Source organism: Vibrio atypicus, assembly GCF_009811315.1.
Taxonomy (GTDB): Bacteria; Pseudomonadota; Gammaproteobacteria; order Enterobacterales; family Vibrionaceae; genus Vibrio; species Vibrio atypicus.
The window spans coordinates 980,415-1,031,703 of record NZ_BLID01000001.1 but is presented as its reverse complement, the minus strand read 5'-3'; the positions used below and the strand labels follow the sequence as shown (position 1 = coordinate 1,031,703).

General features: G+C 44.3%; 47 protein-coding genes (1 of these 47 running past the window's edge). 20 read left to right on the top strand and 27 right to left on the bottom strand.

The window, feature by feature from the left end; all coding sequences use genetic code 11:
- Positions 1 to 771: 771 nt before the first annotated feature.
- From GVO60_RS22630 to GVO60_RS04535, 3 genes are all read right to left on the bottom strand, one after another.
- Positions 772 to 903: a hypothetical protein gene (locus GVO60_RS22630; RefSeq protein WP_263971943.1), complete on the bottom strand. Its 132-nt coding sequence runs from the start codon at positions 901 to 903 to the stop codon at positions 772 to 774.
- Between the two features lie 382 nt (positions 904 to 1,285).
- Positions 1,286 to 2,251 carry a PIN domain-containing protein gene (locus tag GVO60_RS04545; RefSeq protein WP_159651390.1) on the bottom strand — a complete coding sequence of 322 codons (966 nt, stop codon included), beginning with the start codon at positions 2,249 to 2,251 and terminating at the stop codon, positions 1,286 to 1,288.
- Between the two features lie 147 nt (positions 2,252 to 2,398).
- Positions 2,399 to 2,899 (bottom strand): hypothetical protein, encoded by a 501-nt coding sequence (locus GVO60_RS04535; protein WP_025523672.1) that lies wholly within the window; start codon positions 2,897 to 2,899, stop codon positions 2,399 to 2,401.
- A gap of 256 nt (positions 2,900 to 3,155) precedes the next feature.
- On the opposite strand from GVO60_RS04535, the gene GVO60_RS04530 reads away from it, so the two are divergent.
- Positions 3,156 to 4,118 carry an integron integrase gene (locus GVO60_RS04530; RefSeq protein ID WP_159651389.1) on the top strand — a complete coding sequence of 321 codons (963 nt, stop codon included), beginning with the start codon at positions 3,156 to 3,158 and terminating at the stop codon, positions 4,116 to 4,118.
- A gap of 58 nt (positions 4,119 to 4,176) precedes the next feature.
- On the opposite strand, the gene rplT is transcribed toward GVO60_RS04530, so the two are convergent.
- From rplT to GVO60_RS04465, 13 genes are all read right to left on the bottom strand, one after another.
- Positions 4,177 to 4,530 (bottom strand): 50S ribosomal protein L20, encoded by a 354-nt coding sequence (gene rplT / locus GVO60_RS04525; RefSeq protein ID WP_004401084.1) that lies wholly within the window; start codon positions 4,528 to 4,530, stop codon positions 4,177 to 4,179.
- A gap of 41 nt (positions 4,531 to 4,571) precedes the next feature.
- Positions 4,572 to 4,766 (bottom strand): 50S ribosomal protein L35, encoded by a 195-nt coding sequence (gene rpmI / locus GVO60_RS04520; RefSeq protein WP_004411425.1) that lies wholly within the window; start codon positions 4,764 to 4,766, stop codon positions 4,572 to 4,574.
- Between the two features lie 106 nt (positions 4,767 to 4,872).
- On the bottom strand, positions 4,873 to 5,424 hold the full coding sequence (infC, locus tag GVO60_RS04515; protein WP_174244304.1) for a translation initiation factor IF-3: 552 nt from the start codon (positions 5,422 to 5,424) through the stop codon (positions 4,873 to 4,875).
- Positions 5,425 to 5,427: 3 nt separating this feature from the next.
- A complete protein-coding gene (gene thrS, locus GVO60_RS04510) occupies positions 5,428 to 7,356 on the bottom strand; it encodes a threonine--tRNA ligase (RefSeq protein WP_159651387.1) in 1,929 nt (642 codons plus the stop codon).
- A 224-nt stretch (positions 7,357 to 7,580) separates the two neighbouring features.
- Positions 7,581 to 9,077 carry an NAD(P)H-hydrate dehydratase gene (locus GVO60_RS04505; protein ID WP_159651386.1) on the bottom strand — a complete coding sequence of 499 codons (1,497 nt, stop codon included), beginning with the start codon at positions 9,075 to 9,077 and terminating at the stop codon, positions 7,581 to 7,583.
- 79 nt (positions 9,078 to 9,156) lie between these two features.
- Positions 9,157 to 9,594, bottom strand: a complete 438-nt coding sequence (locus GVO60_RS04500) for a PAS domain-containing protein (RefSeq protein WP_159651385.1) — start codon at positions 9,592 to 9,594, stop codon at positions 9,157 to 9,159.
- Positions 9,594 to 10,598: a response regulator gene (locus tag GVO60_RS04495; RefSeq protein ID WP_159651384.1), complete on the bottom strand. Its 1,005-nt coding sequence runs from the start codon at positions 10,596 to 10,598 to the stop codon at positions 9,594 to 9,596. The genes GVO60_RS04500 and GVO60_RS04495 overlap by 1 nt, the downstream gene beginning before the upstream one ends.
- A gap of 138 nt (positions 10,599 to 10,736) precedes the next feature.
- Positions 10,737 to 11,855 carry a response regulator gene (locus GVO60_RS04490; protein WP_159651383.1) on the bottom strand — a complete coding sequence of 373 codons (1,119 nt, stop codon included), beginning with the start codon at positions 11,853 to 11,855 and terminating at the stop codon, positions 10,737 to 10,739.
- Entirely contained in the window at positions 11,848 to 15,006 is a 3,159-nt protein-coding gene (locus GVO60_RS04485) for a hybrid sensor histidine kinase/response regulator (protein WP_159651382.1), read from the bottom strand. Before GVO60_RS04485 ends, GVO60_RS04490 begins: the two co-directional genes overlap by 8 nt.
- Positions 14,999 to 15,583: a SpoIIE family protein phosphatase gene (locus tag GVO60_RS04480; protein WP_159651381.1), complete on the bottom strand. Its 585-nt coding sequence runs from the start codon at positions 15,581 to 15,583 to the stop codon at positions 14,999 to 15,001. Before GVO60_RS04480 ends, GVO60_RS04485 begins: the two co-directional genes overlap by 8 nt.
- Position 15,584: 1 nt before the next feature.
- The gene (locus tag GVO60_RS04475; protein WP_159651446.1) at positions 15,585 to 15,998 is read right to left on the bottom strand and encodes an anti-sigma regulatory factor; all 414 of its coding nucleotides are present in this window, start codon (positions 15,996 to 15,998) and stop codon (positions 15,585 to 15,587) included.
- Positions 15,999 to 16,009: 11 nt separating this feature from the next.
- Positions 16,010 to 16,360 (bottom strand): STAS domain-containing protein, encoded by a 351-nt coding sequence (locus GVO60_RS04470; RefSeq protein WP_159651380.1) that lies wholly within the window; start codon positions 16,358 to 16,360, stop codon positions 16,010 to 16,012.
- A 12-nt stretch (positions 16,361 to 16,372) separates the two neighbouring features.
- Positions 16,373 to 17,290: a protoglobin domain-containing protein gene (locus GVO60_RS04465; RefSeq protein ID WP_159651379.1), complete on the bottom strand. Its 918-nt coding sequence runs from the start codon at positions 17,288 to 17,290 to the stop codon at positions 16,373 to 16,375.
- A gap of 214 nt (positions 17,291 to 17,504) precedes the next feature.
- Here GVO60_RS04465 and GVO60_RS04460 point away from each other — a divergent pair, with 214 nt between their 5' ends.
- Entirely contained in the window at positions 17,505 to 19,061 is a 1,557-nt protein-coding gene (locus tag GVO60_RS04460; RefSeq protein WP_159651378.1) for a methyl-accepting chemotaxis protein, read from the top strand.
- 78 nt (positions 19,062 to 19,139) lie between these two features.
- Here GVO60_RS04460 and GVO60_RS04455 read toward each other — a convergent pair whose 3' ends face one another.
- On the bottom strand, positions 19,140 to 19,598 hold the full coding sequence (locus tag GVO60_RS04455) for a TetR/AcrR family transcriptional regulator (protein WP_159651377.1): 459 nt from the start codon (positions 19,596 to 19,598) through the stop codon (positions 19,140 to 19,142).
- Positions 19,599 to 20,103: 505 nt separating this feature from the next.
- Between GVO60_RS04455 and GVO60_RS04450 the strand changes: the two genes are divergently transcribed.
- Together GVO60_RS04450 and GVO60_RS04445 are read left to right on the top strand one after the other, a co-directional pair.
- Positions 20,104 to 20,397, top strand: a complete 294-nt coding sequence (locus tag GVO60_RS04450) for a YfcZ/YiiS family protein (RefSeq protein WP_159651376.1) — start codon at positions 20,104 to 20,106, stop codon at positions 20,395 to 20,397.
- 124 nt (positions 20,398 to 20,521) lie between these two features.
- Positions 20,522 to 21,133: a hypothetical protein gene (locus GVO60_RS04445; protein WP_159651375.1), complete on the top strand. Its 612-nt coding sequence runs from the start codon at positions 20,522 to 20,524 to the stop codon at positions 21,131 to 21,133.
- Positions 21,134 to 21,219: 86 nt separating this feature from the next.
- Here GVO60_RS04445 and GVO60_RS04440 read toward each other — a convergent pair whose 3' ends face one another.
- Positions 21,220 to 22,320: a 1-acyl-sn-glycerol-3-phosphate acyltransferase gene (locus GVO60_RS04440; RefSeq protein WP_159651374.1), complete on the bottom strand. Its 1,101-nt coding sequence runs from the start codon at positions 22,318 to 22,320 to the stop codon at positions 21,220 to 21,222.
- Positions 22,321 to 22,496: 176 nt separating this feature from the next.
- Here GVO60_RS04440 and GVO60_RS04435 point away from each other — a divergent pair, with 176 nt between their 5' ends.
- Positions 22,497 to 23,105 (top strand): AraC family transcriptional regulator, encoded by a 609-nt coding sequence (locus GVO60_RS04435; protein WP_159651373.1) that lies wholly within the window; start codon positions 22,497 to 22,499, stop codon positions 23,103 to 23,105.
- 87 nt (positions 23,106 to 23,192) lie between these two features.
- Positions 23,193 to 25,061, top strand: coding sequence for a methyl-accepting chemotaxis protein (locus tag GVO60_RS04430; RefSeq protein ID WP_159651372.1), 1,869 nt, complete (start codon positions 23,193 to 23,195; stop codon positions 25,059 to 25,061).
- Positions 25,062 to 25,115: 54 nt separating this feature from the next.
- Here the strand turns inward: GVO60_RS04430 and GVO60_RS04425 are convergent, their stop codons facing one another.
- Entirely contained in the window at positions 25,116 to 26,471 is a 1,356-nt protein-coding gene (locus tag GVO60_RS04425) for an alpha-amylase family glycosyl hydrolase (protein WP_159651371.1), read from the bottom strand.
- A gap of 209 nt (positions 26,472 to 26,680) precedes the next feature.
- On the opposite strand from GVO60_RS04425, the gene GVO60_RS04420 reads away from it, so the two are divergent.
- Positions 26,681 to 27,325: a DsbA family oxidoreductase gene (locus GVO60_RS04420; RefSeq protein ID WP_159651370.1), complete on the top strand. Its 645-nt coding sequence runs from the start codon at positions 26,681 to 26,683 to the stop codon at positions 27,323 to 27,325.
- Here GVO60_RS04420 and GVO60_RS04415 read toward each other — a convergent pair.
- Complete coding sequence (locus GVO60_RS04415) at positions 27,322 to 28,230, bottom strand: DUF808 domain-containing protein (RefSeq protein ID WP_159651369.1); 909 nt, start codon at positions 28,228 to 28,230, stop codon at positions 27,322 to 27,324. The genes GVO60_RS04420 and GVO60_RS04415 overlap by 4 nt on opposite strands.
- 183 nt (positions 28,231 to 28,413) lie before the next feature.
- On the opposite strand from GVO60_RS04415, the gene GVO60_RS04410 reads away from it, so the two are divergent.
- A complete protein-coding gene (locus GVO60_RS04410; RefSeq protein ID WP_159651368.1) occupies positions 28,414 to 29,334 on the top strand; it encodes a M14 family metallopeptidase in 921 nt (306 codons plus the stop codon).
- On the opposite strand, the gene GVO60_RS04405 is transcribed toward GVO60_RS04410, so the two are convergent.
- Positions 29,329 to 30,117 (bottom strand): AraC family transcriptional regulator, encoded by a 789-nt coding sequence (locus GVO60_RS04405; RefSeq protein WP_159651367.1) that lies wholly within the window; start codon positions 30,115 to 30,117, stop codon positions 29,329 to 29,331. The genes GVO60_RS04410 and GVO60_RS04405 overlap by 6 nt on opposite strands.
- A gap of 98 nt (positions 30,118 to 30,215) precedes the next feature.
- Here GVO60_RS04405 and GVO60_RS04400 point away from each other — a divergent pair, with 98 nt between their 5' ends.
- Together GVO60_RS04400 and GVO60_RS04395 are read left to right on the top strand one after the other, a co-directional pair.
- Positions 30,216 to 31,115 carry a DMT family transporter gene (locus GVO60_RS04400; protein WP_159651366.1) on the top strand — a complete coding sequence of 300 codons (900 nt, stop codon included), beginning with the start codon at positions 30,216 to 30,218 and terminating at the stop codon, positions 31,113 to 31,115.
- A 124-nt stretch (positions 31,116 to 31,239) separates the two neighbouring features.
- Positions 31,240 to 32,151 carry a sensor domain-containing diguanylate cyclase gene (locus tag GVO60_RS04395; protein ID WP_159651365.1) on the top strand — a complete coding sequence of 304 codons (912 nt, stop codon included), beginning with the start codon at positions 31,240 to 31,242 and terminating at the stop codon, positions 32,149 to 32,151.
- Between the two features lie 58 nt (positions 32,152 to 32,209).
- Here the strand turns inward: GVO60_RS04395 and GVO60_RS04390 are convergent, their stop codons facing one another.
- A complete protein-coding gene (locus GVO60_RS04390) occupies positions 32,210 to 34,027 on the bottom strand; it encodes a hybrid-cluster NAD(P)-dependent oxidoreductase (protein WP_159651364.1) in 1,818 nt (605 codons plus the stop codon).
- A gap of 249 nt (positions 34,028 to 34,276) precedes the next feature.
- On the opposite strand from GVO60_RS04390, the gene GVO60_RS04385 reads away from it, so the two are divergent.
- Both GVO60_RS04385 and pyrC read left to right on the top strand, forming a co-directional pair.
- Complete coding sequence (locus GVO60_RS04385; protein ID WP_159651363.1) at positions 34,277 to 34,435, top strand: YqaE/Pmp3 family membrane protein; 159 nt, start codon at positions 34,277 to 34,279, stop codon at positions 34,433 to 34,435.
- A 178-nt stretch (positions 34,436 to 34,613) separates the two neighbouring features.
- Positions 34,614 to 35,642, top strand: coding sequence for a dihydroorotase (pyrC, locus tag GVO60_RS04380; protein ID WP_159651362.1), 1,029 nt, complete (start codon positions 34,614 to 34,616; stop codon positions 35,640 to 35,642).
- A 72-nt stretch (positions 35,643 to 35,714) separates the two neighbouring features.
- Here pyrC and GVO60_RS04375 read toward each other — a convergent pair whose 3' ends face one another.
- The 3 genes from GVO60_RS04375 to GVO60_RS04365 all read right to left on the bottom strand — a co-directional run bounded on the left by GVO60_RS04375 (position 35,715) and on the right by GVO60_RS04365 (position 39,434).
- Positions 35,715 to 36,929, bottom strand: coding sequence for an iron-containing alcohol dehydrogenase (locus GVO60_RS04375; protein ID WP_159651445.1), 1,215 nt, complete (start codon positions 36,927 to 36,929; stop codon positions 35,715 to 35,717).
- Positions 36,930 to 37,228: 299 nt separating this feature from the next.
- On the bottom strand, positions 37,229 to 37,429 hold the full coding sequence (locus GVO60_RS04370; RefSeq protein WP_159651361.1) for a restriction endonuclease subunit S: 201 nt from the start codon (positions 37,427 to 37,429) through the stop codon (positions 37,229 to 37,231).
- A gap of 91 nt (positions 37,430 to 37,520) precedes the next feature.
- Complete coding sequence (locus GVO60_RS04365; protein ID WP_159651360.1) at positions 37,521 to 39,434, bottom strand: methyl-accepting chemotaxis protein; 1,914 nt, start codon at positions 39,432 to 39,434, stop codon at positions 37,521 to 37,523.
- Between the two features lie 379 nt (positions 39,435 to 39,813).
- Here GVO60_RS04365 and GVO60_RS04360 point away from each other — a divergent pair, with 379 nt between their 5' ends.
- The 7 genes from GVO60_RS04360 (at position 39,814) to GVO60_RS04330 (ending at position 47,573) form a co-directional block, all read left to right on the top strand.
- Positions 39,814 to 40,770, top strand: a complete 957-nt coding sequence (locus tag GVO60_RS04360; protein WP_159651359.1) for an AAA family ATPase — start codon at positions 39,814 to 39,816, stop codon at positions 40,768 to 40,770.
- An 8-nt stretch (positions 40,771 to 40,778) separates the two neighbouring features.
- Positions 40,779 to 41,699 (top strand): DUF58 domain-containing protein, encoded by a 921-nt coding sequence (locus tag GVO60_RS04355; RefSeq protein WP_159651358.1) that lies wholly within the window; start codon positions 40,779 to 40,781, stop codon positions 41,697 to 41,699.
- Positions 41,699 to 42,163, top strand: coding sequence for a DUF4381 domain-containing protein (locus GVO60_RS04350; protein ID WP_159651357.1), 465 nt, complete (start codon positions 41,699 to 41,701; stop codon positions 42,161 to 42,163). Before GVO60_RS04355 ends, GVO60_RS04350 begins: the two co-directional genes overlap by 1 nt.
- Positions 42,164 to 43,132 carry a vWA domain-containing protein gene (locus tag GVO60_RS04345; RefSeq protein WP_159651356.1) on the top strand — a complete coding sequence of 323 codons (969 nt, stop codon included), beginning with the start codon at positions 42,164 to 42,166 and terminating at the stop codon, positions 43,130 to 43,132.
- Positions 43,125 to 44,993 (top strand): vWA domain-containing protein, encoded by a 1,869-nt coding sequence (locus GVO60_RS04340; RefSeq protein WP_159651355.1) that lies wholly within the window; start codon positions 43,125 to 43,127, stop codon positions 44,991 to 44,993. Before GVO60_RS04345 ends, GVO60_RS04340 begins: the two co-directional genes overlap by 8 nt.
- Entirely contained in the window at positions 44,993 to 46,627 is a 1,635-nt protein-coding gene (locus GVO60_RS04335) for a BatD family protein (RefSeq protein WP_159651354.1), read from the top strand. Before GVO60_RS04340 ends, GVO60_RS04335 begins: the two co-directional genes overlap by 1 nt.
- A 166-nt stretch (positions 46,628 to 46,793) precedes the next feature.
- The gene (locus GVO60_RS04330) at positions 46,794 to 47,573 is read left to right on the top strand and encodes a substrate-binding periplasmic protein (RefSeq protein WP_159651353.1); all 780 of its coding nucleotides are present in this window, start codon (positions 46,794 to 46,796) and stop codon (positions 47,571 to 47,573) included.
- Positions 47,574 to 47,590: 17 nt separating this feature from the next.
- Here GVO60_RS04330 and GVO60_RS04325 read toward each other — a convergent pair whose 3' ends face one another.
- Complete coding sequence (locus tag GVO60_RS04325) at positions 47,591 to 49,711, bottom strand: sensor domain-containing diguanylate cyclase (protein ID WP_159651352.1); 2,121 nt, start codon at positions 49,709 to 49,711, stop codon at positions 47,591 to 47,593.
- A gap of 301 nt (positions 49,712 to 50,012) precedes the next feature.
- On the opposite strand from GVO60_RS04325, the gene GVO60_RS04320 reads away from it, so the two are divergent.
- Positions 50,013 to 50,498, top strand: a complete 486-nt coding sequence (locus GVO60_RS04320) for a L,D-transpeptidase family protein (protein WP_159651351.1) — start codon at positions 50,013 to 50,015, stop codon at positions 50,496 to 50,498.
- A gap of 1 nt (position 50,499) precedes the next feature.
- On the opposite strand, the gene yddG is transcribed toward GVO60_RS04320, so the two are convergent.
- Positions 50,500 to 51,289: the 3' portion of an aromatic amino acid DMT transporter YddG gene (gene yddG / locus GVO60_RS04315; protein ID WP_159651350.1), read on the bottom strand. It continues 95 nt past the right edge of the window; 790 of the gene's 885 nt are visible here — the last part of the coding sequence; its start codon lies beyond the right edge, outside the window; its stop codon occupies positions 50,500 to 50,502.

Here is a 51,289-nt window from a genome sequence, read left to right as displayed (position 1 = left end):
GCTCTGTAACCAAATAGCTGGAAAGCTAAACTCGCGCCCAAGGAAAAGACTTGGGTTCTTTACACCTCAGGAGTATATTCATGCGCATCTGTAAAAAGTGTCGCACTTCAAACTTGATACTAAGCGAAGTTTCCCCTCAGCGTTTAAGTTGCTTTGAAAGCAGATTACCCGAAACAAATTAAGCAACCAAACACCCACTGACTTTTTGTGATTCAAGAACCACAAATGTCACTATATTTCAGCCAAAGCTTCAACAACCACGAAATGCAGACCTTCAACAGCAAAGTAGGTTTTGAACCCGAAAAGCCCAAAGGCGCAAACTCACAGCAAATTCGAAAGCCTCAATTGACTTGCCCTTGCCACACTTTGAGTCAGTGAAATTCACAATCAACCGACTGTTAAAACCAATGAGGCAACCCGCGAACCTTGGCATGTTTTACGGCCAGAGAGATTCAAGAAATTGAGCCGACAATGTTAAATTGCCGACTTACAAAAACGAATGCTCAAAGAGAACTAAGAAGACAAGAACAAAGAACTTCCCTGCCCGTCGCCTAACGCCCTGCTAAGGGGTGAGCAACGCAATACCGATGTTGTTGCAAACCACCTTAATCACCAAAATCAACGCATAGTAAAAATGCCACGCGTTGTGAATCCCTCTTGAGCAGTTTGTTAGTTTGCAGACCCAAAAGGTTGATTTTACGTTATTTTAAACTTTGCGAACAAAACTTTATGTGCTTTGACGCACTTAAGTCAGGCGTAGTCTCAAAGCGGCTAGTCAATGAAACCACGTGGAACAAACAACGCCGCAGAAAACGAACTCACAACACCAAAAAGAGCTTTTGGAAAACCAATCTCACAGTGCGAACTTTCAACAAAGCCACTGAAACCACGTGAACTTGCCACACCAGAGAAAGCATCCTTTCAGCAAGTAAATCGGCTTTTGCACCAACAAACTCACAGAGCAGAGTTTCAGCCAAAAAGTTCGACTCAGTGAACCCAAAAGTCGCCGCACCAAAGAACAAATCAACCGTTGAAACGATGCCAATTTTGGATTTTTACCACGCTAATTAACACTGAAATTGAACGCCGATACGACAATTTCAACTTTGAGCTTTTACCACTAGATCTTGCGATATAGCTGCGTTTTTCCTCTTGCAAACTAACGCCGCGTTAAGTGGTGAACAACGCAGACCGCCTAACCTAAACTATTGTGGCGTAAACACTAAATTCAAAACAAACCGAAAATGCCAAGCGTTGTGAATCCGTCTTAAACGCTTTGTTAGGATTAATCTGCGCATTGAGCTACAAGCTCCTGTATTTTTTCGAAAATGTCATCGTCAATAGCATCAGCATGTCGATCAAGTAACGCAGTATAGAATTCGTAAACATCTTCGTCACCAAAGATCCATGTGACTTGATCGTTTGATAATGCTATTTCAACTAACTGATTTACCTGAGTTTGAGAGAACCCATCAAACTTACTTAACTTATTGATTACAGTGTGAGTTCGAGCAAAGTTACCACTTTGAGCCAAGTTTTTAATCTCAATTTCTTTTTCTAACTCACTAGCTAATTTTATTTCAGGATAGTGCTCCTTAAAAAACTGAGACAAGCGACGATAGAAGAAAAGATCAGATTTATTAAACTCCTTCCAATCAGCTAGTAGGAAATCTTTAGGACGATTCTCGTCCAGTACTGAATAGTAATCCTTGTCGTCTGCAACGAAGTACAGATCTTCGTCTATTGGGATTTCTGAGAGAATGGCCTCCCAATTTATAGCATCCCCCAATGAACCATTTTTGCCTGGAGGGTTTCCCACCGCGAGCCTAAACTTTGCTTCGGATAATATTTCATCGGTTGTTTCGACATACTCAGCCAGTTTAAATAGTTCCTTTATTCTGTCATCGGCATTGAATTTATGTTCTATAGCATCCTCTGTAATAGACTTAAGCAATTTAGAATGCAACGTTCCATAGGTTTTCTGCAGCTCTTTGAGCTCTGCGTATTCATCGTAGTCTTTGCAAAATTGTGGGAAAACCCCTTTGATTTTATGATCGCTAAGTTTCTTTATTGCGTCTTGAATCTTTATTTCTCTATTACGATAGAACTCGTCTTTTACCTGCTGTGTTACCCATAACTTTATCTCCTTACTTTTGATTAGAACAGCGAGCTTATGAATCTCTTCAAGATCATCATTGCTAAGGTGATAGAAAGATAAATACACATTTGTATCAATGAATAAATTTTTCAACGAAATACTCCCTGATGAATCCTAACGCCCTGTTAAGGTGTGAGCAACGCAATACCGAAGCTACCGCATACCACCTTAAACACTAAACGCAACGCATAGCAAAAATGCCACGCGTTGCGAATCACTCTTAAACAGTTTGTTATGTGATTAATTTTTACCCAGAACTTTGTATCCCCAGCGCTTATTTAATAAGTCACTGACAATGTAAACATTAAAAGGAGGTTGAACTTCTGGTAGCACAACTAACATAGAGTTTTTCCATACTGTAATTCCATTCGTTGTCTCGTATGACGCTACGCTCGCACTACCTTGCTTCTTCGCCAACACATTTCCAGCTTCGTCAACAACTACAGTTTTCCACCACTTCGTATCTGCCGATTCAATTGTTGGTGTTTTAACATGTGCCAGCAAATATCCATTTACCGGAATCTTCGAATAATCAGGCTCTTCAAACGCTAGTTCCGCTTTCTTTTTCTCGATTGCTCTTAGCGTATCAACATCGTAGTAATCAACATACGCAATTGAACCAAAGTCGTTAGGATCTTCGATGTTTTGGACTATATTTCCATTAACGGCACGAGTCGTGCCCAGATTTGAACAACCAACTAAGACAAAGCTCAAAATCAAGCCTACTACTATCTTATTCATTTTTTCCTCGATTGATGATTAATCACATAACGTTCTCTAACAAACACAAGACAGCTTTAATCGTCCACGCTACCGCCGCCTTTGTGAGCAAAGCGCACAAAATACTATCACACAAACATATGAAAGCATTAGCTTAATTAGATTAAAGAATGATGGCTGGATCTCAATTAGACTGCAGAGTGTCAACTAATTCTTGAAACCTGGCCAAATTAAATTAACTGTATATAAGTACAGTTAATTTAACAAAAATAACACCATGAAAAGCCAGTTCCTACTCAGTGTAAAAGAGCACATGCATACGCGCCATTATGCCAATAAAACGATTGAAGCTTATCTGTTATGGATAACTAAATTTATAACGTTCAACGATATGAAGCACCCTTCTAAACTCAGCGAAAAGCATGTCGAAGCTTACTTAACTCACCTAGCAGTTCAGGAGAAAGTCGCCGCAAAGACTCAATCTCTGGCTCTCAACGCTATTAGTTTTCTTTATCGTGAATATTTTAGAACACCACTATCGGTGGAAATGAAGTTTCAAAAATCCTTACTTGATAAAAAACTGCCTGTAGTACTCACCAAGGATGAAACAAGGCGTTTTATTGCTCACATCGATCCTCGTTACAAACTGCACATTATGTTGCTTTATGGTTCAGGATTAAGGGTTATGGAGTGCGTCAGATTGCGTGTCCAAGACGTCGACTATGACTACAAAGCAATAAGAGTGTGGCAAGGGAAAGGAGGGAAAAACCGAGTCGTTACGCTCGCTCAAGAAGCGATCCCACTACTCAAAGAACAAGAGGCGTTGGCGTTAAGATATTACAACAAAGATATGAACTCACCAGGTTACGCAGGTGTGTCAATTAGCCCATCACTACAGAAGAAATACCCCGAAGCCGAGCTCGATTTTAACTGGCACTTTCTTTTTCCATCATTGCGTTTATCTGCAGACCCAAACACGGGGGAGATCAGAAGACATCATGTTAATGAAACGGCTCTACAACGGGCAGTGAAGCGCTCAGCTAAAGATGCTGGCATAACGAAGAACGTTACGTGTCATACATTAAGACACAGCTTTGCCACGCACCTACTAGAGTCCGGAGCGGACATCAGAACGGTTCAAGAGCAGCTAGGGCATAGTGATGTAAAAACAACGCAGATCTATACACATGTGATTGAACGTGGAGGCGGTGGAGTAAGGAGCCCACTATCCAACCTCTAAACTACAGACATAAAAAAGGAGAGCCGAAGCTCTCCTTTTCTTAATCCTAAACTGCTAATTAAAGAGCAGCTTTCGCTTTTTCAACTAGAACAGCAAATGCTGCTTTGTCGAATACTGCGATGTCAGCAAGAATCTTACGATCGATCTCGATAGATGCTTTCTTAAGACCGTTGATGAAACGGCTGTAAGATAGACCATTTTGACGAGATGCCGCGTTGATACGTGCAATCCATAGTTGACGGAATTGACGTTTCTTGTTGCGACGGTCACGGTAAGCGTATTGACCAGCTTTAGTAACTGCTTGGAAAGCTACGCGGTAAACACGTGAACGTGCACCGTAGTAACCTTTAGCTTGTTTCAGAACTTTCTTATGACGTGCACGAGCTTGTACACCACGTTTTACGCGAGGCATTATGCTTCTCCTAAACTAAACGATTGATAAACTAAAAAGAATTAAGCGTATGGCAACATACGAGCAACTGCAGCCACTTCACACTTAGGAAGGATTGCATTTGGACGTAGCTGACGCTTGTTCTTAGTAGTACGCTTAGTCAGGATGTGACGTTTAGTAGCGTGCTTAAACTTAATACCACCAGCAGTTTTCTTAAAACGCTTAGCAGCACCTTTGTTGGTTTTCATCTTAGGCATGATGAATAACTCCGCATTGTTGAGTTGTTTTAAACAATAGTAATTAGGGCGAACAAAACTCAGCCACCTTACGGCAGCTGAGTTTTATTACTTGCAAAGCCGTTAATTACTTCTTTTTAGGGGCAAGAACCATGATCATCTGACGACCTTCGATCTTCTTAGGGAAAGATTCCACTACTGCTAATTCAACAGTGTCTTCCTTAAGACGATTTAGAACATCGACACCGATCTCTTGGTGTGCCATTTCTCGGCCACGGAAGCGAATTGTTACCTTCACTTTGTTGCCTTCTTCAAGGAAACGCGTCAGGTTGCGTAGTTTTACCTGATAGTCTCCAATATCAGTTCCAGGACGGAATTTTACTTCCTTAATCTGAACCTGTTTTTGCTTCTTCTTCTGCTCTTTAGCAGTTTTGCTCTTCTCAAAGAGGAATTTACCGTAGTCCATCACACGACAGACAGGTGGCTCAGCATTTGGACTGATTTCAACTAGGTCCATACCAGCTTCTTCAGCTGCAGCAACCGCTTGTTGGATCGTTACAACACCAACTGATTCGCCGTCAGCGCCAGTCAATCGAACTTCACGTACGCCACGAATTTCACCGTTCAAACGGTGCGGGTTTTGTTTTACCGGCTGTTGGCCGCGTCTTCCGCCTTTAATAGCTTATTCCTCCAGATTGAGCTTACGGGTAGAGATCTCGTCTTGGATGTAGGAAATAAAATCATCCACTTTAAACTTACCGAGGTCTTTACCTTTACGAGTACGTACTGCGATTTCACCGGCTTCCATCTCTTGGTCGCCACAAACAAGCATATACGGTACACGCTTCAAAGTATGTTCGCGGATTTTAAAGCCAATCTTCTCATTTCTCAAGTCCGCTTTAGCTCTAATTCCAACTTTTTGTAGTTTTTGAGCAACTTCTTGTGCGTAATCAGCCTGTTTATCAGTAATATTCATAATTACAGCCTGTTCTGGCGACAACCACGTAGGGAAGAAGCCATAGTACTCTTCGATAAGAATACCGATGAATCGCTCAAGAGAACCCAAAATTGCACGGTGAATCATAACAGGAACTTGGCGTTCGTTGTTTTCATCAACGTAAGATGCACCTAGACGACCAGGTAGGTTAAAGTCTAGCTGAACCGTACCACACTGCCATGCACGATCTAGACAATCGTAAAGTGTGAATTCAATCTTAGGACCATAAAACGCACCTTCGCCTTCTTGAATCTCGTATGGAATGTCCATTGCTTCAAGAGAAAGTTTCAGTGCTTCTTCAGATTGATCCCAGATCTCATCTGAACCTACACGCTTTTCAGGGCGAGTAGACAGCTTCACTACGATGTTGTCGAAACCAAATGTCTGGTACGTATCGTAAACCATCTTGATACAGCCAGTCACTTCCTCTTGGATTTGGCTTTCTGTACAGAAGATATGAGCATCATCTTGAGTGAATCCACGTACACGCATGATACCGTGTAGTGCACCCGATGGCTCGTTACGGTGACAAGAACCAAACTCAGCCATACGTAATGGCAGATCACGGTACGATTTTAGACCTTGATTAAAGATCTGTACGTGGCCCGGACAGTTCATTGGCTTAAGTGCGTAGTCACGGTTTTCAGATGACGTTGTAAACATCGCATCTGCGTATTTGTCCCAGTGACCAGAACGTTCCCAAAGAACGCGGTCCATAATCAGAGGACCTTTTACTTCTTGGTAGTTGTATTCCGTCAGTTTTTGACGAACGAATACTTCTAGATCACGGAAGATAGACCAACCATTGTGATGCCAGAACACCATGCCTGGTGCTTCTTGCTGCATGTGGAATAGGTCTAGTTGCTTACCGATCTTACGGTGGTCACGCTTCGCTGCTTCTTCAAGGCGAGTTAGGTGAGCTTTAAGTGCTTTCTTATCATGGAAAGCAGTACCGTAGATACGTTGAAGCATCTTGTTATCGCTGTTACCACGCCAGTAAGCACCTGCTACGTTAAGTAGAGTAAAGTGCTGACAGAAACCCATATGCGGTACGTGAGGGCCACGACACATATCGATGTATTCTTCATGGTGGTACAAGCCAGGACGGTCATCGCGAGAAACATTCTCGTCTAGGATTTCCATCTTGTAAGTTTCGCCGCGCGCTTCAAAAGCGTCACGAGCTTCCTGCCAGCTTACCTTTTTCTTGATAACTTGGTATTTCGTCTTAGCCAGCTCTTTCATACGCTTTTCGATCTTTTCAAGATCTTCTTGCGTAAGTGAGTGCTCTAAATCGATGTCGTAGTAGAAACCATTGTCGATCGTTGGACCAATTGCCATTTTCGCTTCAGGGAAAAGTTGCTTGATCGCGTGACCTAGCAAGTGAGCACAAGAGTGGCGAACGATTTCTAGACCATCGACTTCATCTTTAACTGTGATGATTTCAAGGCTTGCATCTTGTTCGATCAGATCGCATGCATCCACACGATCGCCATTAACGCGACCAGCGATGGTTGCTTTCGCAAGACCAGGACCGATTGATAGAGCAACATCTAGAGTAGAAACTGGGTTGTCAAATTGACGCTGACTGCCGTCAGGAAGAGTAATAATAGGCATTAATATATCCTTTACAGTGGTGTTGCACACCAAGCAACACATGCAATTCAAAACTTATCTTCAACCTATAATTCAAAAGGTTAAAGACCAGAATACGTGTCCTTTTATATGCAAATACGGATGCACAACTCAGGAGCGAGCGAGCATTGTAACGGAATCAGGCAAAATAACAATCAATGTCACAAAAAAGCGCCAAATAAATACCAAACTGATGCTTACTAACCTCAGATAGAAACAAGTTTTTGATTGAGTAAACGGCGTACTTCAGGAATTAAATCATGCGCTAACAAACCTATCTGCCCGTTTTTATCACTCAATTCATCAGCAGCGCGGCTATGGAGCAATACCCCTAATTTAGCAGCATCTGAGAGCGGTATTCTTTGCGCAAGTAACGCGGCGATAATACCCGTTAGAACGTCACCCATGCCTCCCGAAGCCATGCCTGGATTACCCGCTAAGCAAACAGATATGTGTTCACCATCATAAATTAATGTACCAGCACCTTTAAGCACCGCGACACCTCCGTAACGATGCTGCAGTTCTCGAGCAGCTTGATAACGATCCGCTTCTACTTCCTTTACAGAGCAATTAAGTAAGCGAGCGGCCTCTCCCGGGTGAGGAGTGATCACTCGTAGTGAGTCATGATTTGGATATTGAGCTAACAAGGTTAGTCCATCGGCATCCAGTACTTTTGGTAGACAAGAACGTTGCACTGCATCAAACGCATTTTTAGCCCACATGTCCAACCCAAGGCCGGGGCCCAAGGCGACAACATCTTGAGTTTGTAACTTCGAATCGAGTTCAGAGCAATCCCCTAACCAGCTCTTGGTCATCACCTCTGGGCATGCTACCTGCAAGGGCAATACAGAATTGGGATGACACCAAGTAGAAACCAAACCTGCCCCCGAACGTACCGCCGCTTCAGAGCAAAGTCGAATCGCTCCGGCATAACCTTCAAAGCCACCGACACACAGCAAACGACCATTAGTACCTTTATGAGCCGTTGCGGAACGAGAAGGTAATTTATGTGAAACATCATCTAGCGTCAAAGCGGTCACATTAGATGGGTAGAGGGTTTCAAATTCCTTACCAACGCCTAAATCGGAAAAATGCAGTTTTCCTACAACCTCCCTTGCCTTCCCTGTCACCAGTCCCTGCTTAATGCCTATAAAAGTCACTGTGGTGTTCGCGATAATGGAATCCCCGAGGATCGCGCCGGTATTGGCACACAATCCGGAAGGAATATCAATGGATATGACTGGTTTTCCTGATTGATTGATGGCATTGATCAAGTTCGACATGCCACCTCGCACATTGCCGACCAAACCCGTTCCTAAAAGAGCATCGACAACGACATCAGCGCAATGCAACGCTTCATCTATGAGCGTAATGGACTCTACCTCTCCGCCACTCTCTGACCATTCTTGTTGGGCCTGCTTAGCATCTCCCACTAGCTTAGACACATCACAGGATAAAAGTAACCGAACCGATAGCCCTGCTTGCTTCGCTAATTTTGCCACCACGAAACCATCACCACCGTTATTGCCAGAACCACACACGATGGTAACTGAGTCTACGTTAGGGTAAGAATCGCGAAGCCATTGATACGTGGCCTCTCCTGCTCTGAGCATAAGCTGATATAAAGATACTCCAGCCTGTTTGGCAGCTTCGACTTCACCCAACTTCACCTGTTGAGCTGTGTAAAGAGATTGGGACAACATCGTAGTCACTCAGAATTAGGAAATAGATACAGAAAGGATAAAACAAAAACGCCAAGGAAAACCTTGGCGTTTTAACAAATCAGGTGTTTTTCGAGACCAGAGCCTCAGCTGTCGCATCTTGAATCGATAGAAACAGCGACCGAATCTCACCGGTTGGCGTTCTCATCGGGTTAAGCGTGATGTTTTGGTACATGAAATCCGCTTGTTGAGTCACAGGGCGAACGTTACGGCACTTAAACAAATAAGGGCGCTGTTGCCATGTGATGAAACTGCGACACCCCAAATCATAAACGGGCTTAGTTTTTAGCTTAAACCAATCTTGAGGGATCTCAGGAAACAACTCAAAGATCGACTTGCCAATCGCATCATGTGCTTGAACACCACTGTGGTGCGTCATAAAGCCATTCCAAACCTGAACATTGTAGTCGCGGTCAAGAACCACCAAACCCAAGTCCACGTTTTGTACCATATCCACCATCCAGTGGAATTGCTCAAATTCTGCAGGAAGATTTAGCATTAAAAGTCCTCCATGAGGTAAGCAAGCTTGTTATCCAGTAGTGGTAATGATTCATCAACAAACATAAACAGCAAATCACAACGAATCGAGGTTTGATCAATGTTATAGCTGACCTCAAAAGTCATGGTTTTCTTAAACGAGCCTGACGTCGATTGAATAACCGAATCGATTGATATGTGCTGCCCAAGCAAAACTGGCGAGCTTTGGAAGAATCGAACTTCAGCCTGCTTGCCTAATCCATTGAGGAAAGCGCCAACCAAGATATTGGAGACGTCCATTAATAGCTCCAACTCTTCGAGCTCTTCACTATCAGCAGGGACTTTCATCAACTTTTTCAGGTCAGAAACACTGGAGTCGCTCAGCAACACTAGCGCTTCGCCAGCAATACCTTCGCCACTAAACCCTTGGCACACGCCGGAAACTTGGTCATTTTCAGCCAGGTCTCGTAGTGCCATATGAAGTTCACTGACTTCAAAAATGTTGACGTTCGGTAGAGGTAAATGAACAAACACATCAAAGTGACGCGCAAGCGCATCGGCCGCTTGACCAATGGAAACGTTAGCGACTTCCATATAGATATCGCGGCGTTTTAAAATAGGTAAATCAACCGAGACAGGCGTAACAATTTGAGGCTGGGTTGGTGGCTCAATCAAAGAGCGCAGCACATCATTTAAAATCGTTTTATCGATCGGTTTTTGAATGAATGCTTTGGCACCCAGCGCCATCACACGCTCTTTGGCTTTTGGCTGAATATCACCTGATACCACAACAACTTGGATATCAATGTTGCGTTTACCAATCTCTTCTAATGTTCCGAAACCATCCAGCTCTGGCATGGTTAAATCCAAGAACATCAACTTGAACGAGTTATTTTCTAACTGCTCTAATGCATCTAGGCCATGTACGGCAAACGTAATGTCTGCATTTAACGAAGCAGGCAATGAGCGAGCCATCTGCTTTCTCGCTAAGGCAGAGTCATCACATATTAAAACTGGAAAAGACATTCATACACCTACTGCTATTCGTCCAATCAATAATTAAAGTTTACCAGATACTTAACGCACCAGGTACGGGAAACTGGATTATTTCTCATCACTAAGAATGAAAAACGTACTGCAACTAAACTATCACCTTTATGAACATCATCCTGTCTGGTTAAAAGAGTTCTCATCAAACCCCTCATCACTGTACGTTACTGCGATTTCACGGAATTCATGTTCGATTGCTAGGAAGACCTCCACCAGCAGTGGTTCAAAGTGGGTACCACTTCCTTCAGCAATAATAGAAACGGCTCTCTCGTGAGAAAACGCTGGTTTATATACGCGTTCTGATATTAACGCATCATAGACATCTGCAATCGCCATCATTCGAGCACTCAAGGGAATGTCTAAACCAGAAAGACCTTCTGGGTATCCACTGCCATCCCATTTTTCTTGGTGACTGTAAGCAATTTCAATCGCGGTTGTTAAAAAGTCGCATTCGAAATCAATCGACGATTCAACGGTTAAGAGCACTTCCTTGCCTAAGGTTGTGTGATTTTGCATGACGCGAAATTCTTCATCAGTCAACTTCCCAGGCTTGAGTAAAATATTATCCGGTATGCCAACTTTACCTATGTCGTGCATCGGCGCGGACTTAAATAAATTCTCAATCGCAGTCGGAGAGAGCTGTTCAATGTAATGGCCGTGATTTCTCAGTGCTTGCGCCAATACCTTAATGTAATTCTGCGTTCGACGAATATGGTTGCCTGTTTCGTTGTCTCGCGTTTCCGCCAATGACGCCATGGCACCAATCGTCGCATCTTGAAGTGAGTCAAGTTCATGAGTGCGCTCTTTAACCCGCACTTCCAGTATTTCATTTTGACGAGCTAAATCATGCATTGCCTGACACAAGCGTAAATGGGTATTGATCCGAGAGAGCAGGATCGGAGGACTTATCGGTTTGAGAATGTAATCAACCGCACCAACCTCAAAGCCCCGTTGTTCATCTTCTATTTGTGTTTTAGCTGTCAGAAAAATAACCGGAATAGCCGCTGTTTTGGTGTCTAGTTTTAAATGTTGGCACACTTCATAGCCATCCATCTCAGGCATCATGATATCGAGTAAAACAATGTCTGGCTGACGCATTTTGGCAAGCTCCAACGCCTGCTTACCATTGGTCGCGACTATAACTTTGTGATGCGGTTTGAGTAAGCCACTCAATAGCACCCGATTATCAGCATTGTCATCAACAACAAGGACCGTTGTCATCGATTCATTCATTCCCACCTCCAAGCACCCTATCCATATCAAGTGGATAGATACTGGCTGCCTTACGCAACGCCATACTGGCCGAAAGAAAATCACAATCGTTAATGTGACGACAACAAGTTTCAAAAGCCTCTGACTCTAATAAAGTATTGAGGTGTATAGAGTGTTCGTCAAGAAACTCAATTGCGCTGGCATCAAATTCGCTCAGCAGCATATCAAGCTGAAGAATTAATTTTACACTTTCATCGTCTAGGTTATTTTTAATCTCAGCTGGGTGCGGCCGGCCTAAGCCTTCACACACTTGACGAAAAAAAGGGTCAATAAAGTCGGCGAGTTCTTGTTTAGTCGAACAAATTTCATTTTGATTGCCATTCACTTCAAATAACTGCTCTAACCGTGCTGCGATATCAAATAAGCGAATGACACCTAAATTCCCTGCTGAGCCTTTCAAAGTATGGGTAATCAAGGTTGCGTAATCGGTATCTTGTTTATCAAGAGCGACATCCAAACGAGCAACGAAGTCATGCTCCTTATCGACCAGTTGTGAAAGTAAGCGCCGGTAGAGTGCTTCATTACCTGCCACTCTCAGTAGGCCATTTTTCAGGTCTAGCGATTCAATATCATCCAAATCATGGATCACCTTAGTCTGAGGTCTGCGTTCCGTCGTTTGAACAGAAGAATCAGGAGAAGGAAGTTCAGGTGGTACATAGTCAGAACAACACCGTTGAATAGTACTAAAAAGCACTTCAGGGTCGATAGGCTTAGAAACATGGTCGTTCATCCCAATGCCAAGGCAGTGCTCGCGTTCCTCAATCATGGCATGCGCCGTCATGGCAACTAGAGGTATAGAGTCAAAACGATGATCGGCACGGATATGCTTACTCGCTTCATAGCCGTCCATAACCGGCATTTGTAAATCCATAAAAATGATATCGACACCGCCAAGTTCAGGGTCATACATCTTCTCTAATAAATCTAAAGCCTCTCGGCCATTATTGGCAACCGTGACAATCAACCCCTTATCTTCCATTAACTCAACGGCGATCTGTTGGTTTATTTCATTGTCTTCGGTGAGCAATACTTTCAGCCCACGCAAATTATGTTTAGTCTGACTATCCGCTGCTAATGGCTTAGGTGCTGCGGCATCGCTATCAGCAAACAACTCTACAATCAGATCAAATAAATAGGATTGACCAATAGGTTTAGCGAGAAAACCTGCAATATCTAGCCCTTTAAGATCAGGCGAAATGTCATCTTTGTCGTATGCGGTAACAATGACCATTTTAGGCTGACAATCTGCTGGAAGTTTTCGGCGAATAAGCGTGGTTGCCTCAATACCACTCATGACTGGCATCTTCCAATCCATAAACACAAGATTATAAGGCGCTCCATGCTCACACGCCTTTTCCAACTCTTCAATCGCGGCTTGGCCACTCGTCACAAATTTTGCTTTATTAGGTAAAATGTCTAACTGGTCTTCCATCACCAACAAAGCATGTTCATTGTCATCCACGACCAGAGCTTTTATGTCATTCAATGACTGAGGTAGTATTGTGGGTTGACTAATCGATGATTCCACAAACCCGGTCTGAAGACTGAATCGAAAACAGCTCCCCTCGCCTAGAGCACTGCTGACTTCAATTTCGCCGCCCATTAATTCAACCAGTCGTCGACAAATCGATAGGCCAAGCCCAGTACCACCATATCGGCGTGTCGTTGTACCATCTGCTTGCGTAAAGGCATTAAAAAGCTTGTCCATTTGCTCATCACTCATGCCAATCCCGGTATCTTTGACCGCAAAACAGAGTTCGATTTGGTCATCGCTTAGTGGCTTCATCGTAACGCAAACTGAAATTTCACCTTGCTCGGTAAACTTCACGGCGTTATTTACCAAGTTAATGATGATCTGGCCGAGCCTGAGAGGATCACCAAACAAGGTTTTGGGAACATCACGTGAGATCTCAAAAAGAAGTTCCAATCCTTTCTCGAACGCTTTCTGCCCCGTTACCATAGAGACATTATGCAAAACGTCATCCAACAAAAATTCAATGTTCTCAATCGACAATTTGCCTGCTTCAATTTTGCTGAAGTCTAAAATGTCATTGATGATACCGAGTAGTAGCGACGCAGAATTGTGTACTTTAGAAATGTAGTCATATTGCTTTGGGGTCAGGTCTGTTTTCAACGCTAAGTGAGACATACCAATGATAGCGTTCATTGGTGTGCGAATTTCATGACTCATATTGGCAAGAAACATTGATTTTACTTCAACGGCTTCTTCAGCTTTAGCTCTCGCCTCATTCAACTCATCTTCTACTAGCTTCCTTGAGGTCACATCTCGCAAGAAAAGCGCAGCTCGGCATTGTTGGTCAAATAAAAAGATGGTGATTCCGAGATCGATTGGGATCATTTGCCCGCGAACAGTGTATGTATCGACTTCAAAAAAGCCGCCATTAACCCGTGATTGGTCTTCAATTCTGAGTTTACCGCTTAGCACATCCTCTAACTCTGGCGGAATCTGAATCTTTAGTAATTCACAAACATTGCGCCCCTCAACCTCTTCAAACTGATAACCATAGGTTTCCTCAGCCGTTTTATTCCATAAAATGATACGCTGATCTTCATCGATGATAGCAACACTGGAAGGTGCACCCTCAATAATGGTTCTCGATAATGCTTCACTCGCCTGTAAATCCCGAGTACGGCGCTCGATTTCTTGTTCTAACCCGGCTTGATGATTGGCCAATTCTTGATTTTTGATTGTTAGTGCATCCATTAATTCATCCCGCGATTTTTCCGTCAAGATAGTAATTAACGAATCAATATCCTCGTGAGTCAGTGGCTTCATTGACCGAATCCGCCAACTCAACTCATGTGGAGAATGGGAAAGTTCTAACAACGGAATCGAAACCGCTTCTAAGGTCTTTGTATTATCAGTGTGAGACCAACTCACCACGATCCCATCATCATCAATCAGTACTTTTGATTCGAAGGAGTCTTCCTCGGCAAATAAGCGATAAATGATGTCACTGCACAAAACGATCAACTGATCTCTTGCTTGCGCATCGTAGCCCAGAAGAGTGAGGACAGAGACCATTTTCCGCCGTAGAGAAACCCGAGCAATGTCGCTATTAATGATATGAAAAGAATAAGTATTATTCATAACAGAACCTAACTACGATGGCTGTCGAATCGTCATAAGGTTTGCTGTAATTGTTCACGAAGTATGAAGAGAGATAGTCGAGCGCTTTACTGTTAGCAAACATCATTTCATCTGGATCAATGTTCTCTTTCACGCCATCAGTCGTGAACAGATAGGTTTCGTCTGCTTGAAACTCAAAACTAAATGGTCTGAGTGTCGGCAATAGCTCTCCAACAATCCCGGCTTGAGCAGAGAAAGAGCGATATTGATTTCCCAACTGGCGAACGAGGGTATTCCCAATGCCAATGCCCGTCGCTTGCTGCGTTTTACTGTCAAAGTAAACCGCTGTCATAGCCGCCCCAAGAGACCCTATCAATTCATCGTGCATGGTCTTAACAAGCCACTCAATATCACTAGTTGCGATATTTTCTAGCTTTGCTTCCATACGCCTTGCGAGTTCCGCCGCTTTATTCCCATGGCCAAGAACATCAATGATAACCACCAACAATCCATTATCTAAACGACGCACAAAATGACCGTCCCCGGCTTGAGGTTCACCTTGGTATGGGACGCAATAAACACTATATTGAAAGTTCATTTCACTCCTTCCATTTTATCGCCGTCACTGTCGTTCCCTCGCCTGGGTTCGACTGAATTTCGAACTCATCCATCATTCTTTTAACACCAGGTAGCCCCATACCAAGCGAACCACCGGTTGAAAAGCTGTCTGTCAAAGCAGCTTCAAGATCATCAATACCTGAACCGTTGTCATGTGCGATAATCTTGACGCCAATCAGTTCACCTTGTTCAACCCAGCTCACCTTAACAACGCCATCTCCTGCGTACTTAATGATGTTCATGCCTAGCTCCGAGACTGAGGTTGATACCTCACTCACTTGCGACGCAGAAAAGCTCTGTTTTTGTAGCAACGTATAGACGGCGAGCACCGCACTCATCACATCAGATTCTGTTGAAATAAAGTAACTTTCGATGATGCACTCCACCTGATCCATTGCCACAAGCGCTAACCTCCTACCATGGCGAGTCCATCATCAATATTGCTGACGCAGGTTAACTGGTCAGTGTCATAATTGATGTTAACCAACGCCATCGCGATTCCAGGTCTCATCCCTACAAAAACGCAGCGCCTTCCCATCACTTCCACCGTCGCCACCACATCCACTAAAGCATCCATGTTCATGCGATCGAGTGTCTTTACTTCCGATAAATCGATAAGCACGCCCTGTATCGTATGAGCACGAGCTTTTTCAAATAAATGAGCACGAAACTCAGTAATTACCGACGTACTTAAATCAACCTGAATGGTTGCGATTAACACATCTTGTATCTGACTTATCGAAATGGATTGGCTCATATCTACGCTCTGTTAATTTGACAGCTGTTTTATCGCTTGCACATTCAGCCCCATGATTTGAAACGCCGTTTCTAACGCATCGCGCAAGGTAGCATTGGTTTTCACTTCTCCCACATTAATTCCTAGTTGAACCATAGTCTGCGCAATAAGAGGAGATACACCAGAGACTAGGCAATCACACCCCATCAACTTGGTCGCTTTCGTTATTTTGATAAAATGGTTGGCCACAGCGGTATCCACCACGGCAACACCTGAAATATCCATGATAAAAATCTTGGCGCGATGCTCTGATATTTTATTTAGCACCGCGGTCATAATGTCTTGCGCACGTTTTGAATCAATGATGCCGACAATTGGCAGCATAAGGATGTCTTGCCACACCATAGTAACCGGCGTAGACATAGCTAAAAGCGCTTCGCTTTGCTCGGCAATGCGTTTATTAATCAGACGCGAATAGGTGTCGACGACGATGGTAGTATCAAGGTGAAGGAGCTTAGTAAATGCCGTCACTAGTGAGCTGTATTCGTCACTATACAGGCTGCCGTCATACATACGTTTGGTGAAAATCACCATCGAGATATTCATCCCGGCAAAGTAAGTCGGCAACCCCAACCCGACTCTCGCATGAATTTCACCGACATCACGACGCTGTTTGATATAACTTTCATCCACTTGAGCACCAAAAAACGTTTGCCAATACTGCACTTGTGCATTCTGAACGCGTTTAAGTTTCGGTTGCTCAGAGAAAAACTGCTGATACTCGGGCTGATTCTCAAGCCATTCATAAAAATGACGGACATACTCATCTAACTTAGGCACCATCATGTCACCGAATTTACGGATTAATGCGAGATCCGCTTCAGTTAGATCATGGAGTTTGAGTAAATTCTCTGCGCTGGTGTATGCGCCAACAGAAGACCCATGTGGCATGCCTTTCTCCTCAATTTCATAGGGTAAAGCTCATTCATTACAATGAAACTAATCTCATTCTTAAGTTTAAAGATAGACCAGTATTTTCGACTGACTAACAATCACGCCGAATAAAAACCGACTAAAATAATCAGGTATTCATTTTTTGTACTTATACTTATTCAAATAGGCAGAGCCTAAAAGTATTAACACCGTGAGAATAGAGGTTCCAAGGATGCGAGTGAATCAGCCAGCAACACAAAAAGAAATCACCTATCCACCTGAATACAATTTGCTATCGATAACCAAGCCAAGTAGCCACATTAGCTACGCAAGTAAGGACTTTTGCGAAGTTGCAGGTTATTCACTTGAAGAGCTCGTTGGACAACCACATAACCTTGTCCGTCACCCTGATATGCCACCTGCGGCATTTGAAAACATGTGGTCATTCATCAAAGGCGGAAATTCTTGGATGGGCATCGTGAAAAACCGATGTAAAAATGGCGATCACTATTGGGTTGATGCTTTTGCATCTCCTATTAAAGAAAATGGGAAAACCATTGAGTACCAATCAGTTCGTCTGTCACCACAGCGAGAGCATGTCCGAAACGCTGAAAAGGTTTATGCGCAGCTCAATCAGGGCAAAACACCATTACAACTGCAACTGCCAAGAACACGCCTGTGGCAACGCCTTTCTATTGCTTCTTTAATCGCTGCGGGTATTTGTACATTTATCGCTAGCTTCTCCCCTCAATTAGCGATTTGGACCTTCCTTTTACTCAGCGTTTTCGCTGCCTTTACGCTCACAAGACGACTTGAAGCCCTTTCAGCTGAAGCCCGTAGCGTATTTGATAACCCCTTAATGGAATTGGTATACAACGGGACAGTTGATGATATCTCTGAAATCAAGCTTGCCTTTAAAATGAGGCAATCGGAAATCAATTCCGTGGTAGGGAGAATACAAGACTCCAATGAACAGATTGCAGAATCAGCCAGCTCAGCAGCCTCTAACTGCGATACCACGGCTGAGAACTTACAAGGGCAAACGTCAGAAACAGAACAAGTCGCAGCAGCAGTCAACGAAATGCACTCCACTGCTAACGAGATCGCGCAAAATGCACAAAGTGCCTCAGATGTTACGGAACAAGCCAACTCTGCCGCAAGCGATGGTAAAGCTTCCGTCACTCAAACAGTCCAGTCTATCAATGAACTTTCAACGCAGCTCAATGTGGCTTCTGAAGTCATACAACAGCTCGTGGCTCATGGAAAAACCATTGGTGATGTCTTAGTCGTCATTCAAGGAGTGGCGGAGCAAACTAATCTCCTCGCGTTGAATGCGGCAATTGAAGCTGCGCGTGCGGGTGAGCAAGGTCGAGGTTTTGCCGTGGTTGCCGATGAAGTTCGCCAATTAGCCCAGCGCAGCCACGAATCGACCGAAGAGATTCAAAATATCATCAGCCTGATTCAAGCCAGCACCGAAAAAGCAGTGCAAGCTATGGATGAAGGAAGCCAGTTATCGCAGGTTTGTGTCGATAGTGCCAATATTTCCGGAGATAAGCTTGACTCATTATTACTACAAGTAGACGACATTTCAGACCGTAACAATCAAATCGCCACCGCCATTGAGGAAATGGCCAGAGTGACAGAAGAGATGAACTCAAGCATACAATCAATCAATGACGTGTGTAGTGCGACCAATATTCTGGCGAGCGATACCAAAGATGAATGTGAAGGATTAGTAAACAACCTAAACTCTCAAGGTAAACTGGTTGCTCAGTTCCGTAGGATTTAATCTGGGATACCAGTGAGAATACGACAGAAACAAAAAGAGCCTTCAAATGAAGGCTCTTTTTTTAAATAGTGATCAGCACTAAACCATGCGAACCAGTGATTTACCAATCAACCACTCAAGTTCTTTTGCACTACCCTCACCGAATTGAACTTCTGTCATCTTGTACAGACGCTCAATACCGTTTGATGCAAACTCATGAGTACTTTGTGATGTTACGATATGGTGGAACAACAGGCGTAAAATCGCGCGGAACTCTTCATTGTCTAGCGCTTTTACCCAGCTTGATGAGAATGCATCTAGACCATTATCGAATTCTACATGCTCCACAAACATCTTAAAGATACGGCCATCTAAAGCAGCTGTGAAGTCGGTTTTTTTAGGGAAGTGGTGGCTAATACCCGTTCTTGAAACACCCGTTTGTTGGCTCAGAGTGGTATAAGACATCTTGTCGTAACCCAGACGCAATAGTTGATCGACAACGGCGTCCATGATCTTTTGAATGGTGATCTCGGTATCTTCTTTACTACGCTTTGGCATGTTCAGGCTCTTCTCTTTGTAAATCCGTCTAACTCAATAAGAGTTAATTATTAAACCTTATCGACTAGCTTCAAGTGTTGGTGATGACATGGACAAATAAAGAATATTTATCGTAACAATTCACGTAAGCACTCTATCATATTTAAACCGTACGAACCATCTAACTATGAGCAAGCTAAGATTTCAACGACACACATAACGTGCACCTATGAAATGAAAAGGCATTATCTTTTCTTTATATATTTTGACTGCCGATAGTCTTATAAATTACGCTTGCTTACAACTAACTGAATGGCATTCTGACAAAATAATGACACTGCTTTTCGTTATTTAGTGACACTCGTTCCACTTTTGTTGGGAGTAATTCGCAATTAACCAGCCGACTTAACCTTATATCAACATAGCATACCGAATTTGTTAGCGAGTATAACACCCATGCTTTTTATGGATAAACTTCAAATAACTGGGTAAAATATCCGTAGATTTTGTAAGAGGATATATTGAGATGAGCACAGAACAACAAGACGTATGTGAAGCTTGTGGTTGCGCTGGTGAGATGGGTTTTATCATCAAAGAAGGTGATGATGTTGCGGAAGTGAGCATCTTCGCAACCGGCAAAGATTTGCTTGAAGCAGAGCTTGCGAAATACGTTGAGTTAGCAAAGCAAGTATCGGCAACGGTTGAGCATGACGTAACACCTATTAATGATGATTCAACAGAGCTCACGGCACGCTTTAAGTTTGAAGTCAGCGCAGAGAAACTTATCTTCGAACTGAAAACTCGCTCTCTAATGCGCTAAGCAACCAATAATTATTAAAAAACGGGCTATCGAGCCCGTTTTTTTATTGCACAGCCTGAGAAACATTGACCTCACTCACTGGCACCATTAATACTAATCTTTAAATCCCAATTGAATATTCAGCATGAACCGCTTTGTTTTCTCCCTTCTCTTTCTCATCGTAAGCTTGACTGCAAACTGTTCAGTCAACGCAGCGGCACTTGATCAATTTCGAATTCTCAATCACTTAGACAATTACGGCAATCTCGACCTACGCAACAAGCCTTACGATGAATTACCTCCAGGGTTGGTCATTAAGGGTAATCTCAATATTGCCAAAACCTCCATCAAACGGTTACCTGAAGGGATAGACATTCAAGGCAGCCTCAATGCTTCTAATAGTGCACTTCGTCAGATTGATAAAGGAGTAAACATTAAGGGGTTTGCTAACCTGTTGGGCGCTCAAATCAAGCGTTGGCCTCCAGGTATAACAGTCGGTGGCTATCTTAACCTAACCGATAACCCTCTAACCTCGCTCCCTCCTAGATTAAGAGTCAAAGGCGACCTTAGCGTCATTCGAACGCCAATAACTAAACTGCCCGAAGGTTTGATTGTCGATGGCAACCTTTTTATTGGCGGTTCCAAGTTGACCGAGTTCCCAGACACGATGACCGTAAAAGGCAATATTTATCTAGGCGGAAATCGAATAACCAAATGGCCTTCTAAACTCAACTTAGGTGGTGCTGTCGCCCCTTAAAGAAAGGGTAAAGCTTTTAAACTAAAAAAGGATGCTGCGAGCATCCTTTTTATTTCGTTCACCATACAATTATGGTCGGTTGGAAACTATGGTTGGTTGTTCACCGGATTCGCGTAACTTGCGATCAAGTAAGGTTGCGCCGATTCAGGTAGCTGCATTAGCTTATCTTTCAAACTTTGCTTAACGTCATCTGCGACTTGCTCATCACCTGCCGCCAGTTGATTAATTGGGAACAATTTGTAGTTGTGATGAATTTGACGGTCAATCTCTTCTGCTAGGGCATCAGGTGTTTCAAACGTGTCTTCAATCACATCACCAAATGCCACATGAACACGGCCTTTATCACCAACGATGCCTTGAATGATGCTTTCGATATCTTCGAACTCGCCTTTTTCATAGCTACCATGCTCCGCTTTTTCCCAAAGCTCTAACGCTTTAGCAATATCACACGGGTCATTTTCGTAAGAGATCGAGACTGGTACAATTTTTAACGACTTAATGTAATCCGCAAAAGGCACTTTCTGTTTACGACCTTCTACATGAAACATTTTTAAAATCGCTGGATCAGTAAAATCATTGCCGTCTTTTGCACGACCTTCTTTTTGAGCTATCCAGATTGAGTGCCCTGTATCTAGAGAATGTTTGATGTATCCGGACAACGTACCCAGCGCTTTCATCATTTCACGCGGACCTTTCGCAGAACGCTTTACGATGAAGCTTTTATTCAGGCGCATCAACTCGGTAGCACAAGGCTTTTTCAGCAAGTTATCACCGATCGCGATACGTACCGTTTTGTGCTGGCCTTGAAACAGACCATAATTAACCAAAGCAGGATCCATCGCGATATCACGGTGGTTAGAAACAAACAGATAAGCACTCTCTTTATCTAGCTTGTCTAAACCACTATACGTCACGCCGCGCGTCGTCGTGTTTAGGGTTCTATCGAGGTACTTTTTAACCTCTAATTGAATCGTCTCTACTGAGTCCAATTTGGACCACTTCATTCGAAGGTAGATTTTCACGATCGGCGACATCAATGCTTTGAACCAACCTGCGTGGTTAGAAAAGCGGTGCTGTAATATAGCGCCAATAAATTCTTCGTCGTTTACCAGTCGATCAATCGCCGCTGGAATCTCGTCATCATTATAAGGACGGATATCAATAAATGGATCGTTAGTTTTAGTCATTCTTATGTACATCAAACAAAAAGCAGGCCTATTCTACGCATAGATAGAATGATTAGCAGCTATCCTTATCGCAGATTTGCAAAGGTCAGACCAGGCAATGTGACACAGAAGAAATGATATTGGCTTTTGCAGCGAGAAAAGTTACCCTTAGCGCCCCTTTACTTACGAGTTAACCCATGCACTACGCCATTTCACATCAAATTCTGCAACATGACTTTCTTCATAGCACGTCACGCCGCAAATTGTTGAAACATACCCTTTTACATGTAAAGCAAGGTTTGGTGCTAGCGAAACTCGGAAAACTGGAATATGCCCTAGAGCCTGGAGAGAGCTTTTGGCTACCGTTTGATACCTTAACTTCTTTGACTTTTTTTCCAAATACCTCTGTTCAGAGTGTCGAAGTATCCTGTCGCGTTAGCGCCTCACTACCCAAACAAGCAGGCTATGTTGAGCTAGGTGAATTAAGTCGAGCGCTTATTAACCGTCTTGGTGAAGAAACATCGTCAGTTTCCGCACAAAATGAGATCATGGCCGTATTGAAGACTGAACTAACTATGTTCAAGCCGGTATTAAATGAAAGTGCTTTGACTCACCAGTTTAGCCAATGGCGTTGGGATAATTTAGATTCGGCGCTTTCCAATGAGCAACAACTAGTTCTAAAGGTTAGAGAAGCGAACAAAATGATGCTTTCGGGTAAAAAACGCGAACAAGTGGTCGAGCTTCTTTTTGCAGGAAACGATGCGATCTTCGTTCAATTGGAACATCTGCTACTTGGCAAATCATAGAAAAGTTTAATAATTTACTGGCTGATTAATCATTTAGTAACTATAGATCTATAAATAATACCCAAACTTTATAGATAGGGGTTCTTGATGAAATTCAGCCATAAGATTGTCGCCGCCTCCACGGCGCTACTTCTCGTCACCGTTACTTTGCTAACACTTCAACAATATCATACGGTTCAAACAGAGATACGCTCTCAGGTCACCTCGAGCGTAAATGAAATTGTTGATGGGGTTCGAGACACCACAGCTTCAGAACTGAACAGTCGGAAAGCAATCGCTGCGTACGCCACCAGCATGCTAGAAACTGATCTCTCCCCTGAAGCGATAGAATCTGTCATCACTCGCCCTGTCATAAAAAACACATTCTTGCTTGCTGGTATAGGATTCGAGAAAGATGGCTCTCACATAGGTAATGATCCCACTTGGACTCCTGGAACAAGTTGGGACCCTAGAGTAAGACCTTGGTACATCGACGCTAAAAACTCTGGCAACTTGATTATAACGGCGCCCTACGCAGACTCAGGAACAGGTGAAATCCTTATTTCTATCGCGACTCCAGTACGAGATAAAGGTCAATTCATTGGGGCTATTTTCTATGATGTAAGCCTGGCTGCATTGGCTGAGTTAGTTAACCGAGTTCAACTGTTTAATGCGGGTTACGTATTCATCGTTTCAGGAGATGGAACAACCATCGCTCACCCAAAAACAGAGCTAAATGGTGCACCAATGAAAGACTTCCTTGGCAACACGCCGATTAAGGAAGAGCCTCAGCAAGTCATTCTTGATAATAAGCCCTTTACCCTCGACTTCTCAAAAGTGCCAGGGGAAGATTGGTATATCGGCGTAATCTTGGATGAAGAAGTGGCCTATCAGTCTCTTGCTGATCTACGCAACAGCTCCATCCTCTACACCCTTATCGCTTTGGTTATTAGTGTGTTTGTTTTACTCATGCTAATTCGCGCGCTGATGACACCATTGAGTACCCTAAATGACGCTATTCAAGATGTTGCCTCCGGCCAAGGGGACTTAACCAAACGCCTTGAAACGAACACAGACAAAGAGTTCTCCGTCTTAGCTTCTGGATTCAATGAATTTACCGGAACACTACAACAATTAATCACCCAATCTAAAGCGATTGGTTCTGAAATCTTACGAGGCTCAGAGATGACTTCGGCAGGTTTGCAAGAATCCGCCGCCGCCATGCAAGATCAATTACATGAGCTAGAACAGTTAGCGACAGCAATGCACGAAATGGCGACCACATCTGGCGAAGTAGCAAACAATGCGCAAGGTGCCGCAGCGGCAGCAAAAGAAGCCGATGACGCCACCAGCTTAGGCTCTACGGTCGTGAGTGACACCACAGGTGCCATCGACAATCTATCGCAAAAAATTGATGAAGCGGTTGAAGAAGTGAAGGTCCTTGAATCGGCAACCGATAACATTGAGACCATTTTGAAAGTAATCAATGACATCGCTGACCAAACCAACCTGCTTGCACTCAACGCTGCCATTGAGGCTGCGCGCGCCGGTGAATCAGGCCGAGGCTTTGCCGTGGTTGCAGATGAAGTTCGAACCTTAGCACAACGAACTCAAGAATCGACCACTGAAATCCGCAATATGATTGAACAACTCCAAGCAGGCGCAAGCTCAGTTGCCAATGCGATGAACATGAGTAAAACCACCGCAACTGATGCAGTGGCACGCGCTCAAGAAGCGAATGTGGCGCTTGATAGTATTCGCGATGCCATTCAGCGAATTAGCGATATGAACATTCAAATCGCTTCAGCCGCGGAAGAGCAAAGCTTGGTTGCTGAAGAGATCAACAACAACACAGTGAAAATCAAAGACCTTTCAACTCAGGTTGCTGACTCTGCTGAGAACGCCAATATTGCGATGCAAGCACAAACCGAAAACATTCGTGAACAAGATGCAATTCTCAACAAGTTCACTGTTTAAACCGCAATCACTATCCATTAAAAAAGGCGCTGAATTTCTTCTGCGCCTTTTCTTTTATTCACTTTTAAGTAGCATCATGCTGCTCATGCTTGGCACTGATATTTCGACTCGCCCCTTCGACGAAAAATACTGCTTATTGAGCAAAACTTCTCGCCAATCACCATTTAGTTCTAGCTCTACCGTTTGAGCTCGTTTTGATTTATTGATGACCACGATACCTCGGCTACCTCGGCTAAAAATAAGCAGATCATCGGACGCTTCGATGACTTTCATCGGCTGTCCATGCAATCGGTTATGAAAGCCAATTGCGGCGACTAATTTAGAGTCCTTCCACGCTTCAAGCCAACGAGGTTCTCCCCGCTCATTAGTTATACCACTGGTATCGAGATCGGTGTAAATCAGAGGCACACCGCCGTCTCGCCCTAAGATATAACTGTATGCTAACCATTCCGAGGCCTCGTCCATTACCAAATCGGCGAACACATCATTGTTCGGAATATCATGGGTGATAGCGAAAGTAATCGCTCGCTTTTCTGATAACGCTTGGCCAAAACAATACGGGTCAACCAGACTTTTTAAGCTGCCTTTGGTGTCCAGGGCATCAAATATCATCTGAAACAATGGAAAGTCATAAGCACCAAAACGTGTGTGAGCGAGAAATGGTTCAAGGAACAATTCATATTCTGGCTTCGTTGCGCCGCCGCTCGTGATGATCTCACCGAAGATATGGACATCGTGACAGATTTCTTTCGTCCAAACACGCTGTAGATGCTCTAACGTCATGTGTTTAGCTGCATCAATACGAAATCCTTTCACACCCAGTTGCTTTAATGCAATCAAGTAACTTTGCTGCTGAGCAATGACATTGTCACACACTCGTAGTGTTGGCAGACCTGGATCCGAAGGGCCACCCGTTATGCGACCATTTTGCACTTGCCATTTATCTTCCCAATCACTGATACCAAACGCTTCTACAAAGTCATTTTGGTCGAACAATGGCTGTGCGAGGTCGCCAAACAATCTCTGCTGCTCGTAGTAATCCTTATCGTTGTCGTAGGCTTTCATATCCTGCTGGTTCGGATATTGTAGATCGCGGCGGATCGAAGACTCATTCGCCATGTGATTAAACACCACATCCGCATAAACCCCAATGCCCCACTCATCGAGCACGGCGATCATTGCTTTGAGATCATCAGTATTGCCAAGCTGATTATCAATCACTCGATAATCCTGTGGCTGATAACGCTGCCACCATTGACTGCCCGTCTCATATTTTAAAGACTTCAACGGTGGAGACACCAATACGGTTTTGTAACCCGCTTGAGCGATCTGCTCCGCTCGTTGCGCGACTAATGTGTAAGGCCAGTCAAAAGCATGCAAGATAACATCCGTTGCTGCAGAGAGAGACATGACAATTTCCTATATTGTTTTTCTATTGCTACCTTCCGTAGCATCATGGTTCCATCTTACCAAAAGCAATAACGAAACCTTATCCCCCTAATCATACCTTTTTCCCGTAGTAGTCTTTGGGCGTAGAAATTCCTAATTAGTGAGCCAATTAGTAAAATCTCATCCAGCACACCGCTATACTGTCTAGAAGGCTATTTAAGGATGTAAAAATGGATAAGGTTCGTATTGATATTGTTTCTGATGTAGTTTGCCCGTGGTGCATTATCGGCTACAAGCGACTGGAACAGGCTCTTAGCGCTCTTTCCAACGAAATAGAAGCTGATATTCATTGGCACCCTTTTGAGCTCAACCCTGCAATGGGAAGCGAGGGACAAAACTTACGAGAACACCTTCATGAAAAATATGGCACGACAGAAGAAGCCAGTATTTCCGCGCGAGAGACCCTAACAAACCTAGGTAAAGAAGTAGGATTTGAATTTCACTTTTCGGACGAAATGCGTATCTACAACACCAGAAAAGCGCATCAACTGTTAATGTGGGCTTCGAGTGAAGGTAAACAGTTTGATCTGCAACTATCGCTGTTTTACGCCTATTTCAGCGACAACAAAGACATTAGCCAAGAAGAAGTATTACTGCAATGTGCCCTAGAAGCAGAGTTAGATATTGATGTCGCGAAGCAAGTCCTTAATGACTCAGGCTGGGCAGAAACGGTAGCTTCGACTGAACAACAATGGTTAGAAGCGGGCATCAATGCGGTACCCGCTATTATCATTAATCAAAGACATCTGATTTCCGGCGCACAAACCACAGACAGGCTGACATCCGCACTAAAACAGATTGCCGAAGCAGACTAAAGAGATGGGCTTTTAATCTTTGCGATTAAGCCCAAAAATCCAACCACAATCAGCCCTGACACTAATCCAATTAAACCATTAAGTAGGCTTGGAAACAGCGCTTTAGCTAACGATATGTTAGGAATATCCATAATGATTGGCTCTATCCAGTGATGAATCAGCGGCACATTGTGAACAACGATACCGCCACCGACCAAAAACATCGCAGCAGTACCCACTACCGCCAGTATTTTCATTAATTTAGGCGCAAAGGCGATCAAGCCTCTACCTAATGAAGCACTCAGTCCTTTGCCCTGATTCTTGCGCTCTAAATAGAAACCAAGATCATCTAGCTTAACGATCCCCGCAACTAAGCCATACACACCAATTGTCATCACTAAGGCTATCAAGCTTACCACCAGCACCTGTGTCAGGGTTGATTGCCCTTGTACAGTCCCAAGCGCGATGACGATGATCTCTGCTGACAGAATAAAGTCGGTTCGGATTGCACCTGCTATCTTTTGCTTTTCATACTCTTCGATCGATTCTGTTGGCTCAATGTCGACTTCATCTTTGGTTTTCTCTTCATGATGAAACAGTTTCTCGATGATCTTTTCTGCCCCTTCATAACAAAGAAATAAGCCACCAATCAGTAATAACGGCATGATCAACCAAGGCGCGATCGCACTAATAAGCAAAGCAGCAGGAACTAAAATCAATTTGTTACGAAATGAGCCTTTAGCCACACTCCACACAACCGGGATTTCACGTTCAGCAGTGACACCTGACACTTGTTGAGCGTTTAGAGCCAAATCGTCCCCTAGTACGCCTGCGGTTTTCTTCGCTGCAACTTTCGACATCAATGCGACATCATCCAATACGGTTGCGATGTCATCCAATAAGGTTAATAAGCTAGCACCAGCCATGTAAGTACCTTTAATTTGCACCATCAATCAATGTAAGCAAATGTAACACCAAATCATGATTGCACAACTGAAAAGATGTCAGGGGGCCGTCAATCTTAGTCTCAGCCTCTGTTTACCATTGCGGGATAAAAGGTAGCCCTCTATGCTATAGCGACTTTTTTAATAACAATAAAGGCGAAGGTCATGCGCAGTTCTTACACTTACCCTATCGGTACCCCTGGCGAAAAATGGGGCGATGCTGAGCGTATCGCTTGGCGTGAACAAACCACCATCAAACGTGAATATCAGCAAGAAGTTGTGCCTAAGATTCAAGCATTAGCGAAGCAGTTCGACGTAGAGCAATACGGTGCACTTTCTTATGATCCAGCTCGTTTCCCGCTGTTTTGTATCAAAACCAAAAGCTGGGATGTGACGAAACCTGTTGTCTTGATCACCGGTGGTGTTCATGGGTATGAGACTAGCGGTGTACATGGCGCACTGGAGTTTGCTCAAACTCAAATGTCAAACTACGCTCAACACTTCAATATTGTTGTCGCGCCTTGCGTAAGCCCTTGGGGATACGAAACCATCAACCGTTGGAATCCACTTGCGATTGATCCAAACCGTTCATTTTATCAAGATAGCCCGGCTGAAGAGTCTGCGAACCTTATGGCTTTAGTCGCCTCTATCCAAGGTGACATTTTGGTCCACATCGACTTGCATGAAACCACAGACACCGATGAATCAGAATTCCGCCCAGCTTTGGCCGCTCGCGATGGCATTGAATACATCGAAGGTATGATTCCGGATGGTTTCTACACCGTTGGCGATACTGAAAACCCTCAATCAGACTTCCAAGCCGCGGTGATAGAGTCGGTAAGCAAAGTAACCCACATCGCTCCTGCTGACGAAGCCGGTGAAATTATTGGCTCAGCCGTCGTTCAACACGGTGTGATCAACTACCCTATGGTGAAGCTTGGTTTATGTGGCGGCGTCACGAGTTGTACTTATGGCACAACAACTGAAGTATACCCAGACAGCCCAAAAGTAACCGACCAAGAGTGCAACAAAGCTCAAGTAGCAGCAATTGTGGGCGGGTTAGATCACGTACTTAAACAGCTATAATAGTTTGTTTTTATACTGCTCCGGGGTCTGCCCGGAGTATTTCTTAAACATTGCGATAAATGGACTTGCTTGATTGTAACCTAGGGTCAGCGCTACCTCTTTAACAGAGTGCCCCTTACGCAGTAAATCCATCGAGTGAAGATAACGCACTCTCAATCGCCACTCTGTAAAACTCATCCCTAATTCCGCTTGGCAGTGACGTGCTAACGTTCTTTCCGTGGTATGTACCCTATCTGCCCATTGCGACAAACTGGTGTTATCAATCGGATTCTCTTCGACCGCAGCTAAGATTTTGGCCAAATATTTATTGCTGGTAGAAGGGAGAAAGTGATGTTGAGTATCGCGCGTTGCGATTTGGTCAAGCAACACTTGAACCAAACGCTTATCTTGCTCAGACTCTGCAACATTAATTCCACGCTGCCGGAAGTCATCAATAATGGCCGAAACAATCGGAGTCACTTTGATTAAACTCGTACAGTCAGGGAAATTGGTCGTTAACGCATGGGCGATATTGAGCGAGCAATAAGAGAGAGGTTTACGATTATAACTGGTATGTTTTATCCCTGCAGGCACCCAAATCGCCAAATGTGGCGGTGCTAAAAATCGCGTATCTTCCGCTTCCATCTCTAAGATCCCACCACTAATGAGCTGTACTTGCCCCCACGGGTGGCTATGCATTCGCGTTTCTGTGTTAGATAAAAACGCTTCAAAATTCATAAACACATCTGATGGTGCTTTATCAATTGATAATGATGGGTGAAGATGTTTCGCTGACTTTCTCAAACTTGTCTTCCTATGACTTCCAATGTCTTTCTGCAGATATCTACAATCATATAGACCTGTCACACTACATTCCATTAAAATATTGCGATGGAATTCACATGGTCTACCTATTACCTCTTATTACTGTCTTCATTTGGGGCGGCAATGCGATCATCAATAAAATGGCTTCAGAGGTAATTGAACCGAGCTCCATGGCATTCTACCGCTGGCTATTAGCCATCTTGGTTTTGTCTCCTTTTTGCTTACCGAAAGTGATTAAGCGCTGGCCGACAATCAAACCCTACCTTGCGAAACTCGCGTTTCTCGCTTTACTTGGCATGGTACTTAACCAATCTCTCGCTTACTACGCAGGCTTAACGACATCGGCTTCCAACATGGCGCTTATCAGCTCTTTAGTGCCACTACTTAGCGTGTTCATGAGTGTTCCTGTTTTGGGCAAGGCCATTTCACCATTGAGTATTGTTGGTGGTGTTATCGCCCTTGCAGGCTTAGCTTTCATGCTTGGTAAAGGGGATATCACCTTCTTTGTCCATAACGGTATTTCGTTTGGCGATGGTCTAATGGTCATCACTTCCGTATGTTATGCAGCTTACTGTGTTCTACTTAAGCGATGGAAGATGCCACTCTCAAACTGGACCTTGGTTTATATGCAAGGCGTCCTTGCGCTAATCATGCTTACCCCGCTTTGGTTAACCAGCAATCAACTTCTTCCACCAACAGAGTCTATCCCTCTTATTGGTTATGCTGGTTTAGCCGCATCGGTCGCAGCACCTTGGATGTGGGTCAAAGCAATCGACCTTATTGGTGCGGACTCTAGCGCCATGTTTATGAACTTAATGCCAGTTGTAGCAATAACGCTAGCAGCGACACTACTCGGTGAAACCATTCATAGCTATCACCTTATGGGTGGCTTATTAGTCATCTCTGGCGTAATACTTTCGCAGCTCAAACTCAAACGTAAGACACACCAACCCCTACAAAATGTTAAGCAGGTTTAAGTAGTCTGCTATAAATAGGTATATGGTTAAATAAAGGCAAAGTTTGTAGTGAATTAACAAACATTGGCTAGAAACAATGCGAGATGTCAGTAATTGACTAAAACCCAAAGGAATGGGAGGTCAAATGATCGAGTTAGAGTGCATTGAAGACATATACAACCATGACCATTTTACTCTGCATGAAGTCGTGTTGAATGAAATCGGGTCATTTGTGTTCGTCAAAAGTCGTGATGGCATGTACCTGTATGCGAATCAGCTAACACTAGAGTTGTTCAATACGACGCTAGAAAACCTCAAAGGCAAAACAGACTATGATTTTTTTGAGTCTGAACTTTTGTCTGACATACTTCATAGTGACAGAATGGTCTACGAGACTGGGCAAACTGTCATCAATGAGGAAAGAACACGAGCGATTCCTGACGGACGCTTGCGGATCTATCGTGCAATTAAAAAACCTATCGTTCAAACAGAAAGCAAAGAAGTTATTGGGCTCATCGGTGTATCCACTGATATTACTGATATGGTCCACATGCGTGAGAAGCTGGCAGAACTCGCCAATACCGATGAATTGAGCAAACTGTGTAATCGCCGCAAGCTATGGCAACACTTCTCTTCTGCATACCAAGCAGCAACCGAACATCAATTACCTCTTTCTTGCATCGTGATCGATATCGATCACTTCAAACAGATCAATGACCGATACGGGCATGATTTTGGCGACAAAGTCATTGTCGAGCTCGCCGATATCATTCGAGATAACCTCACCTCAGAAGACTGCTGCGGTCGTATTGGTGGCGAGGAGTTTCTCATCGTTCTCGATAACACCGATATTCAAGGGGCGTATAAGATCGCAGAACAACTGCGGATGGACTTTCTCACTTCACCACTCAACAATCTCAAGTCGCCATTCTCAATCTCTTGTGGTGTTACACAAATCACGAATCGCGATCACGACTTTTTCGCTCTCTATCGACGTGCAGATAAAGCGCTCTATGAAGCAAAAAATCGCGGCCGAAACCAATGTGCTCAACAATAAAAAAGCAGCTCAGTTCCCACTGAGCTGCTTGCATATTTCTGCTTCTTTGACTTGTTCGTCAGTCTACAATTTCAACGTCCGTTTCTGGCACGCAGCAACAAGCAAGTACTACTCCCATATGTCGCTCATCGTCTTGAAGCGCAGGTACATCTGGTTGGTGAACCTTACCTGATTCAACGGTCACCTTACATGCACCACACAGACCCGCTCGGCAACTGTTAGCAATAGGGAAACCCGCATCTTCAGCTTGTTCTAATAAGGTCTTTTGGTTATCACCTGTAAACACATTACCATTAACCGAAATCATCACAGCTTTTGGTTCTTTCTTACTGATCTTCGCCACACCAAATGCTTCTTGGTGGTAACACGACTCAGGTAAGCCTTGTCTTAACAACAAATTCTTAGCCTTTTGCATAAAGCCATCTGGCCCACACACAAACACTTGGCGCTGATCTGGATTTTTGATCTGCTTTAGATGCGAAAGACTCAAACGTCCTTTAAGACCAAACCAATCAAGTGGCGCTTGAGAAAGGGAGATGATCACTGTCAGCCCGTCATGTTTACGCTTTAATTCATCCAGCTCTTGTTTGAAAGGAATATCTTCCACACTTCGACATTGGTGATAAAACACCACATCCTTGACTTGGTTGTGATCAGAGAGGTAACGCAGCATAGACATCATAGGCGTGACACCACTACCCGCCGATAATAGCAGCATAGGAAGCCCCTGCTTGTTACCAAGGTGGAAGCTACCATCTGGCTCTTCACAGCAAAGAGCATCCCCTACTTTAAGATTATCAACTAGCCAGTTTGAAACCCGACCGCCATCTATACGTTTAACCGATATCGCTAAGCGACCTGGTCTAGATGGGCTGGAAGAAAGTGTATATCGTCGCCCAACACGCTCCCCATTAATGTTGATTTCAATCGGCAAATGCTGCCCCGGCTGGTAAGTTGGCAAATCACCTTGTTGAGGCTCCAACCAAAAAGTCACAAAATCTCGCGCAATTTCTTCTCGCTCAACACAAGTCATCAACATCTGTTCAGGTGTGTTGTCAGGATAAAACTCTTTCTCTTTGTATTCTAAGATCTCGACTTGATCGTATTGGTTAATCACGCCTTCATTTTTCGCGACTAGGTTTTGACCAAAGAAAACACCGCCTAGCTCATTCGCTCGAAATTGTGAGAGCGTATTCAATGGCTCTTTCGTTGAGCGAAACTCTCCCTTGCTAACATCGACCGTCGTTAGAATACAACGCTCGCAGGGTTTTACCGCTTCAAACTCGACTTCTCCAATACGAATTCGCTTCCAACTATCTTCGGCGAACGGCTCCGTTCCTGACACGACCAGATTAGTGCGAAATTGGTCCATCGAATGGTGCTCAGGGCTACGTCGATTCAATTCTTCCAATGATGCCTCGCTGATCACCAACATCGGATAACCATCAGCAAAGCTGACATTTTGACCTAGTTTTTCACGCATCCGGTTCGACTGTTCACCACAGAAAAGCAGTTCTACTCGCTGGCCAATCACTTGGGTAAACCAATCATCCGCTTCATCTGTCGTGGTGTAGGCAATAAAATTATCTTTCCACACCTGAGCTGGCGCTTCTTGCATTTTAAAATCCGCATAGCGAATGCGAAGCGATGGTTGACCTTCAGCGCTAAAAATCAGGCCATCTGGAGTCAATGTCGAGCTCACCAATACCATTTGCGGGAACTTTCTCGCTGTCACCATAGAGCCATCAGACAACGAAAGCATAAAACGACGATCAAACATAAGACCTTGTTTTTCTACCCAGACATTTGAAAGCGCAATTCCACCAACAGATTTAACAGGAAAGACATTGATTTGAGAGAGAGTCGGAGCTGACATTGCTAATCCTAAGCTTTGAATAATTGTGCACCCATTATACTCAAGTTGCTTTCACTGTCTTGACGAACTTATAGACAAGAGTGTTGAGATGTTCGTCTCACTTTTGATACTAAGAGAAGGTAACTGTCGGAATTCACTGAAAACTCTGCTTTAGTGGTGATCTCGATTGGAAATTGGAACTCTGGTCACCATAATGATCGCTATTGCTGTTATAGCCACATTGTGAACCTCGTAGTAAAGGAAAGATTTATGAACAAACTGGTAATGATTCTACTGTGTATTTTCCTGCCGCCTCTAGCCGTATTTATCGATAAAGGCCTAAACAAAGATTTTATCATCAACCTAATTTTAACGATTTTCTTCTTCCTTCCAGGTAGCATTCACGCTCTTTGGCTGACATTGAAGTAAGTATTTAGTGCGGTAAGTGCTTAAAATCCGCACAACCAATTGCTCCCGATAAAAAAGGGGATGAAATAGTAGTCAGATTCCACTATCATCCTGTCGCCTAAACGTAAGCGTTTGCTTTTTGCAGTTTTTGCTTCGTTTGGGCTCCAATTAGACAACTTACTAATGGTGGGAGCAATAAATGACACAACTTACGATCACACGTCCTGATGACTGGCATGTTCACCTTCGTGATGGCGAAGTCCTCAAAGATACCGTGCGAGATATTAGCCGCTACAATGGACGCGCGCTAATCATGCCAAATACCATCCCACCTGTTACAGACACCGAAATGGCTCTCGCCTACCGCGAGCGTATCATGGCGGAAAAGCCAAGCGAGCAATTCGAACCGCTAATGGCGCTATACCTAACAGACAACACAACCCCAGATGAAATTCGCAAAGCTAAAGCATCAGGTGCTGTGGTTGCAGCTAAGCTTTACCCAGCGGGCGCGACAACAAACTCTGATTCTGGTGTAACTTCAGCGAAAAATATCTACCACGTTCTTGAAGCGATGCAAGAAGTCGGCATGCTACTGCTCGTTCACGGCGAAGTAACTCACCACGAGGTTGATATTTTTGACCGTGAGAAAGAGTTCCTAGATACCGTTCTTGCTCCTATCGTTAATGATTTCCCTAACCTTAAGATTGTCCTTGAGCACATCACAACAGCTGATGCTGCTACCTTCGTTAAGAATGCCAATGACAATGTAGCTGCAACCATTACCGCTCACCACCTTCTGTTCAACCGCAACCACATGCTAGTTGGTGGCATTAAGCCTCACTTCTACTGTTTACCAATCCTAAAGCGCAACACCCACCAAAAAGCGCTGATTGAAGCAGCAACAAGCGGTAGCAAAAAGTTCTTCCTAGGTACTGACTCTGCGCCGCATGCAAAAGGCATGAAAGAAGCAGCTTGTGGCTGTGCAGGCTCTTACACCGCGCACGCTGCACTGGAGCTTTACGCAGAAGTGTTCGAACTAGAAGGTAAATTGGCAAACCTAGAAGCATTCGCAAGCCACAACGGCCCAGACTTCTATGGTATTGCGCGCAATACTGATACGGTTACACTCGTCAAAGAAGAGTGGTCTGTTGCAGAGACAATGCCATTTGGTCAGGACATTGTGGTGCCAATTCGCGCCGGTGAAAGCATTGGCTGGACAGTAAAATAACTGAACATGTCAATTCGATAATTGGTAGCCTTAACTGATAATAAAAGAGCCCTCAATTATGAGGGCTCTTTTTTATTTGCTGGTTGTGAGTGCCAAAAGTAACGCTTCGCACTCTTGCTGCTGCATGTAACGAGGAACCGGGTAATTCCAGCGCGCTTCATGCAAGGATTGTTTCGCAAGCTCGGTGACGTGTTCATGCAAAATATTGTCAAACGAATTAGGTAAGCCTAGTTTTTGCTGCAAACCTTTCACGTAATCAATAAAAGCTTGCGCCTTAATCGAGTCCGAAACGTGGGAGTTTGTCAGCTCTAGCGTGGTTGAAAGTTGAGCCAAACGCTCTTTCGCCTCAACTTTGGAGAACTCCAGAACATGGGGCAGCACTACTGCATTGGCGAGACCATGGGGCGTACCATACTTCGCCCCCAGAGTATGTGCGATGGCGTGAACATACCCTAAACTTGCCTTAGTGAAAGCCAGCCCTGCGTAATAGGAAGCAAGTGCCATGTTCTGTCTTGCCGTTGCGTTTTGACCAAAGTTGACCGCTTTCTCTAGGTTCTCATCAATCAATGTTATTGCGGCCAACGCATAACGATCCGTTTCAGCGTAAGCATTACCAGAGATATAGGCTTCAATAGCGTGTGTCAGCGCATCCATTCCTGTTTGGGCGGTAATATGTGCAGGCAGCGCTAACATTAAGCTTGGATCCAATGCCGCCGCAATAGGCACTAATTTAGGATCCATTAAAGGAGTTTTCTGATGCGTTTTAGGGTCAGACACCACCGCGGCGACAGTCACTTCAGATCCCGTGCCTGATGTCGTTGGTAAAACGAATATTGGTGCAGGTGCTTTCCAAACTCTAAGCAACCCAACCAATTTCTTGACTGGTTTTTTGTTTGTTACACAGGCTGCTATTACTTTGGCACAATCGATGGGTGAGCCTCCACCAATCGCCACAACCCCCTTACATTGGTGCTTATGATAGAGGGACAGGCCAGCATCCACCTGGTCGTACGTTGGATCCGGCAAAACACCACTGTACACTTCGCAGTGCACTCCAACTCGCTCAAATTCAAACACCAACCGTTTTACAAAGCCAAGCTTAACGATGCCTTCATCGGTCACCACCAGCACTTTATTAATCCCCATAATAGAGACGCTATGGCAAAGCTGCTTTAGTGCATCTTTACCAATAAAAAGAGTCGGTTTTGAAATCGGTAGTACTTTTGCTGCAATTTTTAGCACCACCATATAAAGCCGATGAAGCCAGTAATAGAGCCTTTGTTCCATCATAAGTCTCTGTTTGATTAAGAGGGATACTGTTAGCCTAGCTATAACAACGAGTTATCTCTAGTTTAGAGCTCAAACTTTTCCATAAATTTGTATGAATTAGCTAAAACTGAGCAAGCAGGCGCGTTACCCAAGTGATTTCGCCAAAAGCGATCAAATCATAGATGGTAAAAAAGAGCGCGCAAATAACCGCGAGTTTTAAAAGTCGGTAGACAATAAACATCACTATTTTCCAATAATAAAAGTCATGAAAACAAAAAGCCGCAAAAAGCGGCTTTTAAAAAACAATATCATTCAAATTAATGAACGGGTTTGTCGTTCTTCGCGTAGAATTTGCCAAAGTACTCTTCTAACACTTCAGGGGTTAGTTTGCCTTCCGCTTCAAGCTTTTTCAGCTCTGCTGCGATCGCTTTTTGCTCATCAATGGTTGGCAGCGCCACTTCTGGCTCATCACCCATTTCTTGAGACATCTGCTCTAGTTCTTTTTCAAAATCACTCATGATTCAACGACCCTATATCTAAATCTTACTTAAAAATAATGGGGCTAAGTTTACCCACTTAGCCCCATTTATTCTAGCCTAGAGAACCAGTTTACAGCTTAAAGCTACCTACCATACGGTCTAGGCGAACAGAAAGATCTTTTAGCTCTGCACTCGCTGCTGCCAATTCTTCTGCAGTTCCCGTCGTCACTTCATTGATCGCGTTGATCTCTTCAATGTTTTGGTTGATGGTATGAACCACTGTCGACTGCTCTTCTGTTGCCGTCGCCACTTGCGTATTTCGATCAGAGATATCATGAATACGCTCAGAGATAGAAATCAGCACTTCTACCGCTTCATCCGATGAAGAAACCCCTTCACCTGTGACAGCTTTTCCTGCTTCCATCGCCGATACTGCATCTTTCGCATCGCTTTGTAGCTGGTTGATCATCTTCTGAATTTCTTCCGTTGAATCCGCAGTACGACTTGCTAAGTTGCGCACTTCATCCGCAACCACAGCGAAGCCACGACCTTGTTCACCGGCACGCGCCGCTTCAATCGCTGCGTTCAATGCCAATAGGTTCGTCTGCTCAGAGATATCGCGAATCACATCTAGGATTGAGCCGATGTCTTGAGTCGTCGATGCCAACTGCTCAACCACTTGACCTGTGCTTTCAATATCTGATGCTAAGCGGCTAATGGCATCTTTCGCCTTGTTCACCACGTTTTGACCCACTTGAGTGTTATCTGAAGCTTGTGATGCTGTCTCTGCTGCCGTTGCGGCGTTCGAAGCAATTTCACTGATCGTCGCACCCATTTGGTTGATGGCTGTCACCACTTGAATCGTCTGATCTCGCTGCATCTGGCTGTTATCGTGAGTCGTATGTGCTTTACTCGACACGCCATCAGCGGCAGTTTGAAGCGCACCACTGGTTGACGCGACTTCTTTCATCGATTCATGGATCTTCTCGATAAAACCATTGAAGCCTTCAGATAGTTGAGCAATTTCATCGCTACCTTTCACTTCAATACGTTGTGACAAATCACCATCACCCTTGCCTAAATCGCTAAAGCGTTCTGCAATGGCACGAATTGGGCTGGCAATGCTATTTGCTAAGAAGATCCCCATCAGAATGAATAGACCTGCAACCACAACGGTTGTGATCATCATCTGTTTCGCCACAGTGTTTAAGTCAGCAAACACTTCATCGACAGGGACAACACCGACAACAAACCAGTTCATTGAAGGAATATATGTGCTCGCAACAAAGACTTGCTGACCTTCATATTCCGCTTCAATAAGATTAAAGCCTGATTTATTCAAAAGCTCCGACGACTCTCGGCCGTACAGCTGGTTTAATGAAGATTTCGCTTTGCTGCTTTCGCGGTGAATTTGCACATCACCCGACGCATCCGTTAGGAAGACAAAACCTGTTTTCTCGATCTTAAAGCCATTGAGGAGCGACACCATGTCATCCATCGATTTAGACAGACCAGACATCGTCAAGCCATTAGCAAGTTGATAGTTAGCAAACATCTTCACATCACCGTTGGCTTCTTGGAAGATACTCACTGACGTCTGTTTACCCGACTGAGTAAAACCGAAAAACCAACCGTCTTGTTGTTGGTTCAATTGGCGCAAGAAACCGTTTTGGTTCCAATAGTAGGCCGTATTTCGATTTGCAACTGATGCATCATTCAATTGGTATTGACTGCGCACGTTGTTAAGTTGCTTCACCAAACGCGCTTCGGTTTCTGCATCAATAGAGGTGGTATCGACCGCTTGTTTAATAAATTCGTTGTTAGCTACTTGTTCAGCAGCCAATAAAAGTTGGCTTACTTCACGGTCAATTTGTGCGTTGATCTGTTCAAGCATCGAAGGTAGTTCGATATCAATAAGACGATGTTCAAGAACACTTCGTGCTTGTCGTTGTGCCATCACGCCGACGATAATCGTTGAAGCCAGCACCGCGAAGGTAATCCCGGCAACAACCTTCTGCTTTATACTAATGGAGTTGAAATTCATGGTTTCTCTGCCCTTTGAAGCATGTTTTTGTCTATTTCGGCATCGCTCATCACCGGAAAGCCGCTGATGATCTCCCTGCTACGAGCCATTCGCTATAAGTATATCGGCGATTTGACACATTCCTTTACTATTTTGATTTTGTTCGGACAATTTTTAGCCCGAAATCGATTAAACACTATGAAATATAGGATTTCATAGTTGGAAGATTGCATATCTCTTTTTCGACCCCATATCTTATTCAACTGATATGTCGCCCTTAAACGGCAAGCGATACACCACTTATGCTGTTTTTTTCATCAGCCAATTCATGTTCGGGGTTTCAGCGGGAACTTTTTGCCCTCCCAAGATACTAAGTGGAAAAATTAGGAGAAAAACATCCATGCAGTCACGCGCTTTACAACAATTAAAAGAGTACTTAAATAGTCAAGTTATCGGTCAAGCTGAACTAGTTGATCAGTTGCTCGTTGCTCTACTGGCTGATGGCCATATTCTAGTTGAAGGCCCTCCTGGTCTTGCGAAAACAAGAGCCGTTAAGTCGCTAGCGGATTGCATTGAAGGGGATTTTCACCGCATCCAATTTACCCCTGACTTATTACCTGCTGATTTAACAGGTACTGATATCTTTCGTCCTGAAACTGGGGAGTTCACCTTCCAAGCTGGCCCTATTTTTAACTCATTGATTCTTGCTGACGAAATCAATCGAGCGCCAGCGAAAGTCCAAGCTGCAATGCTTGAGGCTATGGCAGAAAAACAGATTACAGCAGGAAGAAAAACCTACTCATTGCCGAAACTATTCTTGGTCATGGCGACGCAAAACCCAATCGAGCAGGAAGGCACTTATCCGCTTCCTGAAGCACAGTTAGACCGCTTCTTAATTCACCTAGATGTCAACTATCCAGATGCTGAAAGTGAATTGGCAATCTTACGCCTCAATAGAGGGGAAGCAAAAGGCGATACTGCTGTAACCCCGCCAGTATTGAGCCAAGAAGACATTTTTTCCGCGCGCCAAGAAGTCCTAAACATTCATATGGCAGAAGGTATTGAGCAATACATCATTCGCCTAGTCATGGCGACGCGCCAACCAACCAAATACGATGACACATTAAATAGCTGGATTGAAATGGGTGTCAGCCCACGCGCGACCATCGCATTAGATCGCTGTGCACGAGCTCATGCTTGGTTGAACGGACGCGACTTCGTGTCACCAGAAGATGTTCAAGCTATGGCATTTCCTGTTCTTCGCCACCGTCTACTTCTTAGCTACCAAGCTCAAGCTGAAGGCGTTCATCCAAACCAAGTGATCAACAAGTTATTGTCTCTAGTCGGCAGCGCGTAGGTTAAGTGATGGAAAGTCAGTTATCACCACACAGCGATGGTGTGAGCTTAAACCTAGACGAACTGCTCTACTACAAACAGCAGTGCGTCAAATGGTTGCCACCAGCTAAAAGCTTATGGTCACAAATGCTGGGGCAGCATCAAAGTCGCCAGCTCGGTCGCGGTATGGACTTTAGTGAAGTACGCCAATACCAAGCAGGCGATGACATTCGAGCGATCGATTGGCGTGTCACCGCTCGAACCGGCAAAGCTCACACTAAGCTCTTTACCGAAGAACGCGAGAAACCGATTGTGCTCTACCTTGACCTCAGTGCCAGCATGATTTTTGGATCTCAGCTGATGCTCAAGTCGGTTGTCATGGCACATATGGCAAGTTTGATTGCTTGGCTCAGTGTCGCCCAACAAGATCGTGTCGGCGCACTGATCGATCTCGGCGATCAGCTCATCGAGATAAAGCCGTCCGGCCGCAATAAGGGGGCACTTGCCATTGCACAAGGTTTAGTGACTTATCACCAACAACAACTCACTGCGCCAAGTGCGGCGTTGGGGAATATGAGTCTACCTCTTCAGGCTCTTGCTCGTATGTGTCCAAAAGGCAGCGAATTGGTATTACTCAGTGACTTTGTACGATTGAACTCAAATGATGAAAAGCTGTTACGTCGATTAGGCCAACATAACCGCGTTCGTTTAGTGCAAATCTGTGATCCTCTTGAGCGAGGCGTCACACATTATCGTGGCACAGAGCAAGTCTCCGATAAACAAACCACACGCTGGTTAGATTTTTCTTCGAAAAAGACCCGCGAAGGGATAGAGTCCGCTTTCACTCAACAGCAGCAACACTTAACTCAACTAGCTCACAGCTTAGGTATGAGTTTTTCCACGCTCTCTAGCGATGCTGCACTTACTCAACAGTTACATGGATTTCAATAATGAGCACTGAGACTCAAACCTCGCCACTTGCGCTACAACCTATCCACCTGCCAGATGTCCCAGCATGGCTTCCTCTCGCATGGGGTTGGTGGACGCTACTTGCAGCCTCACTACTCTTAATTATGACGTTGCTACTCATCATTCGTTGGAACAAAAAACGTCTGGCACCGAAAAAAACCGCACTGCGACTACTCGCCACAGGCAATAAACCTGCCGAAGCAATCGAGTTGGTTCGACAAGCCGCACTTTGTTACTACCCACGAGAAGAGATCGCCCAGCTCACTGGCCAGCAGTGGTATCAATTTCTCGACAGCCAAATGAAAGCACCGCTTTTTGCACCAAACCAAGAATCTTGGCAACAAGTACTGTATAGCAAGCAAAGTGTCACCAATTCTGATGAACTGATCCAAGACTGCAGAACTTGGGTGGAGCAAGCACTTCCACCAAAGAGAAGGAGAGCATAGTTGGCTAACTTTGACTTAGTCTGGTGGTGGAGCCTGTTTTTACTTCCTCTACCACTGGTCATCTATTTTATTGTACCGGCAGCCAAACAGAGCTCGCCGATTTATCTTCCGTATGTACCGAAATCAGAGCATACGGCTACCCCTAAAAACAGCTTTGCTAAAGTACTGGCCAGCCTAGTTTGGATTGGATTGGTCGTTGCGATGGCGAGACCGGTTTGGTATGGCGAACCCGTTACAACACAGCCTAAGCACAGAGATCTGATGTTAGTGCTCGATCTTTCTTACTCCATGAGCCAAGAAGATATGAGTGACGGCAAAGAGTATATCGACCGCTTAACCGCAGTGAAAAACGTGGTAAGTGACTTTGCCATTCAACGTGAGGGCGACCGACTAGGCTTAGTTTTGTTTGCGGATCACGCATACTTACAGACGCCGCTCACTTTAGATCGCAAAACTATTTCCGAGCAAGTTAATCAATTAGTACTGCGTTTAATCGGCGATAAGACCGCTATTGGTGAAGGTATTGGTCTTGCGACAAAAACCTTTATCGACAGCGATGCGCCGCAACGAGTCATGATTCTGCTCAGCGACGGCGGGAATACCTCTGGCGTACTCGATCCCATCGAAGCTGCCAAAATCGCTAAAAAATACAATGCGACCATTTACACAATCGGCGTCGGCGCAGGAGAAATGGTGGTAAAAGAGTTCTTCATGACGCGTAAAGTCAATACCGCTCAAGACCTAGACGAGAAAACACTGACCCAAATCGCAGAGATAACTGGTGGGCAATATTTCCGAGCACGAGATGCCAAAGAACTGGCAACCATATACGACACTATTAACAACCTAGAACCGATTTCTAAAGCAACTCAAACGTGGCGCCCACAAAAAGAGTGGTTTATGTTACCTCTGGCTATCGCTCTGCTGAGCTTTAGTCTGTTATTACTGGTTCGGAGGAATCATGTCTAATTTCACTTTCCTCTATCCACTATGGCTAATCGCGGCAATACCATGGGCCGTATTGATGCTTTGGCTCATCAAACGTAACCGCAACCAAACCTTGATCGCACCTCATTTAGCGAAAGCGATGGGAATTCAAGGAAAAGCGAGCAATAAAGGAGGGCTGAAACTGGCTAGCCTTGCTGGCTTACTGGCTATTATCGCTTTATCTGGCCCGAGTTTTATCTCACAAGAGCGTCCAAGCTTTGCCAATACCAGTGCGCGAGTGATCGTGATGGATATGTCGATGTCGATGTACGCAACCGATATTAAACCCAACCGCTTAACTCAGGCTCGTTACAAAGTAACTGATCTTCTAGCTCAGTGGAAAGATGGCAGCACCGGTTTAGTCGCTTATGCTGGAGACGCTTACATTGTCTCACCAATGACCAGTGATACCAATACCATCGCCAACCTTGTACCAAACCTATCACCAGAGCTCATGCCCTACCCCGGCGCTGACGCAGCGAAAGGCGTCCAACTCGCGATAGAAATGATGCAAAACACGGGGCTTGCCACAGGGGATATCGTGCTTGTCGCTGATGATATTGACGACGCAGAGCGCAGCAGTATTGATAGTTTGCTGTCAGGAACAAACTGGCGCTTGACCATTTTAGGTGTCGGTTCTCGCTCAGGAGCACCGATTAAACTCAGCGATGGAACTTTGATGACACTAAGTAGCGGCCAGCCTGTCGTCGCTAAATCAAACTTCGACAACATGAAGTCTCTCGCCAGCCGAGTTAACGGGCAGTTTGTGCCGATCCAGCTAACCAGTAGCGATGTGGAGAATATCGCCCAGCTGACTTCTCATGTTGACGAAGCATCTAACAAGTCAAACACAAGCCAAATCGCAGAAGCTGTCAATCAAGGTTTTTGGTTACTACCTCTGTTACTCATACCTGCACTGGCGCTATTTCGACGTGGCGTGCTGTTTAGTGTTGTGGTCATTGCCCTTCCGCTGTTACAACCAAAACCAGCGATGGCGAGCCCATGGAAAACGGACGAACAGCAAGCAATGGAACTCTACAAAAACAAAGAGTATCAACAAGCTGCAGAACTGTTTTCAGATCCTAAATGGAAAGGGGTTGCCCAATACCAAGCAGGCGATTTTCAAGGAGCGATTGAATCACTTAAAAGCGACAACAGTGAGTCTGGACAATATAACCTCGCGAACGCACTTGCTCAGGCTGGGGAACTTGAGCAAGCCGCTGAACTGTATAGTTCTATCTTGAAAAAGAATCCAGACAATAGCGACGCCAAAGCCAACCTAGAAGTTGTGAAGAAAGCTCTAGAGCAACAGCAACAGCAACAGCAACAGCAACAGCAACAGCAACAGCAACAGCAACAGCAGGGTGACTCTGACTCATCCAATACGCAAGAGCAACAAGGTCAAGGTTCAACGCAACAGCCTTCTGATTCAGAGCAAGAACAATCAAGTGAACAAGAGTTCTCTCAATCTGATTCAGCTCAATCAGAGACGCCTGAACCTAACAAGAATGGGGAAGGTGAAATGCAGAAATCTGGCAACGACGAACAGCAAGAGAATCCGGCAGAATCACAATCACGCGATAAGCAAGAGCCTAAAGAGAACGCCAATGATGCTTCTCAGCCTCAACAGGCAGAGGCAAATCCATCTGATGAAGATGAGAAATCCGACTCCGATGCCGCGCCAATGGCTGTTAGTCAGGACAATCAACAGCAGATTGACCCTGAACTTAGAAAGCTCGAACAAGTAGAAAGTGCTCGAGACCCGAGCCGATTAATTCGAGCGCAAATATTATTGCAAGCTCAGCAAAAGCAAGCGCCACAACAAACAGGTAAACAATGGTGATGATGAAACGTTATAAGTTCTATATTGTCAGCTTGGTCGCAATGATGCTCGTAGCAATCAGCCCAGCGACATTCGCTGCTAACCTATGGGTAACAGTAAGTAAAAACAAAGTCGTTAAAAATGAAGTGTTTCAACTGCGAATCGTTGCGGATGAAAAAGTATCCTCTGATGACTTAGATTTAAAAATACTAGAGAACGACTTTTATGTTGGTCGCCCTAGCTTTGGTACGTCTCTGAATATCATCAATGGTAAACGAACCACCCGCAGCGAATGGAATGTTTCACTGGCAGCTCAACGACTAGGCAATGCCGAAATACCTGCTTTTTCATTAAATGGCGCAAGCTCAGAACCTATTACTATCCAAGTCAGTGTTGATGCGGATGAGCCCAAAGTCGCTGATCTCATTGAGCTTCAAAACTCACTCGACAAACAACAGCTTTACCCAAATGAAAGCGCCATATTGAAAACGCGCCTAATTATTAAAGCGGATCCGCGCCGGCTGCAAAACCCAAATATTCTTCCTCCTAGAGCAGAAGGATTAACACTGGATGCTATTGGAGAACCAAACCAATATCAAAGTGTATTAGATGGCGTTGAAGTCACCATGCTAGAGCAAGATTACCGAGTGACCGCAGACAAAGCCGGTAATTTCACCTTGTGGGGTATCGGTTTTAAAGGCAGTGTGGTTTACGGAAGCAATCGAACCGGAACGACTAAACTTGTCTCAGCAAATACTGCTCCTGAACAATTCGCCATTAAAGTAAATCCTATACCAGACAATTACCAAGGAAACTGGTTGCCCGCATCAAGCCTTAGCTTGTCTCAACGTTGGTCTGATAGTGACGGAAACGCAATTAACAACGACACTTTAGAGACAAAAGTTGGGGATTCAATTAGCCGTGAAATCACCTTAGATATCCAAGGGGTGACTAGTGAACGCTTCCCAGACATCAAGATTGATTACCCGAAGTCAGTTCGAGTCTACCAAGAGAAACCGCAGTTTTCTCAGTTAGCGAATGGCTCAACCCGCATGACTTTGACACAGGTGATCATTCCTCAACAGCAAGGCGACATCACGCTAAACGACGTTCAAATCAACTGGTGGAACAGCCAAAAAGAAAAGCAAGTTAGCAGCAACATTGAAGGTATCACCTTAAACGTAAATCCAGGTGATTTAGTTAATAACACCGAGCCCGCTTTGCTTAATACGCCAATCCCGGCGGCAGAAACAGTAGTAGTTAAAGACTCTGGATTTTGGCCTTACCTAACCGCACTTTTTGCGGCCTTATGGCTTATTAGCACTGTGCTACTGGTAAAGCGAAAAAAACCAAGCGTTCAATCACCTACTATAAACTCTTCAGAACAAGAAGGGACTGTAGCCTTGATTCATGCCATAGAAAGTGGTGATAGCGTTCGCGCTGGCTACCTTGCCAAAGAGTGGATTTTACAAACAAATATCCCGGATAAGGCTTTAAAAATGCAAATAGACACTCAGTTGCAAGCAATGCAAGCAAGCCGCTATTCGACTAAGGCGTTGAACTGGGATAGTGGTCAGCTGATCAGCCTAATTAAACAAGCGGACAGGCATTCGAGAAAGAGTAACTCTTGTGAGGAGCCATTAGCAAAACTGTAAAGCTTTCGACTTAAGACTGGCAGATTGTGATTCTAGCCAGTCTTATCTCGTCCCTACCTTATCTTGCCATAATTTCCCAACTTCCCTTTTCTAGCGTCTATACTCCAACATAGAAACTAGTTCTTTTGATTCACATCAAGAACAAAAATCTAAACGGAGAGACCAGATGCACAAGGTATTACTGTTTGTCGCCATCGTGTTTTGTCAGCTTATAACCTTCTCCTCGAGAGCGCAGACAATTACGTTTTTAACTGGCGAATGGCCTCCGTATACTTCAGAGAAAATTTATGACGGCGGCCTGATCACAGAAATAGTCAATGCAACAATTGCAGAGATGCAAATAGATGCTGTTGTCAAATTTGTCCCTTGGGAAAGAGGTGAAAAAATGCTTAAAAATGGAGAAGCATTTGGCTCTTTTCCCTACGCAATTACCCCTGAGCGCCAACAAGACTTCTTATATTCCGGTAGGCTGCTTGTTAATCCATCAGGTAAGTTCTTCTATAAAGTGAAAAATTTTCCGACTCCTCTCAGCGTCAATTCCCTTTCTGATTTCAAATCATACAAATTTTCGCTATTAGCTGGTGAAGCATCTGAAGAACTATTTAATGCGGCGGGAGTAAAGGTTGAGTCTGTCATCAGTGACGAACTCAATATTCAGCGGCTATACAAAGAGAGGGTTGACTTCACCCAAATGGATCCTGTCCTGGGTTGGTATTTGATCGAAAAACTGTACCCAGGTGAAACTCATCTTTTTGGTACTTTGGACATCACATTCCAAGAGTTAATTGGAGATACGGCAAACTCTGACTGGGATTCTTACCTGATGGTTTCACCCAACTACCCGAATTCGGAAGCGCTACTCGAACAGTTCAATCTGGCTCTAGAACAGATCATAGCCAAAGGGATTTATGATGAGATATTGGTTAAGTACTCCTTAGACCTTTAAACCATGTCGAGTTGAAACTAGGCTAACTCAATCAAGTGAACGCTTCCACTTACCTGATTTCTGCCTAGCTCTTTTGCTTTGTATAGCGAATCGTCGGCTTCACAGTAAAGTCTGTCAAAGCTGAACTCGCTCTGACTTAATTCTAGAACCGCATACCCTACTGAGACTGTTAAGTATTGGCTGCACGTATTCACATTGTGAGGTATTTGCTCTCCCTCAATGCATTTTCGAACACATTCGGCCAAATCTGCCACCCTGTCAGGCGTTTGATTCGTAACTAATAAGGCAAACTCTTCCCCACCAATACGGCAAAAGACTTCACTGCCCGATTGAGTGTGGTGTTGTAAAATATTACCAATTCGCATTAAGGCAATATCACCTTGCATGTGACCATAATGATTGTTGTACAAGCCGAAGTGGTCAATATCGACCAAGATCAATCCGTAATGCTGTCGAGCCTCATCATTCTCTAAGCACAATTCTTCCAGCGAAGCCTCAAGCATTCGACGATTACCTAGACGTGTTAAAGGATCCATCTTCGCCATTACTTCAAGCTGCTCATTAGCTTTCTGTAGATCTCTCGTTCGCGCTTTCACCTCTCGCTCTAGATTCTCATTCATTTCATGGATCGCTTCTTGAGCGCGAGTTCGTAGTAAAACTTCCGTTAAGTTAGAGGCAAACATTCGAATCACTTCACGCAATTGATGCGTCAGTGGCGAGCGTTTAATTAAATTATCAGCAGCGATAAAAGCCACTGGTTCACCATTGTTGTCAACAAGCATGGTCATTGCCGTCCAACCAAAGCCTACAATGTGGAAGTCATGATAAATAGGTACAGATTCTTCAAAAACGACATCATTAGGGTTAATACGTGCCGCATTAACAATGGAACGATCGATCGTATCGGATCGATAATATGACTCATCAACCACATTACCTTGGATATCCGTTCCCCACGTACCTTGCATATGGGTACAACCTTTATCTGTTAAAAACACAGCAAACCGATCAATACCCAAACGGTTGATTGCGAATGTTACTGCAGATTTACACACTTCACTCACCGTCATACAACGAGAAAGTTCAACCATGCTAGCATGCAACATTCGAACGTTTTGCTCTTGGCGCTTACGGATATAAATCTGAGATAATAGTGAGCCAAAGGATTCCAACATCTGGCGTTGGTAAGTGGTAATTGGTGTGCGATTGATATAGTTGTCCAGTGCGATCCAGCCAATGATCTCCTGATCGTCACGTAAAATAAGCATGCCGTTCCAACCTTGGCCAATCACATTTCCCGCTGTATATAGTGGCGCTTCTTCGACAATCACTAAGCTCTCTTTGCCTTCAAACAGCGCGTCGATATAGGTCTCTTCCAGTTGGTGCAAATCATACTGAGTGTGATGTTCGCTGGCGGTGCGCCCTTCCTCATCCGTACCATAAGTACCGCTAAAACAACGTTTTTTGATATCGAGCAACATGAATACTGCACGGTCAAAACCTAACTGATCACGTACTGCTTCAACCGCCATACGATACAGTTCATCCAGATTCGCCGGATTCGAAATACCAACGGCGACTTGCTGAACAAGCTTCATATTTTCGATGAAAGCTTCACGCTGCTTGATGACATCAAGATATTTTGCTTCTTTAATGTCTCGCTGTTTAAACTCTTTTGCTGCTTCCGTCTCTGCGCGGACACACTGCCAACGTGCAGCAATGATCTGTAGCGCTTCTAGCTCATTGTTCTGGTTTGCACTGCTAACCAGTTCAGGATTTACATTTTCAGCCACTAAGTAAATGCGCATCTCAGGGTGGTTATCGAGCATGAACACATAGCTTTCCGCGGACATATGTTGATTGTACTGCCATTGACAGGTATTCATTTTTAGCGGTAGTAGACCATCTGAAGTATCAAATTGAGCAATCCAAGTCCAGAAAGTGTCTGGATAGAGACTCAGGTCGGCAGGGTTCCCTTTTGAGTAAAGAAAGCCATTGGTTCCTTCCCCTTTTGGTTCTTTAAATACACCGATATGCTCCGCACCAAGAAGCTCATCGATATACTGGAATAGAGAGTTAGCAAGGAACCTTTGGTTTCTCGCTGACAAGATATTTTTGAGTAACATTCGGGGGAACATAATCCTAGCCTGGACCTTTTTTATTATCTTTTTTCGATTAAAAAAGTAACAGTTACCCTTATGCAATCAAATGATATTAAATCTTCTATGTTAAGTGCCTCGCATTTAGCTATTGGCAAGTTTCCTAGATATGATACTTCTTACATTTTTATGATCTTATTTCCAATTTTTTCATTTTTGCGCTATTCAACTCTTGGCATGAAAACACGAGTCATTGGAAAGTTTCAGCTTGTTTCAAAGAATCAGGTACAATGGTATGACTCAAACAGAAAGGTGAAAAACTCAAAACGTGGAGAGCAGTTTGAAAGGTAAGTTATTGTTGCTATTAGCATTAGTATTCAGCGTACCGAGCTTGAGTTTCGCTTCTGTTGATTTGGTGAAAGTCGATAAGTCGAAACGACGTATGTATCTAATGGAAGGTAACCATGTCGTTCGCGAATACCGTGTAGCGCTAGGTAACTCACCAAAAGGGCACAAAACCCAAGAAGGGGATCAAAGAACCCCCGAAGGACGCTACTACCTAGATTTCATTATGGAAGATTCGCAATTCTATCGTTCCATTCACATTAGTTACCCGAACCTACGTGACCGGACGCATGCTCGTCGCTACAACCTCGATCCTGGCGGTGATATCAAAATTCACGGTTTAAAAAACAATGAAACCCGCCCAGCCAACTTCGTGCAAAGTTTCGACTGGACGGATGGTTGTATTGCAATCACCAACCAAGAGATGGACGAATTACTCAACCTAGTAGACATCGGTACACCAATAGAGATTTATTGGTAACCTACTTTTCTCGTGTGACGAGCCAACACATCAATGAGCCTATAGTGACCATCACCACCCCTTGCAGGAAAGTGTGTGTCAGAGCGATTCCCAAAATTACCGATGAAATGATGGTCGAAAGTACAGGTGTGAAATAGGATAGCGTCGCTAACAGAACCATGTTTCCACCAATAATGGCGTAGTTCCACAAAGCATATCCACTGCCCATGAATACGCCAGCCACCAGCAGTAGCCCACCCGACTCTAGGTTAATCGTCATGCCACTTTCGCCACTAAAGGCATATTTAATCCAGAGTGAAATAGCCGTCATAATAAAAAACAGTGTAATTGCGTTCTGACCATTTGAGATTCGTTTAGTCAAATTGCAGTAAATCGCCCACAAGAATGCCCCGGTTAATGCCATGGCATAAGTCACTGGATTAGTGGCTACATTGGCGGCTATCTGCTCTACTGAAAGCCCCTGCTCACCACTGATACTCCAAGCGACACCAAAAAACGCTAACGCAATACTCGGGTAAACCAAAACGTTGGTTTTCTTGCCACTAACCAACACTGCTAGAAGTACAGTTAGTGCGGGCCAAAGATAATTGATCACCAACATCTCTATCGCTTGTTGACGATCATTCGCCATCGCAAGCGCTAACGCTAAACAGATTTCGTAGGCAACAAACAGCCCGCCCCCCAGCAAAACATAACGCAATGAATAGTTCCGAAGTTTGGGTACTCCCATCACCGCAACAAGAAACAGTGCCGCGACCGTATAGATTGACGCCGCTCCTCCTACAGGACCA

Excerpts from the sequence above, each read along its gene's own strand:
- GVO60_RS04535 (WP_025523672.1), bottom strand. The coding sequence starts at position 2,899 with ATGAATAAGATAGTAGTAGGCTTGATTTTGAGCTTTGTCTTAGTTGGT.
- GVO60_RS04530 (WP_159651389.1), top strand. The coding sequence starts at position 3,156 with ATGAAAAGCCAGTTCCTACTCAGTGTAAAAGAGCACATGCATACGCGC.
- rplT (WP_004401084.1), bottom strand. The coding sequence starts at position 4,530 with ATGCCTCGCGTAAAACGTGGTGTACAAGCTCGTGCACGTCATAAGAAA.
- rpmI (WP_004411425.1), bottom strand. The coding sequence starts at position 4,766 with ATGCCTAAGATGAAAACCAACAAAGGTGCTGCTAAGCGTTTTAAGAAA.
- thrS (WP_159651387.1), bottom strand. The coding sequence starts at position 7,356 with ATGCCTATTATTACTCTTCCTGACGGCAGTCAGCGTCAATTTGACAAC.
- GVO60_RS04505 (WP_159651386.1), bottom strand. The coding sequence starts at position 9,077 with ATGTTGTCCCAATCTCTTTACACAGCTCAACAGGTGAAGTTGGGTGAA.
- GVO60_RS04500 (WP_159651385.1), bottom strand. The coding sequence starts at position 9,594 with ATGCTAAATCTTCCTGCAGAATTTGAGCAATTCCACTGGATGGTGGAT.
- GVO60_RS04495 (WP_159651384.1), bottom strand. The coding sequence starts at position 10,598 with ATGTCTTTTCCAGTTTTAATATGTGATGACTCTGCCTTAGCGAGAAAG.
- GVO60_RS04490 (WP_159651383.1), bottom strand. The coding sequence starts at position 11,855 with ATGAATGAATCGATGACAACGGTCCTTGTTGTTGATGACAATGCTGAT.
- GVO60_RS04485 (WP_159651382.1), bottom strand. The coding sequence starts at position 15,006 with ATGAATAATACTTATTCTTTTCATATCATTAATAGCGACATTGCTCGG.
- GVO60_RS04480 (WP_159651381.1), bottom strand. The coding sequence starts at position 15,583 with ATGAACTTTCAATATAGTGTTTATTGCGTCCCATACCAAGGTGAACCT.
- GVO60_RS04475 (WP_159651446.1), bottom strand. The coding sequence starts at position 15,998 with ATGGATCAGGTGGAGTGCATCATCGAAAGTTACTTTATTTCAACAGAA.
- GVO60_RS04470 (WP_159651380.1), bottom strand. The coding sequence starts at position 16,360 with ATGAGCCAATCCATTTCGATAAGTCAGATACAAGATGTGTTAATCGCA.
- GVO60_RS04465 (WP_159651379.1), bottom strand. The coding sequence starts at position 17,290 with ATGCCACATGGGTCTTCTGTTGGCGCATACACCAGCGCAGAGAATTTA.
- GVO60_RS04460 (WP_159651378.1), top strand. The coding sequence starts at position 17,505 with ATGCGAGTGAATCAGCCAGCAACACAAAAAGAAATCACCTATCCACCT.
- GVO60_RS04455 (WP_159651377.1), bottom strand. The coding sequence starts at position 19,598 with ATGCCAAAGCGTAGTAAAGAAGATACCGAGATCACCATTCAAAAGATC.
- GVO60_RS04450 (WP_159651376.1), top strand. The coding sequence starts at position 20,104 with ATGAGCACAGAACAACAAGACGTATGTGAAGCTTGTGGTTGCGCTGGT.
- GVO60_RS04445 (WP_159651375.1), top strand. The coding sequence starts at position 20,522 with ATGAACCGCTTTGTTTTCTCCCTTCTCTTTCTCATCGTAAGCTTGACT.
- GVO60_RS04440 (WP_159651374.1), bottom strand. The coding sequence starts at position 22,320 with ATGACTAAAACTAACGATCCATTTATTGATATCCGTCCTTATAATGAT.
- GVO60_RS04435 (WP_159651373.1), top strand. The coding sequence starts at position 22,497 with ATGCACTACGCCATTTCACATCAAATTCTGCAACATGACTTTCTTCAT.
- GVO60_RS04430 (WP_159651372.1), top strand. The coding sequence starts at position 23,193 with ATGAAATTCAGCCATAAGATTGTCGCCGCCTCCACGGCGCTACTTCTC.
- GVO60_RS04425 (WP_159651371.1), bottom strand. The coding sequence starts at position 26,471 with ATGTCTCTCTCTGCAGCAACGGATGTTATCTTGCATGCTTTTGACTGG.
- GVO60_RS04420 (WP_159651370.1), top strand. The coding sequence starts at position 26,681 with ATGGATAAGGTTCGTATTGATATTGTTTCTGATGTAGTTTGCCCGTGG.
- GVO60_RS04415 (WP_159651369.1), bottom strand. The coding sequence starts at position 28,230 with ATGGCTGGTGCTAGCTTATTAACCTTATTGGATGACATCGCAACCGTA.
- GVO60_RS04410 (WP_159651368.1), top strand. The coding sequence starts at position 28,414 with ATGCGCAGTTCTTACACTTACCCTATCGGTACCCCTGGCGAAAAATGG.
- GVO60_RS04400 (WP_159651366.1), top strand. The coding sequence starts at position 30,216 with ATGGTCTACCTATTACCTCTTATTACTGTCTTCATTTGGGGCGGCAAT.
- GVO60_RS04395 (WP_159651365.1), top strand. The coding sequence starts at position 31,240 with ATGATCGAGTTAGAGTGCATTGAAGACATATACAACCATGACCATTTT.
- GVO60_RS04390 (WP_159651364.1), bottom strand. The coding sequence starts at position 34,027 with ATGTCAGCTCCGACTCTCTCTCAAATCAATGTCTTTCCTGTTAAATCT.
- GVO60_RS04385 (WP_159651363.1), top strand. The coding sequence starts at position 34,277 with ATGAACAAACTGGTAATGATTCTACTGTGTATTTTCCTGCCGCCTCTA.
- pyrC (WP_159651362.1), top strand. The coding sequence starts at position 34,614 with ATGACACAACTTACGATCACACGTCCTGATGACTGGCATGTTCACCTT.
- GVO60_RS04375 (WP_159651445.1), bottom strand. The coding sequence starts at position 36,929 with ATGGAACAAAGGCTCTATTACTGGCTTCATCGGCTTTATATGGTGGTG.
- GVO60_RS04370 (WP_159651361.1), bottom strand. The coding sequence starts at position 37,429 with ATGAGTGATTTTGAAAAAGAACTAGAGCAGATGTCTCAAGAAATGGGT.
- GVO60_RS04365 (WP_159651360.1), bottom strand. The coding sequence starts at position 39,434 with ATGAATTTCAACTCCATTAGTATAAAGCAGAAGGTTGTTGCCGGGATT.
- GVO60_RS04360 (WP_159651359.1), top strand. The coding sequence starts at position 39,814 with ATGCAGTCACGCGCTTTACAACAATTAAAAGAGTACTTAAATAGTCAA.
- GVO60_RS04355 (WP_159651358.1), top strand. The coding sequence starts at position 40,779 with ATGGAAAGTCAGTTATCACCACACAGCGATGGTGTGAGCTTAAACCTA.
- GVO60_RS04350 (WP_159651357.1), top strand. The coding sequence starts at position 41,699 with ATGAGCACTGAGACTCAAACCTCGCCACTTGCGCTACAACCTATCCAC.
- GVO60_RS04340 (WP_159651355.1), top strand. The coding sequence starts at position 43,125 with ATGTCTAATTTCACTTTCCTCTATCCACTATGGCTAATCGCGGCAATA.
- GVO60_RS04335 (WP_159651354.1), top strand. The coding sequence starts at position 44,993 with ATGATGAAACGTTATAAGTTCTATATTGTCAGCTTGGTCGCAATGATG.
- GVO60_RS04330 (WP_159651353.1), top strand. The coding sequence starts at position 46,794 with ATGCACAAGGTATTACTGTTTGTCGCCATCGTGTTTTGTCAGCTTATA.
- GVO60_RS04325 (WP_159651352.1), bottom strand. The coding sequence starts at position 49,711 with ATGTTCCCCCGAATGTTACTCAAAAATATCTTGTCAGCGAGAAACCAA.